The organism is Actinosynnema sp. NPDC053489, from assembly GCF_044544865.1.
GTDB lineage: Bacteria > Actinomycetota > Actinomycetes > Mycobacteriales > Pseudonocardiaceae > Actinosynnema.
In genome coordinates this window covers 115,344-173,014 of record NZ_JBITXT010000014.1, presented here as the reverse complement: position 1 = coordinate 173,014, position 57,671 = coordinate 115,344, and the positions used below count along the sequence as shown (strand labels likewise).

Sequence of the window (57,671 nt, the reverse complement as noted above, 5' to 3'; positions counted from 1 at the left end):
GCCGGACAGCAGCAGACCGGCCCGGCCCAGTTCCCGGTGCGTGAGCCCGGACTCGCCGATCGCCACCGGCCCGCTCGCGGCGGCGGCGACCCGTTCCGGGCCTCCGGGCATGATCGCGGGCACGGTCCACAGCACACCGCCGTCGTCCACCAGGTGCGTGACGACCCCGGCGTAGCCGGACGCGGCGACCACCGCCTCGGTGCACAGCCCGTACAGGCGCAGCGAGCCGATCGGGCGGTACTCGCGCCGGGCCGTGCCGCGCAGCCCGGCCGCCGGGCCGACGTCCGAGCGCACGTCGTGGCACAGCAGCATCAGCTCGACCAGTTCGGCGGTGAGCGCCTCGCGGTCGAACGACGGGTCGCCGGAGCGCGCGGCGGCCACGGCGGCGGCGACGCGCAGGCCGTTGCCGGCGGCCCGGTGCAGACCGGCCACGCGCGCGGTGTGCACGGCGCGCAGCAGCTCGGCCCGGATCACCGCCCCGCTGCCCGTGGCGCCGGCGCGGAGCACCGTGGCGCACGCCGCCCACAGCGCGCCCGCCGCCGCGCGCTCCTCGTCCGTGATCGCGTCGTCCGTGATCACCTCGGCGGCGACCGGCTCGTCCGCTACCAAGGCGTCGCCCACAGCAGCGTCGCCCACAGCGCCGTCCGCAGCAGCGTCCGCCACGCCGTCGGCGACCTCGGCCGCGGCCACGGCGACGCCCCGGTGCAGGCACTTCGGCGCGAGCAGGCAACTGCACGCGAGGTCGTCCGCCGCCGTGAGCACGCCCCGGCGCAACGTCCAGGTGAGCGTGGTCTCGGCGTCGAGGGTGGCGCGGGCGGTGTCGGCGTCGACCGCCACGGTCCACTCGGCCGCCCGGGCCAGCGACGCGTCGACCCGCTTGCGCAGCCGGGGCGGCAGGGCGTCGAGGACGTCGGCGACCACCGCCGGGAACACCGGTGGCACGCTCATCCGCGCACCTTCTCCCCGACCCAGCGGGCCAGCTCCCGCGGGCTGAGGGCGGCGACCGGCATCCCCGCCGCGACCAGCGCGCCCGCTACCGACGTGGAGTAGCGGGCGACGCCGCGGTCGTCGAGGCTCGCGCAGCCGAGCACCGTCACGCCGGAGGCGACCAGTTCCCGGACCTGCCCGACGAGCGGCCCGACCGGACCGCCCTCCTCGAAATCGCTGACCAGTACCACCATCGTCCTCTCCGGGACGGTCACGAGGGAACGGGCGTGGCGCAACGCTCCCGCTATGTGGGTGCCGCCACCCACCCGGACCTCCAGCAGCAGCGACAGCGGGTCGGCCACCCGGTCGGTCAGGTCCACGACCTCGGTGGAGAAGGCCAGGAAGTGCGTCGACAGCGCGGGGACCCCGGCGAACACCGACGCCGTCAGCGCCGACCACACCGTGGACGCCTCCATGGAACCGGACACGTCCACCACCAGGATCAGCCGCCAGTCGTTGGCCTTGCGGCCGCGGGTGCGGAAGACCGGGCGCTCCGGCACGACGACGACCCGCCCGTCGGCACCGCGGCGGGCGGTGGCGAGGTTGGCGCGCAGGGTGCGCGGCAGGTCGAGGCGGCCACCCGGCCGGCGGGTCGGCGCGGGCAGCCGGATGCCGGTCAACGCGGGGCGCACCCGGTCGGCGAGCTGGTCGGTCAGTTCGCGCACGAGCCGGGCCACCAGGGGGCGCAGCCGGGCCAGCGCCGACTCCGACAACCCTCCCGCCAACGACAGCACGTTGCGCAGCAGGTCCACCGACGGCCGCACCGAACCCGGGTCGATCTCCAGCGCGGCCTCCAGCCGGCCACCCTCGGCGGCCGCGGCCAGCACCTCCTCGCGGACCCGCTCGCCGAACAGGTCGCGCAACTCCTCGGACCATTCGCGCACGCCGGGGAACGGGCTCGACCGGTCGGCCCCGAGATCCGCCCGCGCCGCGCCCTCGCCGCCTTCGCGCCCGTACAGCTCGTCCAACGCGGCGGCGAACCGCCCCGCCCCCGCCGGCCGCTCGCCCCGCGCCCCGAGCACCAACCGCCACCGCACGTCGGCGGACAACCCGCCCCCGGTGCCCGGATCACCGGCCGCCTCGGCTTCCCGCCCGCCGGGGCGCGGCGCCACGGCCGCCTCTCCCCCACCCGTTCCCGGCGGCAGCGGCCGACCGTTCCCGGGGCCCGGCTCCGTCGCGACGCCGGCCGACGAGGCTTCGCGCACCGGCCGCAGGCCGTGCGCCCGCAGCACGTCCGCCGCCGCCCGCTCCGCCTCCAGCCACTCCGCCAAGACCTCCGGGTCGGGTCCGCCGACATCGACCCGCGCACCCGTCCGCTCCCGCACCACCGCCAGCACCCGGGCCCGCGCCGCCGGACCCACCGACGTGAACGCGCCCCGCAGCGCGGGCAGCCGGTCGAGGAAGTCCCGCTCCCCCATGCCCTCCACCCGGTCCAGCAGCGGCGCCAGGGCCTCCGGCGTCTCCAGCAGCGGGCCGGCCGCCGCGAGCACCCCGGTCAACCCCGACCGCAGCACGCCCCGGCGCTCGGGCGTCGACGCACCGTCCACGCAGGACGCCACCCGCTCACCCAGCTCCGCCGCCGGCGCGGACCCCAGCAGCACCCGTGCCGCGAAGGCCGCACCGGCGATCAGCGGCACGCCCGTGTCCGCCAACGCACGCAGGCAGGCTTCCAACCGCAGGCCGTGCACCCGCGGGCGCTGCCCCAGCTCCACCAGCGCCCGCGCGTCGGCGACGTCCTCCGACCCGGCCAGCCCCTCCAACTGGGCCACGGCCGCCGTCTCCAGCTCCGACGCCAGCACCGGGTGCGCCTCCAACACCCCACCCGGCAGGCCGGGCACGTGACCGGCCCGCAGCCGGTCGAGCAGCTCCAGCCCTCCCAGCAGCTCCCGCAACGTCGCCGACGACGGCAGCACGGTCGCCGCGTCCGCCAGCAGCGCGTCCACCACCTCCGGCAACGCGCACCGCGCCGCGTCGCCCAGGTCAGCCAGCACGGCGGCCGCGGTGTGCCCGCCGCGCTGCTCGCGCTCGGCGCGGCGGGCCCGCAACCGGCCCGCCGCGGCCAGCTCCACGGTGGTGCCCCACAACCCGGCGACCGGCAACGTGGCCGCGGTCGCGGGCGTCCACGCCACCGTCCACCGGGTGGTGAGCGCCTCACCCCCGCCGACGCCCCCGGTCGCCGTCTCCTCCGCGTACGTCACGCCGAGCACGACCAGCCGGCGCAACGCGACCTCGCGCCGCTCGTCCAACGCCGACCGCAGCGGGTCCAGCCGCAGCGACACCGGCTCCCGCGAGTCCGGGCCGGGCAGCCTCAGCGCCGCGACCAGCTCCTCCACCGCAGGCGCGAGGCCCGACCGGGGCGTGCCGGGCGCGAGCACCCCCGTCCGGCGCCCCACCAGCACGTCACCGGCGGCCCGCGCCACGACCCGGCCGCGGCCCAGCGGCTCGGCGTGGGTCAGCACGCTCTGCACGGCCTCCACCAGCTCGCCGCGGCCGGGCGCGGGCAGACCGCGCAACCGGGCCAGGTCGACGGCGAGCCGCAACGCCTCGCGCGCCTCACCCGGACCGGCCGGGTGGCCGAGTTCCCGCACCCGCGCGCAGATCCGCACGACCACCGACGCGGCGGCGGCCTCCACCGCGGCTGGGTCACCGGCCGCCTCCAGCACCGCCTGCTGCCACTCCGGGTCGCGGATGCCCGCCGGGTAGCCGGACCGCTCGTCCAGCAGCGCGAACCCGTAGGGCACGAGCGAGGTGACGACGCCGGCGTCACCGGGCGGCGGGGAGTCGTCCACCGGCCCGTCCAGCAGCGCCGCCGCGTGGAACGACCCGACGACCGCCGCGCAGCGCCGTCCGCCGACCTCCCGCACGACCCGCCGCATCCACGCCTCGCGGCGCAGGTCGTGCGGGTCGACGCCGACCCCCTCGGCGTCCCGCCGCAACGCCCAGCCGACCAGCAGCGCCGCCCGCCGCACGGCTTGCGGCGACTGCCCGGGCGCGGCGGCCTCGACCAGCCGGTCCCACAGGTCGTCCCCGTCACGGCCGGTCGTCGCCGCGCGCAACGCGTCGGTCAACGGCGTCGCGCCGCGCCCACCGGGCCGGTGACCCCCGCCCCGGGCGGCGAGCGGCAGGTCGCACGTCCGGACCTCGACGCCGTGGTGGCGCGCCCAGCGGATCGCGGCCAGCTCGGGCGAGAAGTCCGCGAACGGGTAGAACGCCAGGTCACCGTCCCCGGTCGCGCCGGACAGCGCCACCGGCGCGACCAGGTCGGGGTCGGCCAGGTGCGGCAGCCACTCCCCCAGCTCGTGCGGCAGCTCGACCAGGAGCACCTCGGGCGCGCACGCGTCGAGCAGGGCGGGCACCACCGCGGCGAGCGCCGGCGAGTGGTGGCGCACCCCGATCAGGTGCGGCGCGTCGTAGGCGACCAGCCGGTCGACGAGGTCACGCGTCGAGGACGTCACGGAGCTCCCACAGCCGTCGCCAGGCCCGCGCGCCGGACTCGGCCCGCCGCCGCACCGCCGCGTCCCAGTAGCCGAGCAGCCGCGCCGCGTCGGCCGGGTCGTCCTTGCGCACCACGCCCAGCAGGTGACCGGGCAGCAGCGACAGCGGGTCGCGGTCGCCCGGGAAGTAGGCGTCGGCCAGCCCCAGCGAGGTGGCGACGGACACCGCCTCCGCCGTGCTCATCACCGTGGACGGCCGCTCGACGGCCCACCCCTCCTCCGACACGCCGTTGCGCAGGTCGCGGAACGCCGTGACCAGCACCTCCAGCACCACGTCGTCCACCGCGAACGGCGCGCTCACCCGCTCCAGGGCGGCACTGGCCTGCCGCCGCACGAGCGCGGTCTCGGCCGCCAGGTCGCCGATGGGCCCGACGTTCTCGAAGTTGAACCGCCGCTTCAGCGCCGCCGACATCTCCGACACGCCCCGGTCGCGCAGGTTCGCCGTGGCGATCACCGTGAAGCCGGGTGCGGCGTGCACGGTCGCGCCGTCCGCGCCGGACAGCTCCGGCACCGCGATGCGCCGGTCGGACAGGATCGACACCAGCGCGTCCTGCACCTCCGGCAGGCACCGGGTGACCTCCTCGACCCGCACCACGCCACCGCGGCGCATCGCGGTCAGCACCGGGGAGGGCACCAGCGCCCGCGGGCTCGGCCCCTCGGCCAGCAGCAAGGCGTAGTTCCAGCCGTAGCGCAGCTGGTCCTCGGTGGTGCCCGCGGTGCCCTGCACGACCAGTTGGCTGCTGCCGGACACGGCCGCGGCCAGCAGCTCGGACAGCATCGACTTGGCCGTGCCCGGCTCGCCGACCAGCAGCAGGCCCCGCTCGCCCGCGAGCGTCACCACGGCCCGCTCGACCAGGGCCCGTTCGCCGACGAACTTGGGGCTGATCACCAGCCGGGACGGCACGCCGTCGACCGCCACGCCCTTGGGCAGCGCCAGCGGCTCGCCGCCGCTGCCCATCACGAACGTGACCACCGCGCGCGGGGTGAGCCGCCACCCCGGCGGGCGCGGCCCCGCGTCGTGGGCGGCCAGGAACGCCAGCTCCTCGCGGTGGGCGTCCTCGGCCGGTTCGACCTGCCTGGGTGCGGTCACCTGCGTCCTCCGGTCCTGAGTTCCTCGTAGGCGGGCGCGTCGCCGTCGAGCACCCGGCGCCAGGCGCGGGCGAACAGGTCGGCGACGGGTTCGAGCGGCACGATCGCGTCGGGCCGGTCGGGCGCGTGGTCGAACATCGGTGCCTTCCACGACTCCAGCGGCACGTGCGGCGCGGCCAGCGCCAGCCACCCGCCGGGCAGGAACAGCGACCGCCCGGCGCGGGCGCGCTTCGCGGTGAGCACCAGGTCCGTCCCGGCGAGCGCGGTGCGGGCCGCCCGCAGCCGCGCCGGCTTCCACCTCGTCCACCGGGCCACGTTCGCGTCCGTCGGGTCGGGCAGCGCGAGCAGTTGCAGGTACAGCGCCGCCGCGTCGGCGGTGAGCCCGTGCCTCTCGGCGACCTCCGCCACGAGGCCGGGCACGGACACCGTCGGGTCCTGGTGGTAGGCCGCCGGGTCCACGCCCTCGGGCAGGAGGGCGGAGCAGGCGGCGGCGAGGCGGTCGTCGGCCAACCGGTCGAGCATCCGCAGCACCTCCTGCGCGTTGGTCAGCTCGACCAGGGCGACCAGGAGGTCGCGGTCGGCCGGCCGCACGAGCCCGGGCCGGACCACGAGCCGGTGGTGGAACTCGCCCGCGCGGGCCAGCTCCAGCCAGTCGCCGTGGCGGTGCACGCCCTCGTCGACGGGCACGTCCACGCCGAGCAGCGCGCGGAGCTGGTCCGGCGCGACCCACCGGCCGAGCTCGACGGCGAAGCCGGGGTGCGCGACCCGCTGCCGGGCCAGGGCCAGCGCCTCCGCCAGGCGGGGTCGCAGCGGCGAGCCCGCCGGCAGGCGGTGCGCCAGCCACGCCAGCACCCGCGGCACCGCCGACAGGGCCGCGCGGTCGAACCCGTCGACGTGGCGGGCTCGCAGCTCCGTGCCCGTGAACGTCAGCTCGGCGTCCGCGGTGAGCCACGACGTGACGCCCGGGTTCACCACGCCGGTCACGTACTCGCCCGCGTCGCGCAGGTTCACCAGCTTCGTCGCGTCCACCAGGACGTCGTCGGGCACGGGCGAGCGCCGGCCGTGCTGGGCGGTCCACACCTCGGCCACGGCGGCCACGTCCGGGCCCGCGGTCCACAGGTCGGCCGGGTCCTCGGGGACGGCGGCGGCGAGCAGCGCGAGCCGGAACGGGTCGCCCATCCGGCGGAACCGCTCCTTGGCGGCCTTCGCGCCGCCCTGGGACAGCCCGAGCAGGTGGCGGTCGGCGGTGGCCAGGAAGTTCGCGTCCCAGCGGTCCACGCCGGGCATCCCGGCCAGCAGCAGGGTCGCCTCGGCCGTGCCCAGGCCGGTGCGCTCCACCAGGGCGGGCACCGCCTCGGGGAACCACGGCGCGGGACCGCGCTCGGCGAGCACGTCGAGGAACCGGGCCACCCGCTCGGGGCCGAACGACGTGCGCACCTCCGTCCTCCACTGGACGGTCCAGTGCTTCGGCAGGTCGAACGCGCCGGGGGTGCGGCTGAACTGCACGCCGTCGAACCGGCTGCCCGGCCCTTGGTGCCACTGCGTGTCGAGCAGGGCGATGAACCCGTCGCGCACCGGCACCACGCGGTCCTTCGGGTTCGGCTGCCCCTCCTCGACCAGCGCGGCGACGGTGCACCAGCGCCCGGAGCCGTCGGCCAGGCCGCTGTCCGCGACGGACCGCAGCACGAGCGCCAGCGCGGCCCGCTCGTCGTCCGGGGTGAGCGGCGACGCGGCCCGGTGCGCCAGGGCGGCCAGGTGCGGCAGCACGTCGAACCAGCGCGGCGCGTTCGCCTGCGGCAGGGAGCGGCCCTCGGGCCGCGCGGCCGCCTCGGACAGGGCGGTCAGCAGCGCGGGCAGGTTCGTGGGCAGCCCGCCGCGCGAGCTGCGGGACCGGTAGGCGCCGAACCAGTTGAGCGCCGCGACGACCTCGTCCTCGGTGACGGCGGGGCCGGCGGGCGCGAACGCCGGGTCGACCCGCCGGGCCGCGGCGCCGATCTCGGCGTAGCCCCGGAAGGAGCGTTCCAGCTCCGCGGCCCGGCGCACCACCTCGACCACGCCCGCGACGAGCGCCGGGTGGGTCAGGCCGGGCAGGGCGGAGGTGACCGCGCCCGCGAGGCCCTCGCGCTCGCCGCGCACCAGCGCGGCGAGCCGGTCGCGCAGCGTCCGCTCCTCCCGGGCCTCGGCGCGCGCGGCGGCCAGCATCCGGTCGACCGCCTCCCGCGTCACGCCGCGCAGCGCGGCCGAACCGGCCTCGTCGCGGGGCCGCAGGAGGTGCCACCAGTCCAGCGGCGGCACGAACGGCGTGCCCGCGGCGTACCGCGGGTGCTGCGCCGCGGCCGACACGGTGGCCAGCCTGGCGCCCCGCCCGTCGACCAGCACCACCGACTCGCGCCCGCCGGTCAGCGCCACCTCCGCGCCGCCGGGCAGCCGCAGCACCCCGATCGGGCAGGCGGGCAGCGCGGCGCGCCGGCCGTCGACGCCCTCGCCGACGTGCGTGCCGTCCGCCTCGCGGCGCACGCGCCAGCCGTGCAGGCCGTCGGCCGCGCCCAGGGGACTGCCCTCCGTCCCGGGCGCGGTGGGCCTGAGGTCGCAGGACCCGAGCACGAGCGTCGTGCCGTCGGCGGCGAAGTCCTCCACGAACCGGGGCAGGCTGGCCCGACCCCGCGCGCCCGTGGCCGGGTCCACCTCGAACCACCGCCACGACCGGTCCTGCCACGTCCCGGTCCACACCGTCGTGCCGTCGCCGTGCGCCTCCGCCGGCGTGGACACGACCGTGTCACCGGGGTACGCCACCCGGTCGCCGGCGAACCGACCGCCGCCCGGCCACGCGATGGACGCCGCGGGCACGGAGTGCCGGTAGTAGTTGCGGTGCCCGTCGCCGATGGCGAAGACGGTGTCCGGCGCGTCGCTCCAGTACGCCAGCTCTTCCTCCGGGCCCTGCCACCGCACCAGCAGCACCCCGTCGAACCAGGACGCCGTCGGCGCGAAGCCCCAGCGGTGCCGGGCGTCCACCGGGATGCGCGACAGGTGCTCGGCCAGCACGCCGTCGGGCCCGACGACCACGAACACCTCGCCCCGCCGCAGCACCAGCGCGGGCCACCCCTCGCCGCACACCACCACGCCGTTGTCCTTCGGCGTGCCGGCCGACGCCAGGCGGGCGACGCCCTCCTCCAGCGCGGGCCACCCCAGCTCGTCCAGCAGGCCGCCGCGCAGCGTCGCGCGCAGGGCGGCGGCGACGTCCGTGCGGGCCAGCGCCTCGGCCGTGCCCGGCACGTCCACGTAGGCCTCGGGCAACCGCACGACCGCCAGGGCGTCGAGGTGGTCGGCCAGGTCGGGCAGACCGGTCACGGCGACGTGCCCGGCGTGCGCGGTGATCCACGAGGCCAGCGCGGTCCGCAGGCCCGGCACGGCCATCGCGGCCGACAGCACGTCGGGGGCGACCGCGGTCGGTTGGGTGTTGTTGCGGGCGTGCGCGACGAACCCCACGCCCAGCGCACCGCCGAACCGCTCCGACGCGGCCAGGGCGACCAGGTCGCGGCGGCCGGGGGCGTCGTCGGCCAACCAGGCGGCGACGTCCAACTGGTGGCCGCCGTCGTCCTCGGCGACCGGGACGTCCCGCGCCACCAGCAGGTCCAGCACGTCCAGGTCGCCGTAGCGCCAGCGGCGCAGCGCGCGCACCGGCACGGCGTCGGCGGCCAGCCGGCCCGCCATCGCCTCGACCAGCTCCAGCAGGCGGACCGAGCGGGACGTGCCGCGCCACTCGGAGGAGCGGACGGCGAGGACCGACGACAGCCACTCGGCCGCGTTCGCCTCCACCTCGTCCGGCCCGACCAGGGCACGCGTCGCGCCGCAGGCGGTCAGAATCTCCAGCCACGCGTCGAGCACGGACGCCGAGTCGGGCACGAACGACAGCAGCCGGCCGCGCACCTCCGCGTCGCCCGACGCGAGCGCCACCAGGGAGCCGCGGTAACTCTTCCAGAACGCGCCGCCCGCGCGGCTGATCGCGGAGCTGTCCAGGATCGCCCGCAGCAGCCGCTGGTCCTCGACCGCGAGGTCGCGCCGGGCGGCCTTGGCCAGCCGCCGCAGGTCCTCCGGCATCCCGGTGTACGGCGGCAGGCCGCCCCTGGTCCGCTCCACGCACAGGGTGAGGAACAGCTCGTAGGCCGCGTCCGGGTCGTGCCTGCGGGCCAGGCCCTTGGCGTGCGCGGACAGGGCCTTGGCGGTCAGCGCGCCGGCGAAGGCGAACTCCAGGAACACCTCGCGCGTGCGCTCCGGGTCGACCGCGAGGTCGTGCACCTCCTCCGCCTCGCGCGCCTTGCCGAACATGCTCGCCGCGTAGGAGGTGTTGCCGTGCCGGAGGAAGATCCGGCCGGCCTGCTCGTAGAACGTGGGCAGGAAGTGCGGCGCGGACCGGCCGAGCATGTCGCCCAGCGCGGTGAACCCGTCCTTGGCCGCGCCCGCCCGCGACTTCGCCGTGCGCGCGAGCCGCTCGACGTCCTTGACGAGGTTGAGGGCGTGGTGGGCGTTGGCCGGGTCGTGCACCAGGGCCCACGCGGGGAAGCCGAGCGCGCTGCGCTTGCCGGTGCCCACGTCGGCGACCCGCGCCGGTTCGGCGAACCCGAGGTACTCGCAGGTCAGGTCCTCGGCGCGACCGAGGACGGCGGGCACCAGCCGCACCACGACCCGGCCGTCGAGCGCGGGGTGGGCGTAGTGGCGGGCGGTGATCGTGTCGCGGTCGTCGCCGGGCCCGGTGGCGCCGGGCAGCACCGCGCCCGCGGCGAGCAGGGCGTTGCGGTCGGTGTCGGTCACGGTGCCACCACTTCCTCGACGACGCGGCCGGCGTGGATCGCCGCCGCCATGCGCATCCCCTCGGACCACGCGACCGGTCCGACGTCGGTCAGCGGCAGCGCGGTGCCGTCCTCCAGCGCCCACCGCAGCTCGCCGGTCCACGTCTCGCCCTCGGGGTAGTCCGAGCCGAGCCAGTAGCGGGCCTCCACGACCCGCCCGTCCTCGAACGCGGAGTAGACCGCGTCGCCGCCGCGCACCGGGTAGCCCAGGGTGCGGCAGCGGCCCAGCGCGTGGTTGAGCTGCTCGAACCGGCCGCCCGAGTAGTCGTCCACCGACGTGCGGCCGCCCACCTGCGCGGGCCGGGCGAAGGTCTGCCGGAACAGCTGGTGCACCCGCTGCTCGACGCCGAGCTCCGCGCCGAACTCGCGCAGCTCCTCCAGGTCCTCCAGCAGCACCGGGTGCGGGATGGCCACCGCCTCGGGCCTGACCCGCCGGGTGTCGCCGTCGAGCGTGACCAGGCCCAGCCCGCGCTCGGGGTCGGCGTCGCGCAGGAACCCGGTCTCCGCGCCGGCGGTGACGACGAGGTCGCGCAGCGCCTCGGCCCACGCCTCGTCCGCCCAGACCTCGGCGACCAGCGCGGTGGGCACGGGCAGCGAGCGCACCATCCAGCTGTCCACGGCGGCCAGGCACTCGGCCCGGTGCCGCGACAGCCACTCGGCGAGCTGGCGCAACTGGACGACCCGGGGGTCGTCCTTGAGCGACGCGGGCACGGAGGAGAGGAGCTTGCCCTTGCCGTTGCGGCACTGGACGCGCCCGTTCTCCCCGAGCCGCACCTGGTACCCGGACGCGGCCTCCAGCCAGCCCACGGTTCCTCCTGCGAGTCGTTCACGACGGTGTGGCGCGGAGGTTAGCGAGCGGGTCCGACAAAAGGATCAGCCCGGCCGGTTCGTCGCCGGCTCGTGACCGGCGGCGGTCGTCGGCCGCATTACCTCAAGCCTTGCCTAAATGGGATGCGGGTGTGACCGGGGTCTCCCTAACCTCTGCTCATGAGACTGCTGCTGTGGATCGCACTCACGTGCGCGCTGGCGGTCGAGGGGGGCATGGTCCTGCCGCTGCTGGCGGGTTTGGTGATCATCGGTTGCGCCGCCGAGGTGCGCCGCCGACATCACCGACCGGCCGAGCGGACCCGCCATGATCTTCTCGCCCGGTAGCGCGATTACCCGACCAATGAAGACGGTCGATTTCGTGCCTAATGTGGCGCGCGTTACTTGACCTGCCCGCGGAGCGCCGGTTTTACTGCGGTCGCGCATTTTCCTACCGAACGGTAGGGATCAAGAGCGCTTACCGACACGAGGGCGGGCGCGCCCCTTTCTCCCCGTTGTGCCGCGACGTCGTCGTCGTGTTCCCCAGTGGGTGCCGCCTGCCCGGAAAACCGGGAGTCCGGCATGTCCCTCCCCCATCGGGATGAACGCGGGCGGCACCGGCCCGCGCGGCGCGGCGCGGGCCGCATACTGCTGACCATCGTGGCCGCCGCCACCGCGGCGGTCGCGGTGACCGCGGCACCGGGTGCGGCGAGCACCGGCGAGGACACGGGCGGAGGTGGGCGGGTGCGGTCGTTCTGGGTGCACCTCAACGACACGCCCGTGAGCGACGAGATGGCGGCCACCGAGGCCCGCCGCCGCTCCTACGTCGTGCTGAACGCCTGGCAGGGCGACCTGCTGGCGAAGCTGAAGGCCGCCAACCCCGCCGTCCGCGTGTTCGTCTACAAAGACCTGTCCTCCACCCGCTCGTACGCCTGCCGCGACGGCGTGGACGACGCGGAGCTGCCCGCCGGCGTCGGGTACTGCGCGGCCGAGCGCGACCACCCCGAGTGGTTCCTGCTCGACCAGAGCGGCAGGCGGCTCGAGTACGACGGCTACCCCGGGCACTGGCAGATGGACGTCGGCAACACCGCCTACCAGGACGCGTGGGCGGACAACGTGATCAAGAGCAGCACCGCCGCCGGGTTCGACGGCGTGTGGATGGACAACGCGTTGTTCCCGTGCGACGCCTACCACCCCGGCGTGTGCCCGGCGAAGTACCCGACCGACGCCGCGGTGCAGGCCGCCTACGTGTCGATGTTGGCCAACACCCGGGACCGGTTCGTCGCCGCCGGGCTGACGACGATCGCCAACCTGTCGAACGCGCGGGTGCACGGCGACGCCTGGACGACCTACACCGAGTACCTCGACGGCGGCTTCGACGAGTGGTGGCTGGCGTTCGACGACGACGACCTGCTGCCGGAGTACGCCGACGGGTGGAGCAAGCAGGTGGCCGAGATCGCCGCCAACGAGGCCCGCGGCAAGATCACCCTGGTGCAGCCGCACCACGGCCCGACCGGCGACCGGGCCCACCGGTACGCGCTGGCGAGCTACCTCATGGCGGCGGGCGACCGGTCCGCGATCGCGAGCCTCAACCGCACCGACGGCTACGGCGACCCCTCGCCGTGGCCCGCCGAGTACGACTGGGACCTCGGCACGCCGTCCGGCCCGTACCGGTCGGTGGGCCCGAACGTCTTCGTCCGCGACTTCTCGTGCGGCACGGCCGTGGTCAACGCCAACCGCACCGACGACAAGGCCGTCACGGTGCCGCTGGACGGCGGCCACGTCGACGAGCGGGGCGCGTCGGTCGACCGGGTCTCGCTACCCGGCACCTCCGGCGCCGTCCTGCGCAAGCCCTGCTGACGGCGGCGTCAGCGGCAGGTGGACCCGGAAGCGGGTGTCGCCGGGCTCGGACTCCACCCGGATGTCGCCGCGGTGGCGGTCGACCACGATCCGCCAGGAGATGTCCAGGCCGAGCCCGGTGCCCTCGCCGACGGCCTTCGTGGTGAAGAACGGCTCGAAGATGCGCCCCTTCACCTCGGCCGGGATGCCGGCGCCCGTGTCGCCGACCTCCACCACCAGGTCGTCGCCGTCGCGCGAGGTGCGCACGGTCAGCGTGCCGCGGCGGTCCATGGCGGCCACCGCGTTGTCCACCAGGTTCGTCCACACCTGGTTCAGCTCGGCGGGGTAGGCGGGCAGCGGCGGCAGCGACCGGTCGTAGTCCTTGACCACGCGCACCCCGTCGCCGATCTTGCCGCCGAGCATGACCAGCGTCGAGTCGAGCAGCTCGTGCACGTCGACCACCTGGAACGGCGCCCGGTCGACCTGCGAGTACTGCTTGGCCGCGCCGACCAGCGTCGACACCCTGGTGGTGGCGTCCTCGATCTCGTTCATCAGCGTCTCGGTCTCGACCGTGTAGGCCAGCCACCGCACCGCCGCCTCGGTGGCGGTGCGGGGGCACAGCGCCGCCGCCCGGTCCAGCCACCCGACGTCCAGCCCGCCCGCGACCAGCACCGGGGCCAGGTCCCAGCCGCCCCCGACGCCGTGCGCGTCGAGCCAGTCGGCGACCTCGTCCTCCAGGTCGGCGGTCTCCATCGGGCCGAGCTTGGGCGCCTTGGCGACCTGCTCGGCCGCGTTCTCCTGCAGCTCGACCAGCACCGGCAGGGTGGCCGGGTCGAGCGAACCGCTCGCCAGCAGCGCCAGCTTGTGCCGCATGCCGGCGACCCGCTCCCGCAGCGCCCCCGTGGCCCGCACGGCGGCGGCGGCCGGGTTGTTCAGCTCGTGGGTCAACCCGGCGGACAGGGAGCCGAGCGCGAGCAGCCGTTCCCGCTGGCCGACGATCCGCTCGGTGTTGCGCATGCCGAAGAACAGGCCCTCCAGCAGGTGCATCGCCATCGGGAACCAGGAGCGGAACATCGCGCCGAAGTCGTCCGCGGGCAGCTGGTACAGCCGCAGGTCGGTGATGGCGTCGGCGGTCATCTGGTAGGACCGCCGCGCTTCCACGTCCGAGCCCAGGTACGCCTGGGTGGCGCCGAAGTACGAGCCGCGGTGGTCGGTGCGGTTGGTCTCCACGCGCCGGCCGCCGATGACGCGGCTGAGCGCCACCGTGCCGTCGAGCAGCACGAAGAAGCAGGTGGCGGGCTCGCCCTCGCGCAGCACCCTGGCGCCGGCCCCGTGCCGCTCCACCTGGCCGTGCGCCACGAGCCAGTCGAGCCGCTCCTCCGACAGGTGCTCGAACAGGAACAGCCCGCGCAGGTCGTCGGCCGTCAGGTTCTCCATCACGACCTCTCCAGGTAGCGGTGCACCAGGGACACGGCCATCGCGCCGTCGCCGACCGCCGAGGCGACCCGCTTGACCGAGTCGGCCCGCACGTCGCCCGCCACGAACACGCCCGGCAGGCTCGTCTCCAGGTGGTAGGGCGGCCGGTCGAGGTCCCAGCCCGCGGGCAGCCGGCCGTCGGTCACCAGGTCCGGTCCGGCGAGCACGAACCCGCGCTCGTCCCGGGCCAGGGTGCCCGCGAGCCAGTCGGTGTGCGGCGCCGCGCCGATGAACGCGAACAGCCACGACGTCGGCACGGTCGTCGTGTCGCCGGTCTTGGTGTGCCGCAGCGTCACGGTCTCCAGGTGCTCGTCACCCGTGCCGCCGACGACCTCCGTGCACGTCAGGACCTCGATGTTGGCCACCTGGCCGAGCTGCTCGACCAGGTAGTGCGACATGGAGCGGGCCGGCGAGTCGCCGCGCACCACCAGCACCACGCGGCGGGCGTGCGCGGCGAAGTACAGCGCCGCCTGCCCCGCCGAGTTCGCGCCGCCGACCAGGTAGACGTCCTGGCCCGCGCAGCCGGGGCCCTCGGTGGTGGCCGCGCCGTAGAACACGCCCCGACCGGTCAGCTCGCCCAGGCCCGGCGCGTCGAGCATCCGGTAGGACACGCCGGTGGCGAGGATGACGGTGTGGGCGGCCAGCTCCGTGCCGTCGTCCAGCCGCACCACGCGGGCCGCGCCGCGCGCCTCCAGCCCGACCACGTCGCACGCCGTCAGCACCTCGACGTCGAACTTCAGCGCCTGCCGGCGCGCGCGGTCGGTCAGCTGCTCGCCGGACACGCCGTCGGGGAAGCCGAGGTAGTTCTCGATCCGGCTGCTGGTGCCCGCCTGCCCGCCGGTGGCGCGGCGCTCGACCAGCACCGTGCGCAGCCCCTCGGAACCGCCGTAGACCGCCGCGCCGAGCCCGGCGGGACCGCCGCCCACCACGATCAGGTCGTAGAAGTCGGTGGACGGCCGGGTGGTCAAGCCGACCCGGGCGGCCAGCTCGGCGTCCGACGGCTCGACCAGCGTCTCCCCCTCCGCCGTGATCACGACGGGCAGCCGCGCGCCGTCCTCGCCGCACGCGCTGAGCAGCCGACCGGCCTCGGTGTCGCCGTCGTCCAGCGCGTACCAGCGGAACGGGACGGAGTTGCGGGCGAGGAAGTCGCGCACCTCGTAGGACCGCGCGGACCACCGGTGCCCGACGACCCGCACCTGCCGCACCGGGCCGCGGTCGGACGCCGCCCACGCCCGCAGCAGCTCGTCCAGCACCGGGTAGAGCTTCTCCTCCGGCGGGTCCCACGGCTTGAGCAGGTAGTGGTCGAGGTCCACGACGTTGATCGCGCGGATCGCCGCGTCGGTGTCGGCGTACGCGGTCAGCAGCACCCGCCGTGCCGCCGGGAACAGGTCCATCGCGGTTTCGAGGAACTCGATGCCGCTCATGCCGGGCATCCGGTAGTCGGCCAGCAGCAGCGCGACCTCCTCGCCGCGCAGCTTGATCTCCCGCAGCGCGTCGAGCGCCTGCGCGCCGGACTCCGCCCGCACGACCCGGTAGCCCTCGCCGTACTTGCGGCGCAGGTCACGCGCCACGGAGCGGGACACGCCCGGGTCGTCGTCCACGGTGAGGATCGAGGGCCTCGCGACCTGAGCTGACGTCATGTCCACATTCAACCAGCGGCGCGCGGGGCGACCCGGCGACCACCGGCGCGGGCGGGCCTCAGTCGTCGTCCAGTTCGACGTCGGCGAGGTCGTCCACCGCGACCACGTCCCCGTCGTGGAACACAACCACCACGCCCAGCTCGGTCAGGCCGGGCACGGTGCACTCGGCGAACCGGACCAGCCAGTCCCGGCCGGGGTGGAAGGTGAACTCCGGGTCGGACACCGCGTCCGGGCCGTACCCGGGGCGGTCGCGCAGGAAGTCGGCCACCGCCTCGCGGGCGGCGGCCAGCAGGCGCTCCCGGTCGCGCACGACGGAGGCGATGAACGGCAGGTCGAGGTCCGCGGTGGTGGCGGGCTCCTCGACCAGGACGCTCACCGACGGCCCTGCGGCGGTCGAGTTCCAGCACGCCACGCCCTCGGGGGTGTGCGCCACCGGCAGGAGTTCGCCCAGGCCGGGAATCGTGATCGTCACCGACCGATCCTAGGCGGCGCTCCCGGACCCGACCGGAACCGGGCCGCCGGGCGCGGCAGAACCGGTCCGCCGGTCCCTTGACGGCGGCACGGCGGGTGAAGTTCGCTGTGGGAGAGCGCTCTCCAAGAGTTCGTCGACGATCCGCGGCCGGTGGCACACCGGCCGCGGATCACCCCTGCCTGGAGTCGCCATGCCCGAAGCGCCCGCCCGGCGCCGTCGCCGGGTCCTGTCCCTGCTCGCCGTCCTCGCCGCCCTGCTCGCCGGGCAGCTCACCGCCGCACGGGAGGCCGGAGCGGCCGGAGTCCTGCTCTCCCAGGGCAAACCGACCACGGCCTCGTCCACCGAGAACGCGGGCACCCCCGCGTCCGCCGCCACCGACGGCAACACCGGCACCCGCTGGGCCAGCGCGTTCACCGACCCGCAGTGGCTCAGCGTCGACCTCGGGGCCACCGCCTCGCTGGACCGCGTGGTGCTGAACTGGGAGGCGGCCTACGCGACCGCGTTCCAGCTCCAGACCTCCGCCGACGGCGCTACCTGGACCACGGTCCACACCGCCGCCAACGCCACCGGCGGGACGCAGAGCATCCCGGTGACCGGCGTCGGCCGGCACGTGCGGCTGCTCGGCACGGCCCGCGCCACGGGCTACGGGTACTCGCTGTGGGAGTTCCAGGTCTACGGCACCACCGGCGGCGGCACGCCCTCCGGCACGCCGATCTCGGAGTACAAGCAGGTCGCGGCCTCGTCGTGGGAGGGCGGCAACGCTCCCGCCGCCGCGCTGGACGGCCGCACGACCACCCGCTGGTCCAGCCAGTTCGCCGACGACCAGTGGCTGCGCGTCGACTTCGGCGGCGTGGCCGCGGTCAACCAGGTCGTGCTGAACTGGGAGGGCGCGTACGCCAAGGGCTACCGGCTGGAGGTCTCCCACGACGCGGTGAACTGGACGCAGGTCTACGCGACCACCACCGGTGCTGGCGGCACGGAACGCCTCACCGTCACCGGCACGGGTCGTTACCTGCGGCTGTTCGCCACCGCGCGCGCCACCGGGTACGGCGTCTCGCTCTGGGAGTTCCAGGTCTTCGGCACGGTCGACACCTCCGCGGCCACCCCGCCCCTGTTGTCGCCGCCGACCAAGGCGCCCGCGACGACGGGCCGGTTCGCCCTGTCCGCGCCCGCCGACAACGCGATGGTCACCACCACGCGGCGGCCCGCGTTCTCGTGGGCGGCCGTGCCGGGGGCGGTGCGCTACCAGGTGTGGCTCAACATCAGCCGCACGGACTACGACTTCACCGCGTCGGGCAACCTGATCGACCTCTACACCAAGGTCGCCGAGCCCACCGGCACGAGCTACGCGCCGTCGTGGGACATCGCCGACCGGTGGACCTACAAGTGGTTCGTGGTGGCGGTCGACGGCTCGGGCGGCACCAGCGCGTCGAACATCCGCACGTTCAGCCTCTACCTGCCGACGTTGGCGACCGTCGACGACGGCGTGCGCGTGGTGAACGGCAGCCGCGACCTGAACAGGAACGGTTCGGTCGAGCCGTACGAGGACTGGCGGCAGCCCGTGGAGACGCGGGTGAACGACCTGCTCGGTCGGATGACGATCGAGGAGAAGGCGTTCCAGATGTTCTACAACGCGCAGCAGTTCCCGCGCTCGGGATGGCACTTCGGGCCGGCGGAGGCGCAGGACCTGCACACCGCGCTGCTCGCGTCGAGCGGCACGCGGCTCGGCATCCCGTTCGTGTCGGCCGGTGACACCATCGCCGGTTACAAGACGACGTACCCGTTGCAGAGCGCGCTCGCCGCGGCGCGGAACTACCCGTTGGACTACAAGCTCGGCGACATGCAGCGGCGCGAGCAGCTGGAGGTCGGCACGCGCGGTGTCCTCGGGCCGTTGGCCGAGGTGGGCACGAAGGTGCTGTACCCGCGCATCCAGGAGGGCAACGGCGAGAGCACCGAGGTCGCGCAGGCCCAGGTGCGCGCGCTGGTGGCCGGGTTGCAGGGCGGACCGGAGCTGAACCCCGCCTCGGTACTCGCGACGGTGAAGCACTGGCCGGGCGAGGGCGCGGGCGGCGAGGCGCTGATCGTGTACGACAACGTGACCGTCAAGTACCACGTGGCGCCGTTCCGGGCCGCGATGGAGGCGGGCGCGGTGAACATCATGCCGGGCTACGCGGGCAGCTCGCTGCTCGACCCGGGCGGGCCGGGCGCGGGCGACAGCGCGAAGATCCTCGCCTACCTGCGGCAGAACCTCGGCTACACCGGCCTGATCACCACCGACTGGCTGCCCTCCGGTTCGTGGGTCGGCGCGGCGAACGCCGGGTCCGACGTCATGGGCGGCGCCGACCCGGGCGCGCCCGGGTTCACCATCGCCCAGTTCACCTCGGCGGTGCCGGCGGCGCGGATCGACGACGCGGTGCGGCGGGTGCTGCGGCTGAAGTTCAAGCTCGGCGTCTTCGAGAACCCGTACGGCGACCCGGTGAACGGGCCGTACCGGTTCCACAAGCCCGAGTACGCGGCGCTGGCGAACCAGGCGTCGCGCGAGGCGTTGACGTTGCTGAAGAACGCCAACGGCGTGCTGCCGGTGCGGCTCAACCGCGGCGACAACATCGTGGTGGCGGGTCCGCGGGCCGACGACACGGCCGCGTGCTGCATCTGGACCAGCTACTTCCACCAGGAGTACGGCTCGCAGACCATGTACCAGGCCATCCGCTCCCGTGCCGCCCAGGCGGGGGTGAACGTCTACAAGGACACCGGTCCGGCGCCGAAGCTGGCGGTGGTCGCGGTGGGCGAGACGTCGTACACGCACGCCACGAGCTGGCCGAAGGAGCAGCCGTACCTGCCGCCGGACCAGCTCGCGCTGATCCAGGACTTCCAGCGCCAGGGCATCCCGGTCGTGGTCGCCCTGGTGCTGCCCCGCCCGTACGTGATCACGGAGTGGCACGACCTGGCGAGCGCGATCGTGGTGACCTACCGCGGCGGCGAGGAGATGGGCCCGGCGGTGGCGTCGCTGCTGTTCGGCGACTTCACGCCGACCGGCAGGCTGCCGTGGCAGCTGCCGCGCTCCCTGTCGGACGTGCTGCGACTGGGCGGCACCGACGTGCCGGCCGACGCGACCGAGCAGTGGGACCTCCCGTACGACCTGGGTGCGACGGCGGCCCAGCGGGCGGACATCCGGGCGAAGATCGACGCGGGCGTCACCGTCCCGCCGACCTACGGCAACCCGCTCTACCAGTTCGGCGCGGGCCGAACCACCTGGTAACCGCGAGAGTCCTACGTTCGGGCTTCGAGAGTCCTACGTTCGGAGCCCGTGAGTTGAACACCCGGAACGTGCCGTCCCGTTCCGGGTGTTCGGCCGCCCCGCTCGCGGAACGGTGGCGTTCCCGATCACCGGTTGCCGGTCCTCCCCCGCCTGGCCGGGGTGGGCAGGCGGCAGGCGATCACATCGACGTTCGAGGTCGGCGTGCACAACAGCACGTTGGCGATCACGGTGGCGGTGAGCGTGCTCGGCAGCGAGCGGTTGACCGTGCCCGCCGCCGTCTACGCCGTGGTGATGTTCCCGCCGGCGGTGATGTTCCCGCCGGCGACCCTGGCCGGTTACCTGCTCACGCGCGGGCGCGGCGCTGGACTGAACGCCCGGTCGGGATGCGCCGGACGGACGGCGGCTCGGCCGATTTTTCGGGGTGACCGATACTCCGCTCGTATGACACCCAACGGGACCCCGATACCGCATCCACAAAGCACTTCGTGACCGGCAATCGGCATGTAACCCTTCCGTGCCCACCTCAGAAGTGTCACGAAGGGAACGAATCGGGCCATGCGATTACTCCGCCGCGCACCACTCTCGCCGCGTTCGAGACGCGTGACCGCCGTGGCGATCGCCGCCGCCGTGGTCGCCGCCACCGCCGTGGCGCTCCCGCCCGCGGCCTCTGCCGCCGTGCCGGCCGGCTTCACCGACACCCTCGCCATCGGCGGCCTCACCAGTCCCACCGCCGTCTCGTTCGCGCCGGACGGCCGCGTGTTCATCGCCGAGAAGAGCGGCCTGGTCAAGGTCTACGACTCGCTCGCCGACACGACCGCCACCGTGTTCGCCGACCTGCGCGCGCAGACGCAGGACTTCTGGGACCGCGGCCTGCTCGGCCTGGCCGTGGACCCGCAGTTCCCCACCCGGCCCTACGTCTACGTCGCCTACACCTACGACGCCGTGCCCGGTGGCACGCACCCGCGCTGGGGCGACCAGTGCCCCACCCCGCCCGGTGCGACCGACCAGGGCTGCGTGGTCACCAGCCGCGTCTCCAAGCTGACGATGGGCCCCGGCGGCACGATGACCGCCGAGCAGCCGCTGATCACCGACTGGTGCCAGCAGTACCCCAGCCACTCCATCGGCACGGTCGTCTTCGGCCCCGACGGCGGCCTCTACGTCGGCGGCGGTGACGGCGCGAGCTTCAACTTCGCCGACTACGGCCAGGTCGGCAACCCGTGCGCCGACCCGCCGTCGCCCGCGGGCACGAACCTCACCGCGCCGACCGCGCGCGGCGGCGCGCTGCGCTCCCAGTCGATCCGCCGCCCGGCGGGCGAGCCGGTGAGCCTCGACGGCACGATCATCCGCATCGACCCCGACACCGGCGCGGGCCTGGCCGGCAACCCGTTCGCGGGCAGCGCCGACGCCAACGCCAAGCGCGTCATCGCCCACGGCCTGCGCAACCAGTTCCGCTTCGCCTTCCGGCCCGGCACCGAGGAGCTGTGGGCGGGCGACGTCGGCTGGAACACGTGGGAGGAGGTCAACCGGATCACCGACGTGAACGACGCGACGGCCGAGAACTTCGGCTGGCCGTGCTACGAGGGCTCCGCGCGCCAGGGCGGGTACGACGGCGCCAACCTCGACCTGTGCGAGTCGCTCTACGCGGGCGCGGGCCAGACCGCCCCCTACTACGCCTACAACCACTCGGCGAAGGTCGTGGCGAGCGACCCGTGCCCGACGGGCGGTTCGTCGGTGTCCGGCATCGCGTTCGAGTCCACCAGCAACTACCCGCCCGCCTACGACGGCGCACTGTTCTTCGCCGACAGCTCCCGCGGCTGCATCTGGGCCATGCAGACCACCGCGGGGCTGCCCGACCCGGCCAAGCTGGTGCCGTTCGTGACCGGCGTGAACGTGCCGGTGCAGGTCACCACCGGTCCGGGTGGCGACCTGTTCTACATCGCGCTGGGCGCGGGCCAACTGCGCCGCGTCAGCTACCCGACCGGCAACCAGGCGCCGACCGCCGTCGCCACGGCCACCCCGCAGTCCGGGCCCGCGCCGCTGGCCGTGCAGTTCAGCGGCACCGGTTCCAGCGACCCGGACCCCGGTGACACGCTCTCCTACGCGTGGGACCTCGACGGCGACGGCCAGTACGACGACTCCACCTCCGCCACGCCCACCCGCACGTACACCGCGCAGGGGGCGGTGGCGGTGGGGCTCAAGGTCACCGACCAGGCCGGCGCGTCGGGCACGACCTCGGTCACCGTCACGGTCGGCACGCCGGTCGCACAGGACCCGGTGCCGGTCATCGACACGCCGACCGCGCCGCTGAACTGGACCGTGGGTCAGAACGTGCCGTTCTCCGGCCACGCCACCGACCCGCAGGACGGCGCGCTGGCCGCGTCCGCGCTGAGCTGGAAGCTGAGCATCCAGCACTGCGCGACCAGCGGTTCGTGCCACGAGCACGTGGTGCAGAACTGGTCGGGCGTGGCGTCGGGCTCGTTCATCGCACCCGACCACGAGTACCCGTCGTACCTGGAGCTGACGCTGACGGCCACGGACTCGTCGGGGCGCGTCAAGAGCACCACGACGCGGCTCGACCCGCAGACGGTGGCGCTGACGTTCCAGACCAGCCCCAGCGGGTTGCAGCTGAGCGTGGGCGGCACGGCGCAGACCACGCCGTTCACCCGGACGGTGATCGTCGGGTCGAACAACTCGATCAGCGCGCCGAGCCCGCAGAGCGGTGCGCTCGGCCTGCGGTTCCAGTACACCGGCTGGTCGGACGGCGGCGCGCAGACGCACAACATCGTCGCGCCGGCGAGTGCCACGACCTACCGGGCGAACTACTCGCTGTGCCTGTGCTGACGTGAGCGACCGGCCGCGGACAGGTGTCCGCGGCCGGTCCTCGTCGGGGGTGTCAGGTCTCGGGATGTCAGGCGACGGACGCGGGGAACCGGTCCCACACCCGGTGCGTGCCGAGCAGCGTCTGGACCTCGGCGAACACGTCCGCCGGCGTCTCGCCGACGACGATGCCCAGGTCGCCCGCCGAGCAGCCGGCCTCGACCAGGGCGGCCTCGCCGTTGCCCCACACGCCGATCGCCTTGGCGTGCCGGTAGCACTCCTGGACCATCAGCACCACGCGCGGGTCGACCGTCGCGCCGGGCGCGCCCGCCTTGGCGTCGCGGACCGGGAGGGCGTCCGGGCCGGGCGCCGGCGCGGCGGCCAGCAGCAGCGCGTCGAACTCGATCGAGCGGGCCGTGAGGAACGTCCGCTGCGCCACCAGGCCGTCCTCCAGCTCACCGCCGCGCGCCGCGATGACCAGCGGGACCATGCCCGCGGCCGTGATCGTCTGGCGCAGCGTGTGCAGGCCGTCCAGGCTCGCCGGGTCGTTCACGTCGACCACGATGCCGATCAGTCGGCCGTCGGGCGGCCACACCTGCCCGAGCTGCGACACCGCCGGGCTGGGCGCGACCTCGGCGACCGGTTCGGTCGCCTCCGGCGCGGGCAGGCCGAGGCCGGCCGCGACCTGGGCGCACAGGTCGGCGTCGACGTTGGCGAGCACGCGCAGCTGGCGTTCCTTGATCGCCTGCTCGTAGCACTTGCCCAGCTCGAACGTGAACGCCCGGATCAGGTGCTCCTTCTCCACCGGGCTCAGGCTCCGGTAGAACATCCGGGGCTGGCTGTAGTGGTCGGCGAACGTCGCGGGCGCGCGGCGCTCCTTGACGCCCTCGGCGACCGGGGTCGGGAACTCGACGAACGCGCCCGTCTCCAGGCCGGCCATGAACGGGCAGCCGCCGTCGAGCGTGTTCGGCTTGTACGGGGCCACGCCGCTGTGCACCGCGTGCTGGTGGAAGCCGTCGCGCAGCATGTCGTTGACCGGCGCGTGGGGGCGGTTGATGGGGATCTGGTTGAAGTTCGGGCCGCCGAGCCTGCTCAGCTGCGTGTCGATGTAGGAGAACAGGCGGGCGTGCAGCAGCGGGTCGTCGGTCACGTCGATGCCCGGCGGCAGGTGGCCCACGTGGAAGGCGACCTGCTCGGTCTCGGCGAAGAAGTTCGTGGTGTTCCGGTTGAGCGTGAGCATGCCGATGGGCTGCACCGGGGCCAGCTCCTCGGGCACGATCTTCGTGGAGTCGAGCAGGTCGATGCCCTCGAAGGTCTGCTCCGGGGTGTCGGGGAACACCTGGATGCCCAGCTCCCACTGCGGGTACGCGCCGGCCTCGATCGCGTCGAACAGGTCGCGGCGGTGGAAGTCCGGGTCGACGCCCGCGATCAGCTGCGCCTCCTCCCACAGCAGGGAGTGCACGCCCAGCTTGGGCTTCCAGTGGAACTTCGCCAGCGAGGTCTTGCCCTCGGCGTTGACCAGGCGGAACGTGTGGACGCCGAAGCCCTCCATCATCCGGTAGGAGCGCGGGACGCCCCGGTCGGACATGTGCCACATGACGTGGTGGGTCGCCTCGGTGTGCGTGGAGACGAAGTCCCAGAACGTGTCGTGGGCGCTCTGCGCCTGCGGGATCTCCCGGTCCGGGTGCGGCTTGGCCGCGTGGATGATGTCCGGGAACTTGATGCCGTCCTGGATGAAGAACACCGGGATGTTGTTGGCCACCAGGTCGAAGGTGCCCTCGGAGGTGTAGAACTTCGTGGCGAAGCCCCGCGTGTCGCGCACCGTGTCGGCCGAGCCGCGCGAGCCCACGACCGTGGAGAACCGGGTGAACACCGGGGTCGTCACGCCCTCGGCCAGGAACCCGGCCTTGCACACGCTCGTGGCGTTGCCGTAGCCGACGAAGACGCCGTGCACGCCCGCGCCACGGGCGTGGACCACCCGTTCCGGGATGCGCTCGTGGTCGAAGTGGGTGATCTTCTCGCGCAGGTGGTGGTCCTGCAGCAGTGTCGGCCCGCGGGCCCCGGCCTTGAGCGAGTGGTCGGTGTCGTACAGGCGCAGGCCCGTCGACGTGGTCAGGTACTCGCCCTGCTGCTCCCGCGCGTCGGCCGGGGCGCCGGTCTCCGCCCCGGTCGCGGTGCGCGTCTGGGGTGAGGCCTGGTCCGGCTTGCGCGGAAGGGGCCCCTGCGGCTCGGTCGGCGGGTCGAGCGGGGCCGGCGCGCTGCCCGGGGTGCCGGGAACCGGCGGCGTGACCAGGTCCGCGACCTTCTCCACGGCTTTGTCGAGGGCATCCTTCACGGCTTTGGCCGGCTTGAACGCATCCACGTACGTGCTCCTCCTCGTCGGCAGTCCTACGCCTACTACCCAAAGCAGCGCTTCCTACACCCCGGCGTTCCGGTGATGTCCTTTGTAGACGTCCTGTCCCGTCGCCGCATCGGACCCAGGTCCGACCGGGGAACAGGGGACCGCGGTCCGATCCGCCCGCGGCGAAAACCCGGAATGGTGACCGCCATGACGGACTACGCCTTCCCGGGCCGGTGGATCGGCGCGGGCACGATGGTCCTCGGTCCGGCACTGCTGCTCGTGGGCACGCTGTTGCGCCTGCCGTTCCACTACTTCTTCCCGCGGCAGTTGGTCGCGGTGGCCGAGCACCCGACGTTGATGACCACCGCGCACGCGCTGGTGGTGGCGGGCAACGTGTTACTGGCCTTCGCCGTCCTGTCCCTGGCCCACCGGATCGGGCGGGAGCGGCCGGTGGCGGCGACGTGGGGCGCGGCGCTCGTGCTGGTCGGCTTGTTAGAACGGACGTTCCACGCGGGCATCGACCAGGCCGCGCACAACGTGGTGCGGCACCAGGGGGTCGAGGTGGCGACGGCCCAGGTGAGCCAGTCGTACCAGGACCTGCACCTGTTCAGCTACCTGTCGTTCACCATCCTGATCGGGTGGCCCGTGCTGGCGTACGCCGCCTACCGCAGCCGCGTGTTCGGACCGTTCCGGGCGCTGGCCCTGGCCACGACGTGCCTGTTGCCGCTGGGGGTGCTGAAGGGGACCGAACCGACCTCGGTCCTCGCCGTGGCGGGCCTGTGCGCGGCCCTGGCCCCTACCGGCATCCGCGACCTGCTGACCGCGCCGAGACCGAGCCGCGGATCGGTCCTGGCAACCCTGATCGCCGTCCCGGTCGTCGGTGCCTTGGCATACGTCAGCACCCTCGGCTGACCGGTCGGTCCGCGCCGTCCCGCACTGCTTCCGGTGGCAGCGTCACCACGCACGCGGCCGGACGCGCAAGGGTCGCCCAACCACGACTGACGATCGGAGGCGGCACTGCTCCCATTTCACCCAGCCGAGGCGCTGCTGTACTCGACGCTTCCCCGCGACCGCCCACTCACCCGCAAAGCGCGATCGGCCGAGAACGGAGAGGTGACACTGCCTGGATCACCGGGGATGAGCGGACCCGAGGAAGGAAATGTCCGGCTGCTGCCGATGTCCCGGAGCAGAAGCTCGACAGCCGTCGGACCGCGCATCAGGTCCACGAGGTTTCGGGCGACCGGGCGGAAGTGCGTTCGCCGAGCGACCGTGCCCTCAACATCGCCGAAAGGAGGTCGAGTCGCCGATTCTTGTCCCGGGCCATTGCCCCGTGTGGTGGAGCCGAGGGCTGCTGCGGAGTCAGGGAGCGGTCCCAGGTGTCGCATCGATCCGGGTGGTCGGTCCCTCAACCCCGGAAGTGGGCAGCGGGGTCACTTCACCCCGCCGCCCGTCGACCGAGACCGCCGTCGACCGAGACCCCCGCCGACCCGGAAGGGCCCGGGTCAACTGGTGGGGAAGGCGAAGCGGTGCAGGTGGGCGGGCGAGCCGCCCACCAGGGCTTCGGCCAGGGTCGAACAGGGGACGAGTTCCCGGTCCAGACCGCTGATCGCGAACGGCCGCAGTACGTGGCGGTGGGTGGCCACCACGCGCAGTCGCACGCCCGCCGCCTCGGCCGCCACGTGGCCGCGGTGCAGTTCGTTCAGGCCCGCGGCGGCGAAGAAGTCGACGTCGGTCAGGTCCACCACCACCGGGCCGGGTGGGGTGGACAGGGCCACGGCGGCGGTGATCTCGCGTTTCAGCTCGCGGACGGTCAACGCGTCGACCTCGCCCGCGACACGCACCACGACGGCGCCACCGTGCACTTGGCGGTCCACCCGGAAGGGGTGAACCAGAGGTTCCGTTCTCACGGCCCGCAGCCTCCTCGGGGTCGAAGAAGGCAGTGGCTGCTGGCTCAACCGGCTGCGACACCCGACCGTACTCCTGTTCACCGAAATGCGCAGCTCATGCCCCGTGCCGACGCTGTGGCCACGCACCGTCACGCGTCGGGGCGGCCACCCTCGGCCAAGCCCTCGAAGTACGCCTTCTGGGACGGGTAGTAGTCGTCGAACGACGGCAGCGGGGCACCGGTGCGGGAGGCGACCAGCATGTCCAGGTAGTACTCCCACCCCGGCCCGACCTCGCCGATCCCCTCCTCCGTCGACAGGTGGTGCACCAGGCGCAGCTCCGTCACACCGTCCACCTCGGACAGCAGCAGCTCCACCCGCCACGTGCCGGCTTCGTCCACCATCGACAGCGCCAACCGGCGGGGCGGGTCGCAGGCGTCGATGCGGACCTCCACCCACGGCTCCTGCTCCTCGAACGCCATCTGCACCTTCACCGTGCGGCCCGGCGCGGCCTCGCCCTCCCACGGGCCGAACCACCGGGCGGTGCGCTCGGGCTCGGTCACGCTCGCCCACACGTCCTCGGCGAGCGCGCGGAACGTCCGGCTCGTCACCAGGTCGCTGCCCTGATCGGTGCGGAACAGGCGACCGGCGGGGGTCGGGGTCATGCGGTGTTCTCCTTCAACTCGTCGGCACGCGGTCGGCCGGCACCGCGTTCCCGGCGGGTGCGGTGGACCTCGGTCTCCAGGGCGTCGAGGTGGTGCGCCCAGCCGGACGGCCGGTCGGCGGGTACGTCGAACGCGGCCAGCCACCGCACGAGCGGCGCCAGCCGGGAGGCGTCCAGCACGTAGAACCGCTGCCGGCCCACCAGTTCGTCGCGCACCAGGCCGCTCTCCCGCAGCACCCGCAGGTGCCTGCTGACGGCGGGACGGCTGATCGCGAACCGCTCCGCGATCTGCCCGGCCGACAGCCGCACTTCGGTGCGCAGCGCGTCCAGGATCTCCCGCCGCACGGGGTCGGCGACGGCGCTCGCCACCTCGTCCACGCCCGGAAGCGTAACCAGTAGGTTACGCGTTACGCAATGCCTTCCAGGAACGTGGTCAAAGCCCGGCGGTAGGGTTCGACGGTGGTCAGGTCGGCGTGCTCGTCGGGTCCGTGCTGGCCGTCGCCGCCGACGCCGAAGATCACCGCGTCGATCCCCCGCTGGAAGTAGAACCGCGAGTCGGCCGCGCCGTGCTTGCGCAGCAGCTCCCCCGAGTAGCCCTGGCCGCGCGCCGCCCGCCGCAACGCGGCCACGTCGGGCCCGTCCGGGTCGGCGCGGTGCGGTGGTTCGAGGTGGTCGACCTCGGCCGTGACGCCCGGCGGGCACAGGGCGGTGAAGTGGGCGGCGACCTCCTCCGGCGTGCGGCCGGTGAAGTCGGCGTCCTCGGGCGGGAACCGGACGTCGAGCCACGCGGTCGCGTCGGCGGGCACCTGGTTGAGCGCCTCGTTCCCGGTCGTGATCCGGGCGAGGTTCACCGTGGTCCGCCACTCCTCTTCGGCCGCCACCGGGTGGGCCGCGAGCACCGCGTCGACCGCCCGCACCACCTTCACCAGCGCGTTGTCGCCGAGCCACTGGTACGCGCTGTGCGCGGCCCGCCCGACCGCCCGCAGCCGCACGGCGGCGAGCCCCTTCGACTCGGCCACGACCCGCAGCGCGCTGTGCTCCCCGATCACCACGAACGACGCCGTGACGCCCTGCTCCAGCTGGTGCCGGGTGCCGTCCCGCCCGCCGACCTCCTCGTCGGTCACGAGCTGCAACCCGATCGGGTAAGGCAGGCGGGCGGCGGTGTCCCGGAACACCATCGCCAGCACCAGCGCGGACAGCTTCATGTCCTGCGCGCCCCGGCCGATCAGCCGGTCGCCGTCGCGTCGCGGGCGGAACTGCTCGTCCGAGCCGGGCACCACGTCGAGGTGGGCGTTGAACAGCACCCGGAAGCGGGGTCGCTGGTCACCGGCGTAGACGAGCGCGCTCGGCTTCCCGCCCGACTCGAACCGCTCGACCGTGAACCCGGGCCCGACCACGTCGAGCACGAAGTCGAGCGCGCGGCGCAGGTCGTCGGGCCGGTCGGCGGTCGAGCGGATGGCGAGCAACTGCTCGGTCAGCGACAGCAGGTCCGGGTCGGGTAAGGCGTCCATGCGGTCATCCTGCCCGCGCCGCAGCACCCGATGCAGCTCACGACGCATCGGGGACGGCGCGCTGCGCGTCGTCCACGGCCGCCGGGCAACGCGGTCGGGCGCGCAGCTCCACGATGCCCACCACGAGCGCCAGCGCCACGGCCGCCGTGGCGACGCCCACCGCGACCGACACGGCCACCGGGAAGTCGCGACCGGTGGAGGTCAGCACGAGGTAGAACACACCGGTCAGCGCCGCCGTGCCGATCGCCGAGCCGATGCGCTGCCCGGTCTGCAACGCCCCGCCGGCCGCACCCGCCATCGCCACGGGCACGTGCCGCAGCGTCAGCGTCGTGTTCGGCGAGATCACCCACCCGCCGCCGACGCCCGCCACCAGCAGCGCGGGCATCACGGCCCACCCGGCGACGTGCGGCGGCGCGAGCCGCAGCACCACGGCGGTCACCCCGAGGCCCACCACCACCAGCGTCAACCCGGTGACGGTCAGCTTGCGGCCCCAGTTCTCCACCAGCCGGCCACCGAGCGCGGCGGACGACGCCGACCCGACGGCGAACGGCGTCACGGCCAGCCCCGACTGCAACGGCGTGTAACCGAGGCCGGTCTGGAAGTACAGCGCGAAGACCAGCCAGATCCCGGCGAACCCGACGAAGTACACCGTCCCGAGCAACGCGCCCGTGCCGTAGCCGGGCGTGGTGGTAAACAGCGCTATGTCCAGCATCGGGCTGCGGCCCCGCGCGGCGACCTGCCGCTCCCACCACACGAACAGCGCCAGCAGCGCCGCACCCACCGCGAACAGCCACCACAGCCGCCCCAGCCCGCCCGCCTCGGCCAGGACGAGTGGCAGCATCACGGCCAGCACGCCGAAGCCCAGCAGGGCCGCGCCGACCAGGTCGAGGTTGCCGCGCCGCCCGCCCCTGGCGGGCGGCAGGAGGCGTGCGGCCAGCACGAGCGCGGCCACGCCGATCGGCACGTTGACGTAGAAGATCCACCGCCAGCCCTCGTCCTCGCCCGCCAGCGCCAGGATCAGGCCGCCGGCGATCGGTCCGACGGCCGTGGAGATGCCCACCGTCGCGCCGAAGAACCCGAACGCCCGACCGCGTTCCGCGCCGCGGAACAGCTGCTGGATCAACGCCGAGTTCTGCGGCGCCAGCGCACCCGCCGAGATGCCCTGGGCGAGCCGCGCCACGATCAGCACCTCGGTCGTCGGCGCGATCCCGGCCAACGCGCTGAACAGCACGAAGCCGCCCAGCGCGCACAGGAACATGGTCCGCCGCCCGATCGCGTCACCCAGCCGCCCGGCGGGCACGAGGGCCAGGCCGAACGCCAGCGCGTACCCGGAGACGACCCACTGGACGCCCGCCGGCGTGGTGCCGAGGCCGTGCTGGATGGAGGGCAGGGCGACGGACACGATGCTCACGTCGAGCAGGCTCATGAAGCCCGCGACGAGCGTCACCGTGAGCGCCTTCCACCGCCTCGGGTCCGGCTCGTACGCGCTGGTCACCACCTATTCCTACCCGCCACCACGATCAGCCGCACGCTCACGACGTGTGACGCGGGCGGCAGTGGATACCCCCGGGCCATGGAACTGGAGCCTGATCGACTCACCGACGAGGACCTGCGCCGGTTCGTGCTGGACCGGCTCGCCGAGGACGAGGAGCGGCTCGCCCGCGAGGAGCTGCCGCTGCTGGACGACGCCGAGAGCCGGGGGCGGTTGCGGGTCCTGCGGTCCGACGACGGCCGCGAGCTGCTGCTCGTGCCCGGCGACACGCAGGCGCTCGGCGACCGCGCGCCCGTGCCGTTCGACGAGAAGGCGCAGTGGCTGCGCAAGGAGGTCGAGGGCACGTCGGACCGGTCCCTGCTCGTGCTGCTCGCCACCGCCTACGAGACCCACCACGGTTGGCAGGAGGAGTGGCGGACGTGACCATCCCCCGCCGCCCGGACGACGACCTGCCGCCCCCGGCCCCGCCGCGCAGCGCGTTGACCCTGCGCCTGTGGTTGGCCGGGTTCGGCGTGGTCTTCACCGCCGTGGCGGCCGTGCTGTGCGTGCGGGCGGGCGTGACGTGGGCGGCGGTGCTGCTGGGCGTGCTCGCGGTCGTCCTGGTCGTGGACTTCGGGTGGGTGGTGCACCGCAAGCGCCGCGGCGACCCGGGCTGATCAGCCGGCCGCCACCGGTCGGGACGCGCGCGGCCCGGGCACGTCGTGGTGGCGGCTGACGTTGCGCCAGAGCAGCTCCTGGGAGTCGGCGACACCGATCGAGTCGTCCGGCAGCACGCCGTCCGCCTCCTTCAACCGCACCATCGCGTCCTCGATGGCCGCGTGGGCGGCGAACAGGCACGGCGTGCTGTAGATCGCCGCGTCGACGCCCAGGCCCGCCAACTCGCCCAGCGACAGCCTCGGCGACCGGCCGCCCGCGATCTGGTTGAACAGCAGCGGCTTGCCGCCCACCACCCGCCGGACCGCCCGGACCACCTCCACCGAGGGCATGCCCTCCACCAGGACGACGTCGGCGTCGGTCCGGGCGAACGCGGCGGCCCGGCGCAGCACCTCGTCCTCGTCCGTGGCGTCGGTCCGGGCCACGACCACCAGGTCCGTCCGGGCCGCGAGCACGAGCTCCAGCTTCTCCAGGTACTGCTCCAGCGGCAGCACCCGCTTGCCGGCCACGTGCCCGCACCGGCGCGGGCGCTGCTGGTCCTCCAGCACCACGCCGGACGCGCCCACCTGCTCCAGCGCGCGGACCACCTGGCAGGCGACCTCCGGGTCGGTGTACCCGTCGTCGACGTCGACCAGCAGGTGGTGGCGCGGGAGGGCCAGCCGCAGCCGCTGCGCGAACCCCACCACGTCCGGCCAGGCGATGAAGCCGACGTCGGGCAGGCCGTAGTGCGAGGCGGAGAAGCCGAACCCGGAGACGAACAGCCCGTCGTAGTGCCGGGCCGCGATCGACGCCGACAGCATGTCGAACACGCCGATCAGCGGCGTGGTCCCCGGGGCGGCCACCGCGGCCCGCAACGCCTTGCCGTAAGCCATGCGGGGAACCGTAGGCGGCGTCGCCGAGCGCGGTCGAGATATCGGAAGGATGAGATCCACTCACCCCGGCGGGTCAGGGCAGGGCGGCGATCACGTCGTCGGCGGTGACCGGCAGCGAGAACATCGGGAAGTCGAACCGCAGGGCGTTGTCGTGCTCCTCCTGCGAGGTGGCGGCGACGCAGTCGGTCAGCGTGACGACCCGGTAGCCGTTCTCGTAGCCGGTGCGCATGGTGGACTCGACGCAGCAGTTGGTCAGGAACCCGCCGAGCACGATGGTGGTGATGCCCTTGCTGCGCAGGATGAAGTCGAGGTTCGTGCTGGCGAACGTGTCCAGCCCCCGCTTGCCCTCCACGACGATGTCGCCGTCGCGGGGCGCGAGGTCGTCCACGATCGCCGCGCCCCAGCTGCCCTTGACGAACGCCTTGCCGTCCACGACGCCCTTGAGGATGCCGTAGGGGTGCGCGGAGATCTCGTGGTAGCCCTCGGCGAACGCGATCGGCGCGTGCATCACGGTCACCCCGGCCGCCCGGGCGGCTTCCACGAGCGCCACGGTCTTGGGCAGCATGCCGGTGCTGCCCATCACCCCGCTGACCGCGTCGTGCAGCACGCCGCCCTCGCTGGTGAAGTCGTTCTGGTACTCGATCAGCACGAGCGCGGTCGTCTTGGGGTCCAGCACCAGTTCGGTCATCGCGTGACTCCACTCCTCGGGCGGCGGGGCGCGACCCGATTCAACGTCCCCGCACCCGCCACCGCAATGCGTCGTCCGGGTTCACTCCGCGCCGGCGCCCCCTCCCCCTCGGCTCGCGGGGCACCCGCCGCTGGTTCCCGACAATGCCGCGGAAACGATTTGGCGATAGTACCGGCCGGTCGGCACGCTATGCGCACATCGAGCCGAGGAACGGACACGGCGAACGTCCATCGACGCCGGCTCGGCAGACCGCACTCCCCGGCGTGACCTGTTGTAAGGTCCGGCCAGGGAGCCGCCCATCGGGAAACTCCGACCGGATGAATCCGCTTTGGGAAAACCTGAAGGAGAATCGGTCGAACGGGTGTCGTCATTGCGCGACGCCCGCAGTGGAAACGCCCCCATGGCTCAGCAGGACAGAGCGCGCCGCCACGAACGGCGAGGTCCCGAGTTCGAGTCCTGGTGAGGGCACGGCTGGAACCCCGTGCCACCGCGCCAGCCCGCCGGGGCGTGGTCGGCGGTTCCGGGCCGGCAGCACCTTCGGCGCGACGGGTGGAGAATAGCCGGGCGGCGCATTCCCGGCCGGCCGGAATGCGCGTTAGCCGACACATATGTGAACCGGCCCGTCGAATAGGGCGGCCACATATGTGAACCTCGCGCCCGTGCCACCACGAGCCGTTGACACGCCCGGAACATGCGCTACGGTGCGATCAGAGAGCGCTTTCCCGAAAACCCTGCACTCACCCCTCATACGGGAGAGGAAATAACCATGCCCACATCTCCTGGGAACCGGCGCGCCCTGCTGAAGCTCGTCACGGCCGCCGCGCTCGCCACGACGGCGGTCGCGTTGCCGGGTGCCACGCGGGCGTCGGCGGCGGCCACGCCGGACGGGTTCGCCTCGGTCGACGCGCTGGGGCAGAACAGCACGACCGGCGGCGCGGGCGGAGCGGTCGTCACCGCCACCACCACCGCCCAGCTCCTCGACTACATCGCCCGCCCACAACCACTCGTCGTGCAGGTCAAGGGCACGATCACGCTGCCGACCGGCAACTCCGACGGCATGCACGACGTGGCCTCCGACAAGACCATCGTCGGCCTCGGCCCGGACGCCCGGCTCGTCGGCGGCGGGCTGAACATCGGCGTTCCAGTGAACGACGACGTCACCACTCCCCCGGCGAACGCCGTGCACAACATCATCATCCGCAACCTCTCGATCACCGGCGCGACCGACGACCTGCTCAACGTGCAGATGTTCAGCCACCACATCTGGATCGACCACAACGACTTCTCCAACGGCGACGACGGCGCGGTCGACATCAAGCGCGGCAGCGATTTCGTCACCGTGTCGTGGAACAGGTTCCACGACCACGACAAGACGCTGCTGCTCGGCCACGACGACGACAACGGCGCGCAGGACGTCGGCCGGTTGCGGGTGACCTACCACCACAACTACTTCGACGGCTCCGACCAGCGCAACCCGCGCGTCCGGTTCGGCGAGTCGGTGCACGTCTACAACAACTACTACCGCGACAACAGCTACGGCGTGGCGTCGACGATGAACGCGGGCGTCGTGCTGGAGGGCAACTACTTCCACAGCGTGAACAACCCCGGCCGCGTCGACTTCAGCGGCGACCTCGGCCGGATGGTCGCCCGGGACAACGTCCTCGTCGACTGCAACCACCGGATCGAGGTCCGCGGCTCCGTCGTGGAACCGCGCACCTACTACGCCTACACCCTCGACCGGGCCGCCGACGTGCCCACCACCGTGCCCGCCGGCGCGGGCGTCGGCCGCGTCTGACAGGAGCACCGATGAGCGACATCACCAGGCGCGGCCTCCTCGCGGGTGCCGCCGCGACGGCGCTCACCGCCGTCACCGCACGTGCCGCGGGTGCGGGCCACCGCGGCCGCGTCACCACCAACCCGGTGTGGGCGGCGCCGTTCCAGACCGCCGACGGGTTCGCCGGGACGAACACGCTCGGCCGGAACGGCACCACCGGCGGCGTCGGTGGTCCCGTGGTCACCGTCCGCGACACCGCGACCTTCCTCGACTACTGCGACCGCGACGAGCCCTACGTGATCCAGGTCGACGGGGTCATGACGTTCGGCAGCAAGCAGGGCCTGCGCTCCGACAAGACCGTCATCGGCCTGCCCGGCGCGGAGATCCGCGGCGGTGGGCTGGACCTGTACCGCAGGCAGAACGTCATCATCCGCAACCTCAGGTTCAGCGGCGCGGACGACGACGCGATCAGCATCCAGCAGTCCTCGCACCACATCTGGATCGACCACTGCGACCTCAGCGGCGGCGCGGACGGCCTGGTCGACGTCGTGCGGGGCGCGGACTTCATCACGGTGTCGTGGAACCACTTCCACCACCACAGCAAGACCGCCCTGCTGGGCCACTCCGACTCCAACGCGGACCAGGACACCGGCAGGCTGCGCGTCACGTTCCACCACAACTACTTCGACGCCACCGAGCAGCGGCACCCGCGGGTCCGCTTCGGCGAGCCGGTCCACGTCTACAACAACTACTTCCGCGACAACCGGCTGTACGGGGTCGCCTCCACGGAGAACGCGGGGGTGCTGGTCGAGGCCAACTACTTCGAGAACGTGCCGCACCCCGTCCACTCCGGTTACGGCGAGAGCGGTCCCGGCCGGGTGGTGCAGCGCGACAACGTCTTCGTCAACTCCGGCACGCCCCAGGTGCTCGGGACCGTCGTCGAGCCGCGCACGTACTACGCCTACACGCCCGACAACCCCTCGACCCTGCCCACCACCGTGCCCGCCGGCGTCGGCGTCGGCGTCGGCCGGATCTGACCCCCGGAGGACTGCCATGAGCCCCATCAACCGCCGACGCCTGCTCGCGGGCTCGGCCCTCGCCGTCGCGGCCGCCTCCGTGCCGCGTGCCGCGTGGGGGTCCGCCGGCGCACTCGCCGTCGCCGACGGGTTCGCCGGGGTGAACGCGCTGGGCCAGAACGGCACCACGGGCGGTGCCGGCGGCCAGGAGGTCACCGTGACCACGGCCGCCGCCCTGGCCGACTACGCGGGCCGCAAGGAGCCGTACGTCATCTCGGTGTCCGGTCGCATCCAGGTCGGCGACGAGATGCTGACGGTGGTCGCGAACAAGACCATCGTCGGGGTCGGCTCCACCGCCGAGATCACCGGCGGCGGGCTGCAACTCGGCTCGACCACCCGGCCCGGAAACAACGTGGTCATCCGCAACCTGCGGTTCACCGACGCCGCCGACGACTCGATCAGCGTCACGAACTCCGCGCACCACGTGTGGGTCGACCACTGCGACCTGTCCAACGGCTACGACGGACTGCTGGACATCAAGCGCAACTCCGACTACGTGACCGTGTCGTGGAACCACTTCCACCACCACGGCAAGACCGCGCTGCTCGGCCACTCCGACACCTACACCAGCGACCGGGGCAAGTTGCGCGTCACCTACCACCACAACTTCTTCGACGGCACGGACCAGCGCCACCCGCGCGTGCGCTTCGGCGAACCCGTGCACGTCTACAACAACTACTACCGGGGCAATTCCCTCTACGGTGTCGCGTCCACGATGGACGCGGGAGTCGTGGTGGAGGGCAACTACTTCGAGAACGTCGCCCACCCGATCCTGTCCGGCTACGACAAGAGCGGTCCGGGGCGGGTGGTGGAGCGCAACAACGTCTACGCCGGTTCCGGGGCGCCCCAGACGCTGGGGACGGTCGTGGAACCGCGCACCTACTACGGCTACTCGGTGGACGACCCGGCGTCCGTGCCGCGGCTCGTGACCGCCGGGGCGGGCGTCGGCAGGGTCTGACGCCCCACCCGGACGGCGCGTTCCGTGCCCACCCCTGCCCGGGTGGGCACGGAACCGTCATCCCCCTACTGGAAGACGACGTCGGAGCAGAAGTAGAACGACTGGTCCAGGTGGCTGGCCTGCCAGATCACGTAGACCACGTGGCGACCGGTGCGGCTGCCCGCGTCCACGGCCACCCGGTAGTGGTCCGACGGCGCGTAGCGGCCGGTGCTGGCCACGAGGTCCAGGTGATTCCAACCCAGCGCGGTCGTCGTCGCGTCGTAGCCCTGCTTGGTCACGTACACCCGGAGGTAGTCCGCGCCGTGCCTGGCCTGGTCCCACACGTCGAGGGTGAACTGCCGCGACTTCGCCGCCGCCTTCCACGCCCCCGGCTTGTCCAGCGCCGCGTACCGGGTGCCACCGGTGTGGCCCGCGCTGCACAGCTGGCCGTTGGGGATGACGCCCTGGTGGTTGCCCGCCACGCCCTCGCGGTACAGGCCGTTCCAATTCCACATCGCGGTGGTGTCGGCCTGCCAGGCCTGCCAGCACATCGGGTCCTGCTGCGCCATCGTCGGGTTCTGGAAATCGCTGCCCCAGCGCTGCCAGCAGCCGTAGTTGCGCGACGGCGGGTCGACGGTCGAACCGTGCGCGTCGGCGACGCCGGTCAGCAGGCTCGCCATGAGCCCGCCGACCGCCGCGAGCGTCGCGACCGCCTTGCCGAGCAGTTTCTTCTTCACGGGGAAGGACATGAGCGCCACTCTCTCCTCCTCGTTGAGGATGACCACGTTCGTGATTGATCACGGGTGAACTTGGGAGCGCTCCCAAATCGCACTGTAACCATCCGTGCGCGGGAATGGGAAGTGTTGTCGCACAACGGGTTCGCATTCGACGCGCATTCGACCGCCATTCGACGAAGACCTCGCCCCACGGCGACGGGAAACGTGGCACGACCTCTCTTGACGCACTCGGCTCGCCGAGGGGATCGACTGGTCGCCGGCCACCCCCGGGCGACCGCCGAGCGCTCGGGAGGGCGCTACAGCACCGACAGGTCCACGGCCTCGGCCATGGCGTGGTAGCCCGCGTCGTTGGGGTGCAGGCGGTCGCCGCTGTCGTACGCCGGGCGCAACGCGTCCGGGTCCGCCGGGTCGGCCATCGCCCGGTCGAAGTCGACCACCGCGTCGAACTCGCCCGAGGTGCGGATCCAGGCGTTCACCTCGTCGCGCACCGCCTCACCGGCCTCGGTGTAGTACGCCGCGCCCTTGTACGGCAGCAGCGTGCCGCCGACGATCCGCACGCCCCGCGCCCGCGCCTGGCCGATCAGCTCGCGGTACCCCGCGATCAACTGCGCAGCGGTGACCTCCGGGTTCGGCGTGGTGCACTCGATCGCGAAGTTGGCGAACCCGATGTCGTTGATGCCCTCCAGCAGGATCACCGTGCGCACGTCGGGCTGCGCCAGGGCGTCGCGCCCGAACCGCGCGGTCGCCCGCTCCCCGAAGCACGGCGAGTCGTTGAGCACCCGGTTGCCGCCGATGCCCGCGTTGACCACGGCCCGCCGGCCGCCCAGCCGCTCGGCCAGTTCGTCCGGGTAGCGGTTGTTCGCGTCCACGGTGGACGCCGCCCCGTCGGTGATCGAGTCCCCGAACGCCACCACGACGTCGCGGCGCGGGCCGGGGTCGAGCACCTCGACGGCGCTCAGGTAGAACCACGACTGCGACGTCTCGGTGAACGCCTCGGCCGCCACGTCGGCCCGGTGGTCGCCCGCCGCGCGCCAGGTCGTCGCCGTCGCGAACAGGTGCCCGGTGGCGGGCCCCGTCCGGCCGGCCAGGTACAGGGTCACGGTGACCTCGGCCAGCGGCGGCACGGCCAGCGGCGCGACGTCGCCGACCACCTCGCCGCCGACCGGCACGGTGACCGAGCGGTGGCCGCGGAAGCTCAGGTGCCGCACGCTCGCCGGCCGCACCGCCGCGCCCCGGTCCGCGCGCGCCACGGTCGCGCCCGTCACCACCAGCGGTGACGTGCCGTAGGCGTTGGAGAGCCTGACTCGCACCGCCGCGCCGCCGTCGCTCACCCGCACGACCTGCCGCACGGTCTGGTCCTCGAACCCGGCCGGGCCCCAACCCGGACCCAGCAGGTCCGTGGGGGTGTGCGGTGAAGCGGCCCACGTGGCGCTCCACCCCGGCCCCGCCGAACCCGCCGCCACACCGGGCACCAGCGCGATGCCCAGCACGGCGACGACCCCCGTCGCCAACTTCCTCATGAGCGTGACCCCCCGTCACGTAATGGATGCACGTCCACACGCTAACGACACCCCCCGACAGAAACGGGTGGTCGCGAGCCTCACGTGGTTGGGGATCCGCCCGACCGGGTGACTTGACCGCCTCTTGACGTTCGCCGGGCGGCCGTCTTAGGGTCCGGCATCTCGAAAATTGCCGGATCAATGACGAAACTTTCGAACGTCGCCGTCGTAGTCGTCCGAGAAAGCGAAGACCGCCATGAAGTCGATCCGACTGCTCACCACCGCGCTCGCCGTGGTGGCGCTGACCTCGCCGGCGCTGGTCGCCGCGGCCGCACCCGGTCCGGGTGACGTCCCGCCGGGCCACGCGAAGAAGGACACCCTCCGCTGGGTGGCGCCCAAGGGCTTCCACATCGGCAGCGCCGCGGCCGGTGGCGGGCACCACGAGTCGCAGCCCTACCCCGACCCGTTCACCAAGGACCTCGAGTACCGCGCGGTGCTGGCCGAGGAGTTCAGCTCCGTCTCGGCCGAGAACCAGATGAAGTGGGAGTACATCCACCCGGAGCGGGACCGCTACAACTTCGGCATGGCCGACGCCATCGTGAAGTTCGCCCAGCAGAACCGCCAGGTGGTGCGCGGGCACACCCTGCTGTGGCACAGCCAGAACCCGGCGTGGCTGGAGCAGGGCGACTTCACCGCCGACGAGCTGCGCGCGATCCTGCGCGAGCACATCACCACCGTCGTCGGCCGCTACAAGGGCAAGATCCAGCAGTGGGACGTGGCCAACGAGATCTTCGACGACTCCGGCAAGCTGCGCACCACCGACAACATCTGGATCCGCGAGCTGGGCCCCGGCATCATCGCCGACGCGTTCCGCTGGGCGCACCAGGCCGACCCCAAGGCCGACCTGTTCTTCAACGACTACGGCGTGGAGAGCGTCAACGCCAAGAGCAACGCCTACCTGGCGCTGATCAAGGACCTGAAGGCGCAGGGCGTGCCGGTGCACGGCTTCTCCGCCCAGTCCCACCTGAGCACCCGGTACGGCTTCCCCGGTGACCTGGAGGCGAACCTCAAGCGGTTCGCCGCCCTCGGGCTGGGCACGGCCATCACCGAGCTCGACGTGCGCATGGACCTGCCCGCCGACGGCGTGCCGACCGCCGAGATGCTGGCCAAGCAGGCGGACTACTACAACCGCACGCTGGTCGCCTGCCTCAACGTCAAGGGCTGCGACTCCTTCACGATCTGGGGCTTCACCGACAAGTACTCCTGGGTGCCGGTGTTCTTCCAGGGCGAGGGCGCGGCGACGGTGATGTGGGACGACTTCACCCGCAAGCCGGCCTACCACGCGCTGCAGTGCACGCTGGCCAAGGAGTCGGTCAAGCGCGGGGAGCACCACCCGCGGCTGCCCGCCTGCGCGAAGTAGGCACGACCGCCTCACCCGCGAGCCGTCGGCCCCCGTTCGAACCGAGAGTTCGGGCGGGGGCCGATTCCACGCCCGCCCGCGGTGCGACGCACGTCACGCCGGGGCGGGAACACCGGGGCGCACCGGACCGTTGGAACACTCGGTCGGTGCGGTCCGTGTCCCCGGGCCTCACCAAGCGCCTTCGCGGAATACCGTCAGGCTGGAGCCGCGTCGAGCCACTCGCCGAGAGGCGACCGCCGCGCCGATCCCCAACGTCCCCGTTCAGAGTCCCCTTCTCCGGGTCTCCTTTTCCGGGTCTCCTTCTCCGGGTCCCTCTTCAGGTCTCTTCTTCGGGCTGCTCCCCCGCGTCCCGCTCCCTCAGGTAGCGGGTGTGGTCGGCCTGGCGGTTCACGTCCGCCGCGTACACCCGCTCCGCCAGCCGGTGCGCCTCGGCCTCCAGCAGCCCCAGCTGGGTCACCAGCTCGTCACCCGGGCCGGGCTCGCCGCCCGCCCGCTGCTTCACCGCGAACCACCACGGCAGGTTCAGGTAGGTCTGCACGGACAGCGGCAGGTCGGTGCGCACCAGCCGGACCGCGGTGTGCCGCAGGTCCGGGTCGGCCGCCAGCGCGTCGTGCCGCGCGAGCAGGTCGCCGAGCACCGCGCCGATGCGGCCGACGGCGGCGACCGCGGGCTGCGGCATCCGCGACGACTGCGCCCCCACCTCGCGCACGAGGTCGTCCAGCTCCTCGCGCAGCCGGTCCGCCTCCACGCCCGCGTCGACCCGGACCAGCCGCACCTTCTCCGGCGGCGCGAGCAGCGCGCCCACCACGTACAGCCCGCCGACCACCACCGGCCACAGCCCGCCGACCACCCCGGCCAGGTGCAGCAGCACGCCGACGAGCCCGCCGACGCAGCCGACGAGGTTCTTGGTCGAGCCCAGGTAGCGGATCACTGGTAACCGCGGATCTCCTGGAAGACCCGCCCCAGCCCGGTGCGGCGCGCGTCGAACACCTCGCCGCCGGTCATCGCGGCCACCCGGCCCAACTCGTCGCCGCTGCCCTCGCCGAACAGCACGGTGAACACGGGCACCCCGCGCACCGACGCGGGCACGGACCCGAACGACGCCTCGAACCCGGACAGGTCGGAGCCGTTGGCGTTCTCGCCGTCGGTCATCAGCACGATCGAGGTGAACCGGTCCGGGTCGGCCGCGACCAGCGGCTCCATCACCCGGTAGGCGCGCGACAGGCTGTCGTAGATGGCCGTGCCGCCGCCTTCCTCCAGCCCTTCGGCGTAGCTCCTGATCTCGGCCAGCACCGGGCCCGGGTCGCCCTCCGGCAGGGTGAACGTGCGCGGTTCGCCGGGCTCGGTGTCGAACGGCAGCATCGTCACCTCCTCGCGGCTGCGGAACCGGCGGAACCGGCCGGTGAGGGAGTCGTCCGCACCGGTCAGGCCGATCAGGGCGGAGCGCAGCGCGGCGATCCGGTCGCCGGCCATCGACCCGGACGTGTCCAGCACGTACAGGGTGCGCGACGGCCGCCGGATCCGGTCGAAGTAGGCCGAGAGCAGGGCGTCCACGGAGTCGCGCGCGGCCGGGAACGGCAGTTCCACGAGGTCGCGCACGGTGGAGCGCGGGTCGAGGTCGACACCGGGCACGACCGGTCGCCGGTGCGTGGTCTCCACGATCCGGCGCTGCGCCTCCGGCGTGCGCAGGTGGTCGGTCAGCCGCCGGTGCGCGTCACGGGCGTCGTCGCCCGCGTCGGCCAGCAGGGTCAGCGGGTAGTCCGCGGTGACCACGCCGTCGGCGGGGTAGACGAGCGTGAGCGGCTCGGGCAGGGTGCCGGCGGCGTTCAGGGACAGCAGCACGGACTCGTAGTTGATCAGCCCGTCGACCTTCGCGCCGGTGTCCTGCCCGCTCGCCCGGCGCCGGTAGGCCTCCGAGAGCCAGCCGGACGACCCGGCGGACAGCGACTGCGCCGCGAAGAAGTCCTTGAGCCGCGGCGTCACCGCCGCGATCTGGGCCGCGTCCACGGCGTTGCCCGCGCCCGCCAGCGCCGAGGCGACGCCGACCAGGGCGGAGAAGCCGGAGTTCGACGCGGACGGGTCGGTCATGCCGTAGCTGAACGCCCTGCGGCCCGCCTGCTCGGCGATCTCGCCCCAGCCGACGCGCCGGTCGGTCCACCCGAGCGCGCGGGCCGACGACGCCGACAGGCCCAGCACGACCGGCGAACTCATGATCTTGACCTGGTTGCCGAGCCGCTTGGCCGCCTCCGGGATGCCCGCCGGGTAGCGGTTGGAGGAGAACCAGACGGCGTCGTACTTGCCGTCGACGTCGCCCTTGGCCAGCGCCTCGGCGCCCTCCAGCGTTCCGGTGAAGGTGAACCTCACCCGGACGCCGGTGGCCTCGGCCGCCTCGTCCAGCACCGGCTGCAGGTCGGTCAGCTCGCTGCCCGCGAGCACCCGCAGCACCCCCGGTTCCGCCGGACCGGCCGGCTGCGCCGGGTCGGGTTCCGCCCCGGTGGTGCACCCCGCGAGCACCACCAGCGCGACCAGCACGAACGCCGTCCTCATCCGTCCCCCTCGACCGCCGCCGCGTCGTGCGAGCGGCGCAAGTGCCCTTCCGCGCGGCGGATCTCCCCCGACAGCGACTCGACCGTGGCGGCCATCGTGCGCACCGCGTCGGCGCGGTAGCCGTCGACGGCGTCGATCGCCGCGTGGATCCGGTCGAACGACGCTCGGATCGTCTCGACCGCCACGGCCGGGTCGCCGGCCGCCCGGCGGATCTCCGCGCCCTGCAGTTCCAGCAGCTCGGTGTTGGCGCGCAGCAGGCCGTCGGTGGTGGCCCGGAGCGCGGCGACCTCGTCGAGCACGTCGCGTTGGCTCGCCAGCGCGCCGCTGACCAGCAGCGCGATCCGCAGCGCGGCCACGGTCGTGGTCACCGCGCGCTCCACGCCCCGGATCAGCTCGTCGTTGGTGCGGCGCACGAGGTCCAGCGCGAGGTAGCCCTGCGCGCTCACGGCCAGCTGCGTGAGCAGGTCCTGGTGCCGCTGCCGGATCGGGTGCAGCACGTCGGCGCGCAACGACCGCGCCCGGTCCGGGTCGGCGAGGTCGAGCACCTCGGCCTGCCGGTCCACCGCCGCGTCCACGGCCCCGGCGAACGCGGCGGCCTCGGCCAGCCTGCCCATCGCCCGCCACAGCCGCTCCCGCTCGCCCTTGATGGCGGCGTTGTCGCGGCGCAGCCCGTCCTGCCGGTCGCGCAGGTCGACCACCAGGGCGTTCACCGGTTCGCCCGCGGCGCGGTAGCGGTCGAGGGCCTTCTTGGCGGTGTTCGCGGCGGGGAAGACGCGCAGCAGCTTCCGGCCGGTGAGCGGCACCCTCGCCGGGTCCAGCTCGGCGACCGTGCGGCGCAGGCCCGACAGCGACGCGGTGACCCGGACCTGTGGCGAGTCGTCGCGCAGGGCGCGGGCCGAGCGGTCCAGCATCGCGCCCGCCACGCCGGCGGCGGCGCGCAGGTCGGCCTCGCCGACGGCCAGCACCTCGTCCAGCGCGGTGGTGAAGTCCGGCGACCGCACGTCCAGCGACCGGAGGCGTTCGGCGAACCGCTCGGCGCGGTGGGCCGCGTCGGCGCGCACGTCGTCGCCGAGCGCGATCAGCCCGGCCGCCCGTTCGACCGGGATCGGCGTGACGGGCTCCGGCGGGGTGAGGGTGAACTCGTCGGTCACGGCGCGACCGCGTCGAGCAGGCGTTCCAGCGTCTCGAACGAGGGCGGCTCGACCGCGTCCACCAGGTCGGTGGGCGCCCTGTCCCCCACCACGTCGGCGAACACGCGCGGGTCGGAGGTGCGGAAGCCGAACGTGGCGGCGAGCTCCGCCAGCTCGGGGTCGGTGGCGAGCAGCTCGCCGACCTGGTCGCCCCGGTCGGACAGCGGGACCAGCGTGTGCTTGGAGTAGACGGTCGGCGCGAGGTAGAGCAGGCGCATGTCGGGGCGGATCGAGCCGTCGGCGCGCAGCACCCGGTCGAGGTACTGGGACTCGTAGACCAGCGCCAGCGGGGTCTTGCCCATGCCGGCCGCGAGGTAGTCCTCGAACGGGCCCTCGCTGCTGTTCTGGGTGTAGCCCTGGTCGCGGAAGAGCCGGGCGACGTCGGGCAGCACGGCCGCCTCCTGCTCCGGCGTGCCGACCACGGCGTTGCCGTTGGCCACGAACGACACGATCGACAGGTACATCGCGGCGGAGTTCGACTCGGCCGGGTTGGTCGTGGTGACCAGGACGTTCTTGCGGGCCGGGTAGGCGGTGTTGCCGGGCAGCTGGTCCCAGCGGGTGCCGGCCCGGGTCACCTCCAGGTACTTGGCCACGTCGAGCACCTGGTAGTCGCCGGCGCCCTTCGTGACGACGCCGGCCGCTTCGAGCAGCTTCACGATCGGCTCGAACGTGGCGACCGCCATGGGCGACTGGAACGGCGTGCGCGCGGCGGTGATCTTGCGGTCGCGCTGGATCCGCTGCGCGGCGGGCGCGGAGGACGGGAACGCGAACTCGTACCTGCCGAGGTCGACGGAGGTGGCGATCTGCCGCGAGCCGGCGGTGTCCACCTCGACCTCCAGGCCGTGGCGGGCGAAGGCGTCCACCACCCGCCGGTCGCTGAAGAAGGCGAGCTTCTCCGACCCGATGACCCCGCGCACGGTCGTCAGCTCACCGCCCGCACCGCCCTCCGCGTCGTCCGGGCGACCCCACACCACCACCGCGACGACGGCGGCCAACAACACCACGGCCAAGCCGATGGACAACCGGCGCTTCACCTGACCCGCTCACCCCCGTGTTCACCGCGATCATCTCCGCCGCGCGACTCGTTTGACGCGCGAACCGGCGATCACCGGGCGAACGGTGGGTGAACGGACGGTGCAGATGCCGCGTACAGCGCGGCCGCGACGGTGAGCGCGCACGCCGCGTAGGCGGTCGTGCGCGCGGAGGTGAGCTCGGCCAGCGCGGGCCCGGCCAGGGCTCCGACGACCGTGGCCGCCGCCTCCCCCGTGAACAGGACGGCGCCGACCCGGCCCAGGACCGCCGCGGGCGTGACGCGCTGCACCGCGGTCTGCGTCACGACCAGGGCCGCCGAGCCGGCCAGGCCGACGAGCACCGCGGCGGCCAGCGCCGTCGGCAGCGAGGTGGAGCCGAACAGCAGCGCGAACCCGACCGCCGTGACGCCCAGGGCGCCGGCCAGGAGCGGACCCGAGCGCAGCCGGTCGACCAGGGGGCGGGTGGCGGGCGCGCCGAGGAGGAAGCCGACGCCCAACCCGGACATCACCAACCCGACCGGCCCGGCGCCGCCCAGCGCCGTCATGCCGAACGGCACCAGCAACGCGCTCAGGGAGGCGTTGGCGGTGAGGAAGACCGTGCTGACGACCAGCAGCGCCCTGGCCGACCGCCGGGACCGCAGGAACGCGAGCCCCTCGCGGAGGTCGTCGCGGACGGCGGCACGCCGGTCGTCCCGCGGCCGCCGGGTCATCGCCGCGAGCAGCGCCGCCGAGACCAGGTAGCTCGCCGCGTCCACCACCACGAGCGCGGGGAAGCCGACCAGGCCCGCCAGCGCGCCGCCGAGCGGGGCGCCCACCAGCCGGGCCACCCCGTCGGTCAGCGAGTTCAGGGCGTTCGCGCCGCTCAGCGCCGGGCCGGAGCCGACCACGACCGGCGTGTGCGCCTGGGCGGCCGGCCGGAACAGCACGGTTCCCGTGCTCTCCACGACGAGCGCGACGTAGACCAGCCAGAGGGTGCCCGGGTCCCGGGCGAACAGCAGCAGGGCGACCGCGGCGGCCCGCAGCACGTCGGCCGCGACCAGCACCCGCCGCCGGTCCCAGCGGTCGACGAGCACCCCCGCGAGCGGGCCGAGCAGCAGCGGTGGCAGGAACTCGGCCGCCAGGGCGGCGCCCGAGGCGAGCACCGAGCCGGTCAGGGTGAAGACGTGGGCCGGCACCGCGACGACCAGCAGCCACGTGCCGAACGCGCTGATCGTGCGGGCCGCCCACAGCAGCCGGAAGTCGGGAATCCCCAGCGCGGAGGTCATCGCGGGCGAGCGGCGTCCGCGCCCCGGCCGGGACGACCGGTCAGGGCGCGGACGGGTGGCCGGCGGGCGCGCTCGCCCGGGACGCGGGCATCAGCGGCCGCGATCCGGTCGGGCCGGGCGCGGCTCAGTAGGCCAGGAACAGGATCTCGTCGCGCGAGTAGTCGTGGCCCGGGTGGTTCTCCTTGAGGTGCTGCTGGGTCTTCGCCACCAGGTCGTCCTCGTCCTGACCCTGGATCTGCTCGCCACAGGGGCAGGTGATGTTCCGCTTCATCGCAATCCTCCGCTGGTGATCCATCCACCACCGACTCTACTGAAGGTGACGACGTTGTCGACCGTTCGAGTTCGGGCGAGCCCCGCCTGCGCCGACCGGGTCAGCGGCGGCGCAGCACGCGCGGGTCGGCGCCGAGGTCGTCGGCCAGGCGAAGGGTGATGAACTCGTTGTCGTCCGGCGCGCCGGGGGTGCGGCCGGAGGAGGACGGGAAGTTGTTGTCGTTGAGCACGGCGATCGTGCGGTCGTCCAGGATCACGACGTCCTCGATCGTGGTGAACGGGAACGTGAACTTCTCCCCGAACCCGCCGAGCCGGCGCGGGTTGGCGATGTCGAGCAGGTCGGCGACCAGCGTCTTGTCGAGCGTGCCGTCGTGGTCGCGGTCGCGCTTGTCGGCCAGGTAGACGCGCTTGACGCGGGCGTCCGCGCCCTGCCCGCCGTCGCGCTCGACGACCAGCAGCCGGTTGCGGTCCACCGCGATGGCGTCGCCGATGGCGTGCTCCGGCCGGTCGAGCCGGTAGGTCCAGCGCACGCCGGTGTAGCGGCCCTTGTCGAGGTCGAACTCGTTGAGCCGCAACGTCCCGGGCGCGTCGCCGGCGACCGTGCCCTCCAGCAGGGCGTCGAGCGTGCGGCCGTCGGCGGACAGCGCCAGGCCCTCGAAGCCCTTGCTGCTGTTCAGGTTGGCCCGGCCGGCCGGGTTCTCCGGCGCGAACACGCCGGGCAGCGGCACGGGCGGCGCGAGCAGCCTGCCCGCGCGGTCGAAGTGCAGCAGGTAGGGGCCGAACTCGTCGCCGATCCAGTACGTGCCGTCGCTCGTCCGGGTGATGGACTCCACGTCGAAGTCCGCGCCGGTGAGCACCCGGTCCGGGCGGGTCAGCGGGAACGGCACGTGGCCGCGGGGGTCGGTCAGCGTGATGCCGCCGAGCACGTCCACCGCGCCCGTCGCGAAGTCGGGGCCGACGCGGTGCACGCGCAGGGTGAAGTCCGCGCTGTTGGCCTTGGTGCCGTAGCCGTTGTCCGACAGCACGTCGTACGTGCCGTCGGCGTTGCGCAGCACGCCGCTGAAGCCCTGCACGGGCTGGTCGGCGAAGGGCGGCACGATCCCGTTGACCGGCGCCGTGCCGAGCGCCGCGCCGGACGGCTCGCTGCCCGGCACGAACGTGGCGGCGGGCAGCGAGGCGAAGCCGGTCAGCGTGGCGCGGCCGAAGTCGCGGCGGCGGTCGTCGGGCGCGGCCGAGCCCGGCGCCGCCACCGACACCAGCGCCAGCGCGGCCAGGCCGATGGCCAGCGGTCTCCTCATGAGCGTTCCGTTCTGCCGTGGCGCGCCCACCGAGGGCCCGCGGTGGGCGGAACGCTAAGCGCGCCGGGTGAACGGAGGGCGTGGCGCCGGTGACGCCGGGGTGGTCTTGTGGCGCCGTTGCCGCGCGACCACCCCGGCCGAGGCGTCAAGCCGCGTACGCCTCGAACTCGGCGAGCTGGGCGGCGGGCCAGCCCGTGTTGCCGGTGACGGTCAGCCGCAGGTAGCGGTGGTCGGCCGACACCGGGATGCTCACCTGGTTGCCGGACGCGGGGTCGAACCGGTAGCCGGTCGCGGCCACCAGTTGGGCGTACGACGTGCCGTCCGCGCTGCCGGACACGGCCACGGTCTGCGTGCGGGCGGCCCACGCGGCGGCGGGCGGCAGCTTGAGCACGACCCGGTTGACCGCGATCCGGCCGCCCAGGTCGACGGTGAACGTCTGCGGGAAGGCGTTGTTCGGGCTCTCCCAGTAGGTGTTCACGTCGCCGTCCACGGCGTTGCCGCCGGGGAACCCGCCGTTGGCGGCGGCCTGGACGGGCTTGCCGCGCGCCACGTTGCCCTGCGGCGGTGCGGACGTGGTCGTGGTCGTCGTCGTCGTGGTCGTGATGGTCGACCCGTACACCTCCAGCTCCGACACCTGGGCCGCGGGCCAGGCGGTGTTGCCGGTGAACGTCAGCCGCAGGTGGCGGTGCGTGCCGGAGACCGGGACGGTGACCTGGTTGCCGGAGGCGGGGTCGAACCGGTAGCCGGCGGGCGCCACGAGCTGGGTGAAGTTCGCGCCGTCCGCGCTGCCGGACACGCCCAGGGTCTGCGTGCGGGCCTCCCAGGCGGTGGGCGGCGGCAGCTTCAGCACCAGCCGGCCGAGGTTCTCCGCCCGCCCGAGGTCGACGGTCACCGACTGCGGGAACTGGTTGTTCGCGCTCTCCCAGTAGGAGTTCGCGTCGCCGTCCACGGTGTTCGAGGCCGGGAAGCCGCCGGTGGCGGTGGAGGCGGTGACGGCCTTGCCCCGGGCCAGGTTGCCACCCGGCGGGACGGTCGTGGTCGTCGTGGTGGTCGTCGTGGTCGTGGTCGTGGTCGTCGGCGGGGTGGTCGGGTCGGTGTAGACCGGCTCGGGCCACGGGCCGCAGTACGACGGGCCGTCCCAGCCGGAGTTGCCCGCGCCCCTGGTGATCTGGAACGCGTTGTCACCCAGGCAGCTGTAGACGCCCGCCCGGCCGAGACCGGTGGCGGTGACGTTGGCGAACGACGCCGAGCCCGGCGACTGGAGCTGCACGGCGAACGTGCCCGCGCCGTTGATCCGCACACCGTCGAAGTGGACGTTGGTGATCGTGCCGCTGATGAACTGGATGGCCTCGTAGTTGCTGTCGACGAGGTCGGTGTCGGTGACGTCGATGCGGCCGCTCATCGCGCCGTCGCGGGCGTCGAACCACAGCGCGCCCACGCCGAACTGCCAGTTGGAGTCGAGCACGCCCGCGCGCAGCGTGGTGTTCTTCGACAGGGTGGTGGTGCCCGCCAGCGGCACGGAGGAGAACCGGTTGCCGACGTGGATGCCGCCGCCCTGGTCCTGCGTGTCGGCCACGACGTTCTCCGTGGCCACGTTGTCCCGGCCGCCGTAGATGGCGATGCCGTTGGCCTTCATGGGCACGACCACGGTGTTGCGGCGGATCGTGTTGCCGTAGTCGGCCTGCTGCTCGGACCAGAACGCGATGCCGTCGTCGCTGATGTTGCGGAACAGGTTGTTCTCGATCAGCACGTTGCCGATGCCGCGGTGCAGGTTCATGCCGTCGGCGAGCTGGTCGACCACCTTGTTGCCGCGGATGGTCAGGCCGCTGAACGGCCCGTCCAGCCACAGGCCGACCTTGGTGTGCTGCAGGAACATGCCGGAGACGACCGAGCCGCCGCCGAGTGCGCCGCCGATGGCGTTGGTCTGGTCGCAGTCGACCCGGTTGGTGACCTCGCCGATGATCGCGAAGTCGTGCAGGCCGACGCGGGAGCTGACGCCGGCGTTGCCGCCCTGGCCGCAGCTGTCCGGCTCGCCCAGGCCGTAGAAGCCGACCCGGTCGCCAGCCACGACGCTGTGCCAGTGGCCCGCGCCGCGGATCGTGACCTGGTCGACGGTGATGTGCTTGGTGACCGTGAACCGGCCGGCCGGGATCCACACCTCGCGGCCGGACGCCTTCGCGGCGGCGACGGCGGCGTCGAACGCGGCGTTGTCGTTGGAGCCGTCGTTCGGGGTGGCGCCGTGCTCGGTGACGGAGACGGAGTTCGCGGGCCGCTGGGCGGCGGGCGCGACCAGCTCGAAGTCGGCCAGGTCGATGGTGTAGGACGGCGCGGTGTCGCCCGCGTCGACCTGCAGCTTCACCTTGGCGCCGGCGTTGAGCGTGCGGGGGAACAGCGCGCGGGTGGAGTCGTAGAGGTGGTGCGGCTTGCCCTGGTTCGGGTCGTTGGCGTAGGGGTAGCCGCCGTAGCGCCAGGCGTACTTCGAGGTGAGCGTGAGGCTGCCGGTCTTCGTGCCGTCGAGGTAGAGCGACAGGGGCGCGGTGATGCCCGCGCCGCCGTTGCCGTCGGGGACGCTGTACCGGATGTCGATCGAGTTCGCGGGCTCGGTGAGGGTGAACTCGACGTAGCGGCCCTGGCCGGACAGCGTCACGGCGCGCCGGCCGGACGCCTCGCCCTCCAGCGTGCCCTGGCGGCGGCCGGGACCGATCCGCGTGCCGTTCGTGGCGGCGGTTTCGGCCTCGTGCTCGACGAACGGCACGTCCGCGCCCCGGCCGGGGATGTCGAACGGCGAGGTGGCGGCGGCCGCGGCGGCCTGGACGGCCTGGGCGGCGACCTCGCCCGGGGCGGCGGCGACCGCCAGCGCGGCGAGCAGGGAGGTGGCCACCGCCGCCACGCCGAGCGTCAGCGGACGCCGGAGGGTGGGGTTGACTCGCATGGGTTCAGCCCTTCGTTGGACGGGACCTCGGACTGCGGGCAGGGATGTCACGGGGTGTGGCGTGGCGCACACCATAAGCAGCCCGATCGAGCGACCGCAAGATGTCTACGAGTTCACGCAAAAACTCGACTACCAAGCCGGTTCGACGGGTGCGGCGGTTTCAGGGTGCCGACAACTCGGCCGGCCAGGCCGTTTCGGGCGCCCGGTCGTCGCCGACGGGGGTCGTGGCGCGCAACCGGCTTGCCGGCGCTTGCGGCGACTGCGGTCGTCAGTAGGCGCCGCTGAGCTTGCGGTGGTCCCACGAGACGACCGACGTCGGCGCGAACCGCAGGCCGACCCGCTTCACCGCCTGCGCGGCCACGAACGCGTCCAGCTCCGGCCCGCTCTGCCCGGTGTAGCGCGCGGCCACCGCCGCGCCGATGCGGGCGACCTCGGCCCGCTCCTCCACCAGCCGCACGTCGCACTCCATCGTCACGCCACGGAGCTGGTCGTAGGTCTCCCCCGCCTCCCACTGGAGCGTGGCCTCGGGCGTGCGGCGCAGGTTGGCCACCTTCTGCGAGGCGCGGTAGGTCCAGCCGACCGGTTCGCCGTCCTCCACCACGAACCACAGCGGCACGAGGTGCGGCCTGCCGTTCGGGCCGAGGGTGGCCACCGTGACCACGCGCTGCTCCTCCAGGAACGCGCGCACCTCGTCCGCGGTCATCGTGATCAGGGCCCGACGCGACATGGCGTCAGGATAGGCGGCTGTCCTCCCGGGACACCGCGGCCGGCCCCGCGGACAGGTCGCCGACGACGCCCTTGTCCAGCAGCGCCAGGAACACGTCCACCAGGTCCGGGTCGAACCGCGCGCCGCGACCGGCCCGCAGCTCGCGCACCGCCTGCTCGTGGGTCAGCGCGCGCCGGTGCGGCCGGTCCGCGCGCATCGCCGCCCACGCGTCGCACACGGACAGGATCCGGGCCTCGATCCGGATGCCGTCGCGGGCCAGGCCGTTGGGGTAGCCCGCCCCGTCCCACCGCTCGTGGTGCTGGCGGATGACCTCGGCGACGTCGCCGTGGTCGGGCAGCACGCTCACCATCCGCGCGCCGCTGTCGGGGTGCTCGTGCAGCAGGTGCCACTGCTGGTCGGTGAGCGGGCCGGACTCGGTGAGCAGGTCGTCGGGCAGCACGATCATGCCGACGTCCAGCAGCCGTCCCGCGCGGTGCGCGTTGCGGACCTCGGCCTGGCCCCGCTTGAGGTGCTCGGCGACCGTGCGGGCCCACTCGGCGATGGCGAGGCTGCGACCGGGGCTGGCGACGCGCAGGTCGACCAGGTCCGCGACCTGGTTCAGGTAGTCCACCGCGACGTCCTCCCGGTGCTCGGTGAGCGCTGTGCCACCGGCGACCGCCCGGTCCCGGCCCAGGTCCTTGGCCAGGTACAGCGCGCGGTCGGCCGCCGACACCAGCGCGGACGCGGTGCCGTAGCGGGGCGCGAACGCGGCGGTGCCGGCGGAGAGCGTAACCGTCACCGAACGCCGACCGCTCACGGCGATCGGATGGTGGGAGACGCCGTGCCGGAGCCGTTCCGCGAGGCGGGTGAGGTTCTCGGCGTCGGCGCCGGTCGCGATCAGCGCGAACTCCTCGCCGCCGTAGCGGGCGAGCACCCGGACCGGCCCGGCGATCGCGCGCAGCCGGTTGGCCACCTCGACCAGCACCCGGTCACCCGCCGGGTGCCCGAACCGGTCGTTGATGGACTTGAACCGGTCGACGTCGAGGATGACCACGCCCAGGGGGCTGCGGGAGCGCCGGGCCCGCGCCACCTCGTCGGCCAGCGTCGCCTCGAAGAAGCGGCGGCTGCGCAACCGGGTGAGGCTGTCGGTGATGGCGAGCCTGCGCTGGTCCACCGCCAGTCCCGCGAGGCGGGTCGCGGTCAGCGCGAACAGCACGGCGCAGCCCGCCGCGATCACCGGAACGTCCCGGCGCACGCCCTGGGCGTGCTGCACGAGCAGCAGCGCCGGCCCGATCAGCGCGCCACCGGACAGCAGGGCGAGCCTCGGCCAGCTCAACCGCGGCGCGGGCACGTCCACGGCCTGGGACATGCGCCCCATCGAGGGGTGCAGCGCGCACGCGCCCAGGGCCAGGTTGCCGGCCAACCAGACGGCGTCGAGGAAGTTGCCCGCCGCGTAGCTCGATCCCAGGCGTTGCAGCACGTACACGGTGTCGGCGGTGAGGATGGCGGCCAGCCACAGCGCCAGCAGCGCGAAGGACCCGTCACGCCGTCCGCCGTCGAAGAACAGGCGCAGCGACACCAGCAGCAGGACCAGGTCCATCAGCGGGTAGGCCAGTGACGCCATCTCGACCAGCAGCGGCGTGCCCAGCCGCGTCTGCGGCCCGATCACGAACACCCACGACAGCAGGCCGGCGACGACGGTGAGCGTGACCGCGTCCAGCAGGCTGGTCAGGTCGCGGTCGGCGCGGCGCTGCCGGATGAGCATCAGCAGGCCCACCACGACCAGCGGGTAGTGGCCCAGGTAGAACGCGTCGGCGATGGCCGGGTAGCTGTCGTCGTTGAACACGTAGTGGGCCATGTAGAACGTCGTGTCGGCCAGGGCGTACACCAGCTGGCTCAGGCCGAGGACGATCCAGGGCGCGCGGGGCACGGGCTTGTTGCGCCGCACGCCCCACCACACGGCGAGCGCGGCGGACGTGCTGACCGCGCAGTAGACGACCACGCGCAGCGGGATCGTGCCGACGAAGATCGGCAGCGCGTAGTAGCTGCCCACCGATAACAGGCCGAAAGCCAGGTATCCCATCCAGACCTGATGGGATTTTCCGATCGGGATTCCGCTGTTTTCAACCGACGTGGCTCCGGCGACGCGCAATCCCGGCACTCCCCACTCAGGTGACGCTGACGTTCGACAAGGCGGAGCCATGACACCGGCAAAGGGGAGTCCGAGTCAATCCCCGTTGCCGAGTCTTCATCCGCGACAAGCATCGCGCATGCCCATCCGCGGCGGGTCGGCGGGCTCTATAGAGTGCCTATTGGTGAGGCCGCCGTCGTCGGTGACGTGCGGCGCCGGGAGGAGGGGGCGCGATGCCGACGGACGCCGCAGACCTGCTGGAACGGGTGCGCGAGGAGTTGCGGGGTGAGGGCGGGTCGAACCGGTTGGTGCCGTTGGTCGCGTCCGGTGAGGTGCCGCTGAGCACGTTGGGGGCGCTGGCGGCCGAGGAGCACCGCATCGTGCGGAGCGACTGGCGAGCGTTCCTCACGTTGGCCGCGCAGTCGCCGCTGCCGGTGCAGCGCGAGTTCTTCGCGACCGTGGCGAGCGGCGAGGGGCTGGCGTTGGACAAACTGGGCGATTTCGCCGCCGCGTGCGGGTTGGGGCCGGACGACGTGGCCGCGTACCGGCCGTTGCCGGGGTGCCAGGCATATCCGTCGTACGTGGCCAGGCTGGCGTTGGACGGCAATCCGCACGACGCGCTCCTCGCGATTCTGGCGAACTTCGCGGAATGGGGTGGGTATTGCGCGACGATCGCCGCCGCGCTGCGCGAGCACTACGGATTCGACGACGCCGGCTGCGCGTTCTTCGACTTCTTCGCCGAACCCGCGCCCGAGTTGGACGCCCTGGGCCTGCGCGCCCTGGACGCCGTCCTGGCCACGGGCTGGCAACCGGAACCGGCCCTGCCCGCCGCCCGCCTCCTGCACTCCTACGAACTCCTCTTCTGGAACTCCCTCCCCACCACCTGACCCCGAGAGTCCTACCTCCAGCTCGCGAGAGTCCTACGTTCGGACCGCGAGAGTCCTACGTTCGGGACCACTGAGTTCTACGTTCGGGCATCGCTGAGCGTTCAACTCGGGGTGCGTGAACGTAGGACTCTCGCGTGCTGGACGTAGGACTCTCGCGGGGGTCAGGGGAAGGCGGTTGGTGGGGTGGGGCGGCCGAACAGGTATCCCTGGGCGTAGGCGCAGCCGGCGTCGCGGAGCCAGTCGGCCTGGGCGCGGGTCTCGATGCCCTCGGCCACGGTGTGCGCGCCCAGCACGTCGGCCAGGTCGATGATGCAGCGCACGACGCCCGCCGTGCGGCCGGTGTCGGACAGGGCGCCGGTGAACGACTTGTCGATCTTCACCACGTCGAACGGGTACCGCTGCAGGTAGCTCAACGACGAGTAGCCGGTGCCGAAGTCGTCCAACGCCACCCGCACGCCGGTCTCCCGCACCTCCATCAGCCCGCGCATCGCCGCGCCGTCCGCCCACACGGACTCGGTCACCTCGATCGTCAACCGCTCCGGCGGCAGGCCCGTGGTCTTGAGCACCCGGTCCAACGACGGCAGGAACGCGGGCGCGGAGAGCTGCCGCGTCGACACGTTCACCGTCACGCCCAGCTCCCGGCCCTGCTCACGCCACCGCACCGCCTGCTCGCAGGCCCCGGCCAGCACCTTGTTGCCCAGCGGCACGATGAGCCCGGTCTCCTCCGCCAGCCCGATGAACTCCCCCGGCCCGAGCAGCCCGTGCCCCGGCCGCTGCCACCGCACGAGCGCCTCCGCGCCGGCGGGCATCGACGTCGCCAGGTCCACGATCGGCTGGTAGTGCAGCACCAACTGCCCGTCGGACACGGCGGTGCGCAGGTCGGCCTTGTCGCGCTGCCGGGCCAGCACCCGCTCGCCCATCTCCGGCCGGAACAGCCGGATGCGCCCGCCGCCCTCGCGCTTGGCCACGTACATGGCGGTGTCCGCGTCGCGCAGCAGGTCCGCCGTGCCGATCCCCGGTGACGACACCGCGATGCCGACGCTGGCCCGGATCGCCGTCTCGTGCCCCAGCCCGGTCAACGGCCGCGCCAGCTCCGACAGCACGCGGGTGGCCAGCCGCGCCGAGTCGCGCACCTCGTGCCCCGGCGCGAGCACGGCGAACTCGTCGCCGCCCAACCGCGCCGCGGTGGCCACCGGCCCGACCGCCCGGCCGATCCGCTCGGCCGCCGACACCAGGTACCAGTCGCCGGCCTCGTGCCCGTCGGCGTCGTTGACCTCCTTGAACCCGTCGAGGTCGATCACCAGCAGGCCCACCGCCTCACCGGCGAGCAGCGCCTCGTCCACCAGGTGCAGGAAGTGGGCCCGCCCGGCGAGGCCGGTCAGCTCGTCGCGCTCGGCGCGGCTGCGCAGCGCGTCCTCCAGCTCGCGGCGCTTGCTCACGTCCACCGCGGTGACCAGGGTGTGCCGCTCGGAGACGTCCTCGACCGGCACGGCGTGCACCGCCAGCACGCCGGTCGAGCCGTCCGCCCGCGTCACGGGGACCTCCACGGCCTCCTCCGCCGAACGGCAGCCGCGCGGGCAGCCGGTGATGTCCGGTCCGTGCGGGCACGGCACCCGCTCCGGGCGCGCCGGGTCCCACGCCAGCAGCTCGCGCGCCCGGTCGTTGTGCAGCCGGGGCACGCCGTCGGCGTCGACCAGCACGAGCCCGACGGGGCTGGCCCGCACGACGGCCTCGACGGTGCGGTGGGCGTCCCGCACGAGCCGCGCCGACCGGGTGGCCTCGTGCAGCGCCATCGCGGCGACGGCCAAGCCCACCAAGGGCATCACGACGGACGTCACGAGCGGACCGGTCACCGCGACAGGGGTGACGGTGACCCACACCGTGAACCCGGTCAGGTAGCCCAGCAGCGCGGGCACCGCGTGCACCGGGAACGCCTCGTTGCCGCCGCGCAGCGCGCGCCGGACCGTCACCGCGAACAGGAACCCGATGACGGGCTGCGGGTTGGGCAGCACGAACACCGCGCCGTGGGCGACCGCGCACTCCGCCAGGGCCACCGGCCAGGCGTCGCGGCGCGGCCACAGCCACCAGGACGCGACCACGAGCGGCACGAGCGCGGCGAGCACCAGGCGGCCCGGCCCGACGCCGACGAAGCACAGCTGGAGCGTGAACGCGACGCAGGTGATCCACGAGTAGGTCTCGGTCAGCAGCGCGATGCGGCGCAGCGCGGGCTCGCCGGGTGACGAGAGCGGGTCGTCCACCACGGTTCGGGTTGGACGCGCCACGCCCGGTTACCCCCCAGTCAACGGCAGTCGACCGAACGACCACCACGGAGGATCGAAGCATCCACAGCGGTGTTCGCGTTCTCAACCGCCATTCGGGTGAGTCCACTGTGGACCGGGGCGCGGCCTCAGGAGCCGGGGGTCGAGCTCTCCGGCGGCGCGCTGTCGGGCAGCGGGTCCGGCGTGGCCTCCGCGAGGTCGGCCGCCACGACCTTCGCCTCGTCGATCGTGCGTTGCGACCGCGCCAACCGCTCGTCCTCCTCGGGCGTCTCCACGCGGAAGGCGTCCGTCGGCAGGGTCTCGCGTTCGTCCTCGTCAGCCATGCCACCGGGGTTTCCCGGCGCTCGGCGATCAAACTTGGACGCCCGCCGCGCCGCGGGTACCGTCGATAAGAGCCCGCTGGTCCGTAAAGCCGCCGAGGAGATCCGATGTCGAGCACGACGACCGCGCCGCCCCGCCCGTCCGCGCGGCGGCGCGTCCTCTTCACGGCGGTGCTGGTCACCATCACCGCGCTGCTGTTCTGGGTGCCGTGGACCGGGCTGCTCGCGCCGGGCGCCGACTGGCCGTGGCCGGTGCAGGTCGTCGGCACGGCGTTCTTCGTCGTCACCTCGGTGGCGTTCCCGGTCCTGCTGGTGCGCGCGCACGGCCGCCGGCACTCCGACCGGGCGTCCCGGGTCGCGCACCTGGTGCTCGGGGTGGTGTGGGTGTTCTTCTCGTGGGCGGTGATCACGCACGTGCTGCGGCTCGTGCTGGCGGTCGCGGGGGTGGAGAACCCGGTGCGGGCCCGGGTGGTCGCCGCGGTGCTGCTCGTGGTCGGTCTCGCGCTGGTCGGGCACGGCCTGCGCGAAGCGCGCCGCGTGCCG

Annotated in this window: 44 protein-coding genes and 1 tRNA gene (2 of these 45 cut by a window edge); 15 read left to right on the top strand and 30 right to left on the bottom strand. The window is 73.5% G+C overall.

What is annotated here, in order from left to right; all coding sequences use genetic code 11:
- The 5 genes in view from ACIGNX_RS28235 to ACIGNX_RS28215 are tightly spaced (each overlapping or abutting the next) and all read right to left on the bottom strand, a layout consistent with a single transcriptional unit that may run on beyond the window.
- A protein-coding gene (locus tag ACIGNX_RS28235) for a hypothetical protein (protein WP_396543836.1) crosses the window boundary here: on the bottom strand, positions 1-948 show its 5' portion. 885 nt of this gene lie to the left of the window's left edge; the window shows 948 of its 1,833 coding nt (coding positions 1-948); the start codon lies at positions 946-948; its stop codon lies off the left edge, out of view.
- On the bottom strand, positions 945-4,442 hold the full coding sequence (locus ACIGNX_RS28230) for a DUF5682 family protein (RefSeq protein WP_396543835.1): 3,498 nt from the start codon (positions 4,440-4,442) through the stop codon (positions 945-947). Before ACIGNX_RS28230 ends, ACIGNX_RS28235 begins: the two co-directional genes overlap by 4 nt.
- Positions 4,423-5,571, bottom strand: a complete 1,149-nt coding sequence (locus ACIGNX_RS28225) for an AAA family ATPase (protein WP_396543834.1) — start codon at positions 5,569-5,571, stop codon at positions 4,423-4,425. Before ACIGNX_RS28225 ends, ACIGNX_RS28230 begins: the two co-directional genes overlap by 20 nt.
- Positions 5,568-10,379, bottom strand: coding sequence for a hypothetical protein (locus tag ACIGNX_RS28220; protein ID WP_396543833.1), 4,812 nt, complete (start codon positions 10,377-10,379; stop codon positions 5,568-5,570). The genes ACIGNX_RS28225 and ACIGNX_RS28220 overlap by 4 nt, the downstream gene beginning before the upstream one ends.
- Positions 10,376-11,224 carry a DUF4132 domain-containing protein gene (locus ACIGNX_RS28215; protein WP_396543831.1) on the bottom strand — a complete coding sequence of 283 codons (849 nt, stop codon included), beginning with the start codon at positions 11,222-11,224 and terminating at the stop codon, positions 10,376-10,378. Before ACIGNX_RS28215 ends, ACIGNX_RS28220 begins: the two co-directional genes overlap by 4 nt.
- A gap of 180 nt (positions 11,225-11,404) precedes the next feature.
- Here ACIGNX_RS28215 and ACIGNX_RS28210 point away from each other — a divergent pair, with 180 nt between their 5' ends.
- Positions 11,405-11,569, top strand: a complete 165-nt coding sequence (locus ACIGNX_RS28210) for a hypothetical protein (protein ID WP_396543830.1) — start codon at positions 11,405-11,407, stop codon at positions 11,567-11,569.
- Positions 11,570-11,803: 234 nt separating this feature from the next.
- Positions 11,804-13,081: a putative glycoside hydrolase family 15 protein gene (locus ACIGNX_RS28205; protein ID WP_396543828.1), complete on the top strand. Its 1,278-nt coding sequence runs from the start codon at positions 11,804-11,806 to the stop codon at positions 13,079-13,081.
- Here ACIGNX_RS28205 and ACIGNX_RS28200 read toward each other — a convergent pair.
- Genes ACIGNX_RS28200 through ACIGNX_RS28190 form a run of 3 tightly spaced genes read right to left on the bottom strand, consistent with a single transcriptional unit; the run spans position 13,040 to position 16,648 of the window.
- Positions 13,040-14,497: an ATP-binding protein gene (locus tag ACIGNX_RS28200; RefSeq protein WP_396543826.1), complete on the bottom strand. Its 1,458-nt coding sequence runs from the start codon at positions 14,495-14,497 to the stop codon at positions 13,040-13,042. The genes ACIGNX_RS28205 and ACIGNX_RS28200 overlap by 42 nt on opposite strands.
- A complete protein-coding gene (locus tag ACIGNX_RS28195; protein WP_396543825.1) occupies positions 14,497-16,176 on the bottom strand; it encodes an FAD-dependent oxidoreductase in 1,680 nt (559 codons plus the stop codon). The genes ACIGNX_RS28200 and ACIGNX_RS28195 overlap by 1 nt, the downstream gene beginning before the upstream one ends.
- A 58-nt stretch (positions 16,177-16,234) precedes the next feature.
- A complete protein-coding gene (locus ACIGNX_RS28190) occupies positions 16,235-16,648 on the bottom strand; it encodes a hypothetical protein (RefSeq protein WP_396543824.1) in 414 nt (137 codons plus the stop codon).
- A 190-nt stretch (positions 16,649-16,838) separates the two neighbouring features.
- On the opposite strand from ACIGNX_RS28190, the gene ACIGNX_RS28185 reads away from it, so the two are divergent.
- The 3 genes from ACIGNX_RS28185 to ACIGNX_RS28175 all read left to right on the top strand — a co-directional run bounded on the left by ACIGNX_RS28185 (position 16,839) and on the right by ACIGNX_RS28175 (position 22,748).
- Entirely contained in the window at positions 16,839-19,907 is a 3,069-nt protein-coding gene (locus ACIGNX_RS28185) for a discoidin domain-containing protein (RefSeq protein WP_396543822.1), read from the top strand.
- A 159-nt stretch (positions 19,908-20,066) separates the two neighbouring features.
- Entirely contained in the window at positions 20,067-20,396 is a 330-nt protein-coding gene (locus tag ACIGNX_RS28180; RefSeq protein ID WP_396543821.1) for a hypothetical protein, read from the top strand.
- 111 nt (positions 20,397-20,507) lie between these two features.
- Positions 20,508-22,748, top strand: coding sequence for a PQQ-dependent sugar dehydrogenase (locus ACIGNX_RS28175; RefSeq protein WP_396543819.1), 2,241 nt, complete (start codon positions 20,508-20,510; stop codon positions 22,746-22,748).
- Positions 22,749-22,815: 67 nt separating this feature from the next.
- Here the strand turns inward: ACIGNX_RS28175 and ACIGNX_RS28170 are convergent, their stop codons facing one another.
- Positions 22,816-25,086 carry a catalase gene (locus tag ACIGNX_RS28170; protein WP_396543818.1) on the bottom strand — a complete coding sequence of 757 codons (2,271 nt, stop codon included), beginning with the start codon at positions 25,084-25,086 and terminating at the stop codon, positions 22,816-22,818.
- A gap of 186 nt (positions 25,087-25,272) precedes the next feature.
- On the opposite strand from ACIGNX_RS28170, the gene ACIGNX_RS28165 reads away from it, so the two are divergent.
- Positions 25,273-25,977, top strand: coding sequence for a hypothetical protein (locus ACIGNX_RS28165; protein WP_396543817.1), 705 nt, complete (start codon positions 25,273-25,275; stop codon positions 25,975-25,977).
- Positions 25,978-26,567: 590 nt separating this feature from the next.
- On the opposite strand, the gene ACIGNX_RS28160 is transcribed toward ACIGNX_RS28165, so the two are convergent.
- The 5 genes from ACIGNX_RS28160 to ACIGNX_RS28140 form a co-directional block, all read right to left on the bottom strand.
- Positions 26,568-26,939: an STAS domain-containing protein gene (locus ACIGNX_RS28160; RefSeq protein WP_396543815.1), complete on the bottom strand. Its 372-nt coding sequence runs from the start codon at positions 26,937-26,939 to the stop codon at positions 26,568-26,570.
- A gap of 161 nt (positions 26,940-27,100) precedes the next feature.
- Positions 27,101-27,613 carry an SRPBCC family protein gene (locus ACIGNX_RS28155; protein WP_396543813.1) on the bottom strand — a complete coding sequence of 171 codons (513 nt, stop codon included), beginning with the start codon at positions 27,611-27,613 and terminating at the stop codon, positions 27,101-27,103.
- Positions 27,610-27,990: a metalloregulator ArsR/SmtB family transcription factor gene (locus ACIGNX_RS28150; protein WP_396543812.1), complete on the bottom strand. Its 381-nt coding sequence runs from the start codon at positions 27,988-27,990 to the stop codon at positions 27,610-27,612. The genes ACIGNX_RS28155 and ACIGNX_RS28150 overlap by 4 nt, the downstream gene beginning before the upstream one ends.
- 29 nt (positions 27,991-28,019) lie before the next feature.
- Positions 28,020-29,123 carry a M20 family metallopeptidase gene (locus tag ACIGNX_RS28145; protein ID WP_396543811.1) on the bottom strand — a complete coding sequence of 368 codons (1,104 nt, stop codon included), beginning with the start codon at positions 29,121-29,123 and terminating at the stop codon, positions 28,020-28,022.
- A 37-nt stretch (positions 29,124-29,160) separates the two neighbouring features.
- Positions 29,161-30,618: an MFS transporter gene (locus ACIGNX_RS28140; protein WP_396543810.1), complete on the bottom strand. Its 1,458-nt coding sequence runs from the start codon at positions 30,616-30,618 to the stop codon at positions 29,161-29,163.
- Positions 30,619-30,696: 78 nt separating this feature from the next.
- Between ACIGNX_RS28140 and ACIGNX_RS28135 the strand changes: the two genes are divergently transcribed.
- The gene (locus ACIGNX_RS28135) at positions 30,697-31,038 is read left to right on the top strand and encodes a hypothetical protein (protein ID WP_396543808.1); all 342 of its coding nucleotides are present in this window, start codon (positions 30,697-30,699) and stop codon (positions 31,036-31,038) included.
- On the top strand, positions 31,035-31,271 hold the full coding sequence (locus ACIGNX_RS28130) for a DUF6343 family protein (RefSeq protein ID WP_396543807.1): 237 nt from the start codon (positions 31,035-31,037) through the stop codon (positions 31,269-31,271). The genes ACIGNX_RS28135 and ACIGNX_RS28130 overlap by 4 nt, the downstream gene beginning before the upstream one ends.
- On the opposite strand, the gene ACIGNX_RS28125 is transcribed toward ACIGNX_RS28130, so the two are convergent.
- Positions 31,272-32,141: an oxaloacetate decarboxylase gene (locus tag ACIGNX_RS28125; protein WP_396543805.1), complete on the bottom strand. Its 870-nt coding sequence runs from the start codon at positions 32,139-32,141 to the stop codon at positions 31,272-31,274.
- 73 nt (positions 32,142-32,214) lie between these two features.
- Positions 32,215-32,829: a cysteine hydrolase family protein gene (locus tag ACIGNX_RS28120; RefSeq protein WP_396543803.1), complete on the bottom strand. Its 615-nt coding sequence runs from the start codon at positions 32,827-32,829 to the stop codon at positions 32,215-32,217.
- Positions 32,830-33,223: 394 nt separating this feature from the next.
- Here ACIGNX_RS28120 and ACIGNX_RS28115 point away from each other — a divergent pair.
- The 4 genes from ACIGNX_RS28115 (at position 33,224) to ACIGNX_RS28100 (ending at position 36,637) form a co-directional block, all read left to right on the top strand.
- A tRNA-Arg gene (locus ACIGNX_RS28115) sits at positions 33,224-33,297 on the top strand.
- A 298-nt stretch (positions 33,298-33,595) separates the two neighbouring features.
- Positions 33,596-34,624 (top strand): polysaccharide lyase family 1 protein, encoded by a 1,029-nt coding sequence (locus tag ACIGNX_RS28110; protein ID WP_396543801.1) that lies wholly within the window; start codon positions 33,596-33,598, stop codon positions 34,622-34,624.
- Positions 34,625-34,635: 11 nt separating this feature from the next.
- A complete protein-coding gene (locus tag ACIGNX_RS28105) occupies positions 34,636-35,640 on the top strand; it encodes a polysaccharide lyase family 1 protein (protein ID WP_396543799.1) in 1,005 nt (334 codons plus the stop codon).
- 16 nt (positions 35,641-35,656) lie between these two features.
- Entirely contained in the window at positions 35,657-36,637 is a 981-nt protein-coding gene (locus ACIGNX_RS28100; RefSeq protein WP_396543798.1) for a polysaccharide lyase family 1 protein, read from the top strand.
- Between the two features lie 65 nt (positions 36,638-36,702).
- Here ACIGNX_RS28100 and ACIGNX_RS28095 read toward each other — a convergent pair whose 3' ends face one another.
- Entirely contained in the window at positions 36,703-37,365 is a 663-nt protein-coding gene (locus ACIGNX_RS28095; RefSeq protein ID WP_396543796.1) for a lytic polysaccharide monooxygenase, read from the bottom strand.
- A 284-nt stretch (positions 37,366-37,649) separates the two neighbouring features.
- Positions 37,650-38,873, bottom strand: a complete 1,224-nt coding sequence (locus ACIGNX_RS28090) for an SGNH/GDSL hydrolase family protein (RefSeq protein WP_396543794.1) — start codon at positions 38,871-38,873, stop codon at positions 37,650-37,652.
- A gap of 235 nt (positions 38,874-39,108) precedes the next feature.
- Here ACIGNX_RS28090 and ACIGNX_RS28085 point away from each other — a divergent pair, with 235 nt between their 5' ends.
- Positions 39,109-40,272, top strand: a complete 1,164-nt coding sequence (locus ACIGNX_RS28085) for an endo-1,4-beta-xylanase (RefSeq protein WP_396543793.1) — start codon at positions 39,109-39,111, stop codon at positions 40,270-40,272.
- 316 nt (positions 40,273-40,588) lie between these two features.
- Here ACIGNX_RS28085 and ACIGNX_RS28080 read toward each other — a convergent pair whose 3' ends face one another.
- From ACIGNX_RS28080 to ACIGNX_RS28035, 10 genes are all read right to left on the bottom strand, one after another.
- Positions 40,589-41,203: a hypothetical protein gene (locus ACIGNX_RS28080; protein ID WP_396543791.1), complete on the bottom strand. Its 615-nt coding sequence runs from the start codon at positions 41,201-41,203 to the stop codon at positions 40,589-40,591.
- Positions 41,200-42,819, bottom strand: coding sequence for a substrate-binding domain-containing protein (locus tag ACIGNX_RS28075; protein WP_396543789.1), 1,620 nt, complete (start codon positions 42,817-42,819; stop codon positions 41,200-41,202). The genes ACIGNX_RS28080 and ACIGNX_RS28075 overlap by 4 nt, the downstream gene beginning before the upstream one ends.
- On the bottom strand, positions 42,816-43,970 hold the full coding sequence (locus tag ACIGNX_RS28070; protein WP_396543788.1) for a toxic anion resistance protein: 1,155 nt from the start codon (positions 43,968-43,970) through the stop codon (positions 42,816-42,818). The genes ACIGNX_RS28075 and ACIGNX_RS28070 overlap by 4 nt, the downstream gene beginning before the upstream one ends.
- Positions 43,967-45,043: a hypothetical protein gene (locus ACIGNX_RS28065; RefSeq protein WP_396543786.1), complete on the bottom strand. Its 1,077-nt coding sequence runs from the start codon at positions 45,041-45,043 to the stop codon at positions 43,967-43,969. Before ACIGNX_RS28065 ends, ACIGNX_RS28070 begins: the two co-directional genes overlap by 4 nt.
- 71 nt (positions 45,044-45,114) lie before the next feature.
- Positions 45,115-46,305 (bottom strand): MFS transporter, encoded by a 1,191-nt coding sequence (locus ACIGNX_RS28060; protein WP_396543784.1) that lies wholly within the window; start codon positions 46,303-46,305, stop codon positions 45,115-45,117.
- A gap of 124 nt (positions 46,306-46,429) precedes the next feature.
- Positions 46,430-46,576, bottom strand: a complete 147-nt coding sequence (locus tag ACIGNX_RS28055; protein WP_396543783.1) for a DUF1059 domain-containing protein — start codon at positions 46,574-46,576, stop codon at positions 46,430-46,432.
- A 100-nt stretch (positions 46,577-46,676) separates the two neighbouring features.
- On the bottom strand, positions 46,677-47,873 hold the full coding sequence (locus tag ACIGNX_RS28050) for an esterase-like activity of phytase family protein (RefSeq protein ID WP_396543781.1): 1,197 nt from the start codon (positions 47,871-47,873) through the stop codon (positions 46,677-46,679).
- Between the two features lie 145 nt (positions 47,874-48,018).
- Entirely contained in the window at positions 48,019-50,805 is a 2,787-nt protein-coding gene (locus ACIGNX_RS28045) for a discoidin domain-containing protein (RefSeq protein ID WP_396543780.1), read from the bottom strand.
- A gap of 268 nt (positions 50,806-51,073) precedes the next feature.
- Positions 51,074-51,532 (bottom strand): pyridoxamine 5'-phosphate oxidase family protein, encoded by a 459-nt coding sequence (locus ACIGNX_RS28040; protein WP_396543778.1) that lies wholly within the window; start codon positions 51,530-51,532, stop codon positions 51,074-51,076.
- A 4-nt stretch (positions 51,533-51,536) separates the two neighbouring features.
- The gene (locus ACIGNX_RS28035; RefSeq protein WP_396543776.1) at positions 51,537-53,594 is read right to left on the bottom strand and encodes a diguanylate cyclase; all 2,058 of its coding nucleotides are present in this window, start codon (positions 53,592-53,594) and stop codon (positions 51,537-51,539) included.
- A 281-nt stretch (positions 53,595-53,875) separates the two neighbouring features.
- Here ACIGNX_RS28035 and ACIGNX_RS28030 point away from each other — a divergent pair, with 281 nt between their 5' ends.
- A complete protein-coding gene (locus ACIGNX_RS28030) occupies positions 53,876-54,529 on the top strand; it encodes a transcriptional regulator (protein WP_396543775.1) in 654 nt (217 codons plus the stop codon).
- 161 nt (positions 54,530-54,690) lie between these two features.
- Here the strand turns inward: ACIGNX_RS28030 and ACIGNX_RS28025 are convergent, their stop codons facing one another.
- Together ACIGNX_RS28025 and ACIGNX_RS28020 are read right to left on the bottom strand one after the other, a co-directional pair.
- Positions 54,691-56,811 (bottom strand): putative bifunctional diguanylate cyclase/phosphodiesterase, encoded by a 2,121-nt coding sequence (locus ACIGNX_RS28025; protein ID WP_396543774.1) that lies wholly within the window; start codon positions 56,809-56,811, stop codon positions 54,691-54,693.
- Between the two features lie 125 nt (positions 56,812-56,936).
- The gene (locus ACIGNX_RS28020; RefSeq protein ID WP_396543773.1) at positions 56,937-57,131 is read right to left on the bottom strand and encodes a hypothetical protein; all 195 of its coding nucleotides are present in this window, start codon (positions 57,129-57,131) and stop codon (positions 56,937-56,939) included.
- A gap of 105 nt (positions 57,132-57,236) precedes the next feature.
- Here ACIGNX_RS28020 and ACIGNX_RS28015 point away from each other — a divergent pair, with 105 nt between their 5' ends.
- On the top strand, positions 57,237-57,671 hold the beginning of the coding sequence (locus ACIGNX_RS28015; protein WP_396543771.1) for a metallophosphoesterase. Its footprint extends 738 nt past the window's final position; 435 of the gene's 1,173 nt are visible here — the first part of the coding sequence; its start codon is at positions 57,237-57,239; the stop codon falls past the right edge of the window.

Coding starts and splice junctions, on each gene's coding strand:
- ACIGNX_RS28120 (WP_396543803.1), bottom strand. CDS start 32,829: ATGACCGAACTGGTGCTGGACCCCAAGACGACCGCGCTCGTGCTGATC.
- ACIGNX_RS28105 (WP_396543799.1), top strand. CDS start 34,636: ATGAGCGACATCACCAGGCGCGGCCTCCTCGCGGGTGCCGCCGCGACG.
- ACIGNX_RS28125 (WP_396543805.1), bottom strand. CDS start 32,141: ATGGCTTACGGCAAGGCGTTGCGGGCCGCGGTGGCCGCCCCGGGGACC.
- ACIGNX_RS28020 (WP_396543773.1), bottom strand. CDS start 57,131: ATGGCTGACGAGGACGAACGCGAGACCCTGCCGACGGACGCCTTCCGC.
- ACIGNX_RS28050 (WP_396543781.1), bottom strand. CDS start 47,873: ATGAGGAGACCGCTGGCCATCGGCCTGGCCGCGCTGGCGCTGGTGTCG.
- ACIGNX_RS28165 (WP_396543817.1), top strand. CDS start 25,273: ATGACGGACTACGCCTTCCCGGGCCGGTGGATCGGCGCGGGCACGATG.
- ACIGNX_RS28035 (WP_396543776.1), bottom strand. CDS start 53,594: ATGGGATACCTGGCTTTCGGCCTGTTATCGGTGGGCAGCTACTACGCG.
- ACIGNX_RS28075 (WP_396543789.1), bottom strand. CDS start 42,819: ATGAGGACGGCGTTCGTGCTGGTCGCGCTGGTGGTGCTCGCGGGGTGC.
- ACIGNX_RS28055 (WP_396543783.1), bottom strand. CDS start 46,576: ATGAAGCGGAACATCACCTGCCCCTGTGGCGAGCAGATCCAGGGTCAG.
- ACIGNX_RS28155 (WP_396543813.1), bottom strand. CDS start 27,613: ATGACCCCGACCCCCGCCGGTCGCCTGTTCCGCACCGATCAGGGCAGC.
- ACIGNX_RS28205 (WP_396543828.1), top strand. CDS start 11,804: ATGTCCCTCCCCCATCGGGATGAACGCGGGCGGCACCGGCCCGCGCGG.
- ACIGNX_RS28085 (WP_396543793.1), top strand. CDS start 39,109: ATGAAGTCGATCCGACTGCTCACCACCGCGCTCGCCGTGGTGGCGCTG.
- ACIGNX_RS28110 (WP_396543801.1), top strand. CDS start 33,596: ATGCCCACATCTCCTGGGAACCGGCGCGCCCTGCTGAAGCTCGTCACG.
- ACIGNX_RS28135 (WP_396543808.1), top strand. CDS start 30,697: ATGGAACTGGAGCCTGATCGACTCACCGACGAGGACCTGCGCCGGTTC.
- ACIGNX_RS28210 (WP_396543830.1), top strand. CDS start 11,405: ATGAGACTGCTGCTGTGGATCGCACTCACGTGCGCGCTGGCGGTCGAG.
- ACIGNX_RS28100 (WP_396543798.1), top strand. CDS start 35,657: ATGAGCCCCATCAACCGCCGACGCCTGCTCGCGGGCTCGGCCCTCGCC.
- ACIGNX_RS28090 (WP_396543794.1), bottom strand. CDS start 38,873: ATGAGGAAGTTGGCGACGGGGGTCGTCGCCGTGCTGGGCATCGCGCTG.
- ACIGNX_RS28200 (WP_396543826.1), bottom strand. CDS start 14,497: ATGGAGAACCTGACGGCCGACGACCTGCGCGGGCTGTTCCTGTTCGAG.
- ACIGNX_RS28195 (WP_396543825.1), bottom strand. CDS start 16,176: ATGACGTCAGCTCAGGTCGCGAGGCCCTCGATCCTCACCGTGGACGAC.
- ACIGNX_RS28095 (WP_396543796.1), bottom strand. CDS start 37,365: ATGTCCTTCCCCGTGAAGAAGAAACTGCTCGGCAAGGCGGTCGCGACG.
- ACIGNX_RS28145 (WP_396543811.1), bottom strand. CDS start 29,123: ATGGACGCCTTACCCGACCCGGACCTGCTGTCGCTGACCGAGCAGTTG.
- ACIGNX_RS28185 (WP_396543822.1), top strand. CDS start 16,839: ATGCCCGAAGCGCCCGCCCGGCGCCGTCGCCGGGTCCTGTCCCTGCTC.
- ACIGNX_RS28060 (WP_396543784.1), bottom strand. CDS start 46,305: ATGACCTCCGCGCTGGGGATTCCCGACTTCCGGCTGCTGTGGGCGGCC.
- ACIGNX_RS28040 (WP_396543778.1), bottom strand. CDS start 51,532: ATGTCGCGTCGGGCCCTGATCACGATGACCGCGGACGAGGTGCGCGCG.
- ACIGNX_RS28030 (WP_396543775.1), top strand. CDS start 53,876: ATGCCGACGGACGCCGCAGACCTGCTGGAACGGGTGCGCGAGGAGTTG.
- ACIGNX_RS28045 (WP_396543780.1), bottom strand. CDS start 50,805: ATGCGAGTCAACCCCACCCTCCGGCGTCCGCTGACGCTCGGCGTGGCG.